This window comes from Mesorhizobium album, assembly GCF_033977205.1.
GTDB lineage: Bacteria > Pseudomonadota > Alphaproteobacteria > Rhizobiales > Rhizobiaceae > Mesorhizobium > Mesorhizobium album.
Window position 1 is genome coordinate 1 of record NZ_JAVIIW010000033.1, and the last position, 57671, is coordinate 57671.

47 protein-coding genes and 4 pseudogenes (1 of these 51 running past the window's edge) are annotated in these 57671 nt (G+C 62.6%); 28 read left to right on the forward strand and 23 right to left on the reverse strand.

The annotated features are described in order from the left end of the window. The 3 genes and pseudogenes from RFN28_RS24070 to RFN28_RS24080 all read right to left on the reverse strand — a co-directional run. Positions 1-136, reverse strand: a pseudogene (locus RFN28_RS24070) (IS110 family transposase); the annotation flags it as partial. A 100-nt stretch (positions 137-236) separates the two neighbouring features. Continuing rightward, positions 237-431, reverse strand: coding sequence for a DUF6494 family protein (locus RFN28_RS24075; protein ID WP_127241541.1), 195 nt, complete (start codon positions 429-431; stop codon positions 237-239). Positions 432-687: 256 nt separating this feature from the next. Further along, entirely contained in the window at positions 688-1791 is a 1104-nt protein-coding gene (locus RFN28_RS24080) for a site-specific integrase (protein WP_320289768.1), read from the reverse strand. A 233-nt stretch (positions 1792-2024) separates the two neighbouring features. On the opposite strand from RFN28_RS24080, the pseudogene RFN28_RS24085 reads away from it, so the two are divergent. Continuing rightward, positions 2025-2554, forward strand: a pseudogene (locus RFN28_RS24085) (DUF6448 family protein). A gap of 421 nt (positions 2555-2975) precedes the next feature. Here RFN28_RS24085 and RFN28_RS24090 read toward each other — a convergent pair. Both RFN28_RS24090 and RFN28_RS24095 read right to left on the reverse strand, forming a co-directional pair. Then, positions 2976-3218: a hypothetical protein gene (locus RFN28_RS24090; RefSeq protein WP_320289713.1), complete on the reverse strand. Its 243-nt coding sequence runs from the start codon at positions 3216-3218 to the stop codon at positions 2976-2978. 1079 nt (positions 3219-4297) lie between these two features. Continuing rightward, positions 4298-4423: pseudogene (locus tag RFN28_RS24095) on the reverse strand (sugar ABC transporter substrate-binding protein); the annotation flags it as partial. Between the two features lie 106 nt (positions 4424-4529). On the opposite strand from RFN28_RS24095, the gene RFN28_RS24100 reads away from it, so the two are divergent. Then, a complete protein-coding gene (locus tag RFN28_RS24100; protein WP_320289714.1) occupies positions 4530-4742 on the forward strand; it encodes a hypothetical protein in 213 nt (70 codons plus the stop codon). 558 nt (positions 4743-5300) lie between these two features. Here the strand turns inward: RFN28_RS24100 and RFN28_RS24105 are convergent. After that, complete coding sequence (locus tag RFN28_RS24105) at positions 5301-7259, reverse strand: glycosyltransferase (RefSeq protein WP_320289715.1); 1959 nt, start codon at positions 7257-7259, stop codon at positions 5301-5303. A 21-nt stretch (positions 7260-7280) separates the two neighbouring features. Further along, positions 7281-8543, reverse strand: a complete 1263-nt coding sequence (locus RFN28_RS24110; RefSeq protein ID WP_320289716.1) for an HlyD family secretion protein — start codon at positions 8541-8543, stop codon at positions 7281-7283. A gap of 370 nt (positions 8544-8913) precedes the next feature. On the opposite strand from RFN28_RS24110, the gene RFN28_RS24115 reads away from it, so the two are divergent. Next, entirely contained in the window at positions 8914-9180 is a 267-nt protein-coding gene (locus RFN28_RS24115; protein WP_320289769.1) for a hypothetical protein, read from the forward strand. A gap of 159 nt (positions 9181-9339) precedes the next feature. Here the strand turns inward: RFN28_RS24115 and RFN28_RS24120 are convergent, their stop codons facing one another. Together RFN28_RS24120 and RFN28_RS24125 are read right to left on the reverse strand one after the other, a co-directional pair. Then, a complete protein-coding gene (locus RFN28_RS24120) occupies positions 9340-9786 on the reverse strand; it encodes a phasin (RefSeq protein ID WP_320289717.1) in 447 nt (148 codons plus the stop codon). 383 nt (positions 9787-10169) lie between these two features. After that, positions 10170-10622 (reverse strand): EAL domain-containing protein, encoded by a 453-nt coding sequence (locus tag RFN28_RS24125; RefSeq protein WP_320289718.1) that lies wholly within the window; start codon positions 10620-10622, stop codon positions 10170-10172. On the opposite strand from RFN28_RS24125, the gene RFN28_RS24130 reads away from it, so the two are divergent. The 3 genes from RFN28_RS24130 to RFN28_RS24140 all read left to right on the forward strand — a co-directional run bounded on the left by RFN28_RS24130 (position 10621) and on the right by RFN28_RS24140 (position 12509). Further along, positions 10621-11430: a tetratricopeptide repeat protein gene (locus tag RFN28_RS24130; protein ID WP_320289719.1), complete on the forward strand. Its 810-nt coding sequence runs from the start codon at positions 10621-10623 to the stop codon at positions 11428-11430. The genes RFN28_RS24125 and RFN28_RS24130 overlap by 2 nt on opposite strands. 105 nt (positions 11431-11535) lie before the next feature. Then, positions 11536-12087, forward strand: coding sequence for a recombinase family protein (locus RFN28_RS24135; RefSeq protein ID WP_320289720.1), 552 nt, complete (start codon positions 11536-11538; stop codon positions 12085-12087). Then, a complete protein-coding gene (locus tag RFN28_RS24140) occupies positions 12084-12509 on the forward strand; it encodes a hypothetical protein (protein ID WP_320289721.1) in 426 nt (141 codons plus the stop codon). The genes RFN28_RS24135 and RFN28_RS24140 overlap by 4 nt, the downstream gene beginning before the upstream one ends. A 674-nt stretch (positions 12510-13183) precedes the next feature. Here RFN28_RS24140 and RFN28_RS24145 read toward each other — a convergent pair. Continuing rightward, on the reverse strand, positions 13184-14065 hold the full coding sequence (locus RFN28_RS24145; protein WP_320289722.1) for a DUF1194 domain-containing protein: 882 nt from the start codon (positions 14063-14065) through the stop codon (positions 13184-13186). Positions 14066-14192: 127 nt separating this feature from the next. Between RFN28_RS24145 and RFN28_RS24150 the strand changes: the two genes are divergently transcribed. Then, positions 14193-19037: an nSTAND1 domain-containing NTPase gene (locus tag RFN28_RS24150; protein ID WP_320289723.1), complete on the forward strand. Its 4845-nt coding sequence runs from the start codon at positions 14193-14195 to the stop codon at positions 19035-19037. A gap of 216 nt (positions 19038-19253) precedes the next feature. On the opposite strand, the gene RFN28_RS24155 is transcribed toward RFN28_RS24150, so the two are convergent. Continuing rightward, positions 19254-19595, reverse strand: coding sequence for a hypothetical protein (locus RFN28_RS24155; protein ID WP_320289724.1), 342 nt, complete (start codon positions 19593-19595; stop codon positions 19254-19256). Between the two features lie 268 nt (positions 19596-19863). Here RFN28_RS24155 and RFN28_RS24160 point away from each other — a divergent pair, with 268 nt between their 5' ends. Then, on the forward strand, positions 19864-20742 hold the full coding sequence (locus tag RFN28_RS24160) for an ankyrin repeat domain-containing protein (RefSeq protein WP_320289725.1): 879 nt from the start codon (positions 19864-19866) through the stop codon (positions 20740-20742). A gap of 317 nt (positions 20743-21059) precedes the next feature. On the opposite strand, the gene RFN28_RS24165 is transcribed toward RFN28_RS24160, so the two are convergent. Both RFN28_RS24165 and RFN28_RS24170 read right to left on the reverse strand, forming a co-directional pair. Further along, the gene (locus tag RFN28_RS24165) at positions 21060-21767 is read right to left on the reverse strand and encodes a winged helix-turn-helix transcriptional regulator (protein WP_320289726.1); all 708 of its coding nucleotides are present in this window, start codon (positions 21765-21767) and stop codon (positions 21060-21062) included. Positions 21768-21952: 185 nt separating this feature from the next. Beyond that, positions 21953-22405 (reverse strand): hypothetical protein, encoded by a 453-nt coding sequence (locus RFN28_RS24170; RefSeq protein ID WP_320289727.1) that lies wholly within the window; start codon positions 22403-22405, stop codon positions 21953-21955. 649 nt (positions 22406-23054) lie between these two features. On the opposite strand from RFN28_RS24170, the gene RFN28_RS24175 reads away from it, so the two are divergent. Next, positions 23055-24026, forward strand: a complete 972-nt coding sequence (locus RFN28_RS24175) for an IS630 family transposase (RefSeq protein ID WP_320289728.1) — start codon at positions 23055-23057, stop codon at positions 24024-24026. A gap of 125 nt (positions 24027-24151) precedes the next feature. Here the strand turns inward: RFN28_RS24175 and RFN28_RS24180 are convergent, their stop codons facing one another. Next, the gene (locus RFN28_RS24180) at positions 24152-25021 is read right to left on the reverse strand and encodes a LysR substrate-binding domain-containing protein (protein WP_320289729.1); all 870 of its coding nucleotides are present in this window, start codon (positions 25019-25021) and stop codon (positions 24152-24154) included. 150 nt (positions 25022-25171) lie between these two features. On the opposite strand from RFN28_RS24180, the gene RFN28_RS24185 reads away from it, so the two are divergent. The 14 genes and pseudogenes from RFN28_RS24185 (at position 25172) to RFN28_RS24250 (ending at position 42879) form a co-directional block, all read left to right on the forward strand. Then, complete coding sequence (locus RFN28_RS24185) at positions 25172-26881, forward strand: Na/Pi cotransporter family protein (protein WP_320289730.1); 1710 nt, start codon at positions 25172-25174, stop codon at positions 26879-26881. 134 nt (positions 26882-27015) lie between these two features. Continuing rightward, positions 27016-28218 carry a 2-aminoethylphosphonate--pyruvate transaminase gene (locus tag RFN28_RS24190; protein ID WP_320289731.1) on the forward strand — a complete coding sequence of 401 codons (1203 nt, stop codon included), beginning with the start codon at positions 27016-27018 and terminating at the stop codon, positions 28216-28218. A 21-nt stretch (positions 28219-28239) separates the two neighbouring features. After that, positions 28240-29496, forward strand: coding sequence for a phosphonoacetate hydrolase (gene phnA / locus RFN28_RS24195; RefSeq protein WP_320289732.1), 1257 nt, complete (start codon positions 28240-28242; stop codon positions 29494-29496). Positions 29497-29637: 141 nt separating this feature from the next. Further along, positions 29638-31092: a phosphonoacetaldehyde dehydrogenase gene (phnY, locus tag RFN28_RS24200; RefSeq protein WP_320289733.1), complete on the forward strand. Its 1455-nt coding sequence runs from the start codon at positions 29638-29640 to the stop codon at positions 31090-31092. A gap of 81 nt (positions 31093-31173) precedes the next feature. Beyond that, positions 31174-33651 carry a GcvT family protein gene (locus RFN28_RS24205; protein WP_320289770.1) on the forward strand — a complete coding sequence of 826 codons (2478 nt, stop codon included), beginning with the start codon at positions 31174-31176 and terminating at the stop codon, positions 33649-33651. Between the two features lie 19 nt (positions 33652-33670). Further along, on the forward strand, positions 33671-34786 hold the full coding sequence (locus RFN28_RS24210) for a TIGR03364 family FAD-dependent oxidoreductase (protein WP_320289734.1): 1116 nt from the start codon (positions 33671-33673) through the stop codon (positions 34784-34786). 70 nt (positions 34787-34856) lie between these two features. Further along, a complete protein-coding gene (gene pbfA, locus RFN28_RS24215; protein WP_320289735.1) occupies positions 34857-36203 on the forward strand; it encodes a (R)-1-hydroxy-2-aminoethylphosphonate ammonia-lyase in 1347 nt (448 codons plus the stop codon). A 22-nt stretch (positions 36204-36225) separates the two neighbouring features. Next, positions 36226-37236 carry a C-terminal binding protein gene (locus RFN28_RS24220; RefSeq protein ID WP_320289736.1) on the forward strand — a complete coding sequence of 337 codons (1011 nt, stop codon included), beginning with the start codon at positions 36226-36228 and terminating at the stop codon, positions 37234-37236. A 266-nt stretch (positions 37237-37502) separates the two neighbouring features. Then, on the forward strand, positions 37503-38534 hold the full coding sequence (locus RFN28_RS24225) for a 2-aminoethylphosphonate ABC transporter substrate-binding protein (protein ID WP_320289737.1): 1032 nt from the start codon (positions 37503-37505) through the stop codon (positions 38532-38534). Positions 38535-38565: 31 nt separating this feature from the next. Further along, complete coding sequence (locus RFN28_RS24230; protein ID WP_320289738.1) at positions 38566-39711, forward strand: ABC transporter ATP-binding protein; 1146 nt, start codon at positions 38566-38568, stop codon at positions 39709-39711. Beyond that, positions 39704-40561 carry a 2-aminoethylphosphonate ABC transporter permease subunit gene (locus RFN28_RS24235; RefSeq protein ID WP_320289739.1) on the forward strand — a complete coding sequence of 286 codons (858 nt, stop codon included), beginning with the start codon at positions 39704-39706 and terminating at the stop codon, positions 40559-40561. Before RFN28_RS24230 ends, RFN28_RS24235 begins: the two co-directional genes overlap by 8 nt. A 2-nt stretch (positions 40562-40563) precedes the next feature. Beyond that, positions 40564-41361, forward strand: a complete 798-nt coding sequence (locus RFN28_RS24240; protein ID WP_320289740.1) for an ABC transporter permease subunit — start codon at positions 40564-40566, stop codon at positions 41359-41361. Between the two features lie 38 nt (positions 41362-41399). Further along, positions 41400-41678 (forward strand): annotated as a pseudogene (locus RFN28_RS24245) (Tn3 family transposase); the annotation flags it as partial. Positions 41679-42594: 916 nt separating this feature from the next. Continuing rightward, positions 42595-42879, forward strand: a complete 285-nt coding sequence (locus tag RFN28_RS24250) for a hypothetical protein (RefSeq protein WP_320289741.1) — start codon at positions 42595-42597, stop codon at positions 42877-42879. 67 nt (positions 42880-42946) lie between these two features. Here RFN28_RS24250 and RFN28_RS24255 read toward each other — a convergent pair whose 3' ends face one another. From RFN28_RS24255 to RFN28_RS24275, 5 genes are read right to left on the reverse strand one after another with little or no spacing between them, the layout of a single operon-like run. Beyond that, positions 42947-43846, reverse strand: coding sequence for a phosphorylase family protein (locus RFN28_RS24255; protein WP_320289742.1), 900 nt, complete (start codon positions 43844-43846; stop codon positions 42947-42949). Between the two features lie 19 nt (positions 43847-43865). Further along, entirely contained in the window at positions 43866-44657 is a 792-nt protein-coding gene (locus tag RFN28_RS24260) for an ABC transporter permease (RefSeq protein WP_320289743.1), read from the reverse strand. Positions 44658-44660: 3 nt separating this feature from the next. Then, entirely contained in the window at positions 44661-45551 is an 891-nt protein-coding gene (locus RFN28_RS24265; protein ID WP_320289744.1) for an ABC transporter permease, read from the reverse strand. Further along, complete coding sequence (locus RFN28_RS24270) at positions 45548-46588, reverse strand: ABC transporter ATP-binding protein (protein ID WP_320289745.1); 1041 nt, start codon at positions 46586-46588, stop codon at positions 45548-45550. The genes RFN28_RS24265 and RFN28_RS24270 overlap by 4 nt, the downstream gene beginning before the upstream one ends. A gap of 27 nt (positions 46589-46615) precedes the next feature. After that, positions 46616-47659: an ABC transporter substrate-binding protein gene (locus RFN28_RS24275; protein WP_320289746.1), complete on the reverse strand. Its 1044-nt coding sequence runs from the start codon at positions 47657-47659 to the stop codon at positions 46616-46618. Positions 47660-47924: 265 nt separating this feature from the next. Here RFN28_RS24275 and RFN28_RS24280 point away from each other — a divergent pair, with 265 nt between their 5' ends. Further along, positions 47925-48944 (forward strand): LacI family DNA-binding transcriptional regulator, encoded by a 1020-nt coding sequence (locus RFN28_RS24280; protein ID WP_320289771.1) that lies wholly within the window; start codon positions 47925-47927, stop codon positions 48942-48944. Positions 48945-49307: 363 nt separating this feature from the next. Here the strand turns inward: RFN28_RS24280 and RFN28_RS24285 are convergent, their stop codons facing one another. From RFN28_RS24285 to RFN28_RS24300, 4 genes are all read right to left on the reverse strand, one after another. Then, positions 49308-49883: a TetR/AcrR family transcriptional regulator gene (locus tag RFN28_RS24285; RefSeq protein WP_320289747.1), complete on the reverse strand. Its 576-nt coding sequence runs from the start codon at positions 49881-49883 to the stop codon at positions 49308-49310. A gap of 173 nt (positions 49884-50056) precedes the next feature. Continuing rightward, positions 50057-53173 carry an efflux RND transporter permease subunit gene (locus RFN28_RS24290; protein ID WP_320289748.1) on the reverse strand — a complete coding sequence of 1039 codons (3117 nt, stop codon included), beginning with the start codon at positions 53171-53173 and terminating at the stop codon, positions 50057-50059. Between the two features lie 2 nt (positions 53174-53175). Further along, positions 53176-54300, reverse strand: coding sequence for an efflux RND transporter periplasmic adaptor subunit (locus RFN28_RS24295; protein ID WP_320289749.1), 1125 nt, complete (start codon positions 54298-54300; stop codon positions 53176-53178). 88 nt (positions 54301-54388) lie between these two features. After that, a complete protein-coding gene (locus RFN28_RS24300) occupies positions 54389-54751 on the reverse strand; it encodes a hypothetical protein (RefSeq protein WP_320289750.1) in 363 nt (120 codons plus the stop codon). Between the two features lie 210 nt (positions 54752-54961). Here RFN28_RS24300 and RFN28_RS24305 point away from each other — a divergent pair, with 210 nt between their 5' ends. From RFN28_RS24305 to RFN28_RS24320, 4 genes are all read left to right on the forward strand, one after another. Beyond that, on the forward strand, positions 54962-55567 hold the full coding sequence (locus tag RFN28_RS24305) for a TetR/AcrR family transcriptional regulator (protein ID WP_320289751.1): 606 nt from the start codon (positions 54962-54964) through the stop codon (positions 55565-55567). Then, a complete protein-coding gene (locus RFN28_RS24310; RefSeq protein ID WP_320289752.1) occupies positions 55564-56052 on the forward strand; it encodes a PaaI family thioesterase in 489 nt (162 codons plus the stop codon). The genes RFN28_RS24305 and RFN28_RS24310 overlap by 4 nt, the downstream gene beginning before the upstream one ends. A 111-nt stretch (positions 56053-56163) precedes the next feature. Continuing rightward, the gene (gene fabF, locus RFN28_RS24315; RefSeq protein ID WP_320289753.1) at positions 56164-57444 is read left to right on the forward strand and encodes a beta-ketoacyl-ACP synthase II; all 1281 of its coding nucleotides are present in this window, start codon (positions 56164-56166) and stop codon (positions 57442-57444) included. A gap of 65 nt (positions 57445-57509) precedes the next feature. Then, positions 57510-57671, forward strand: the 5' portion of a protein-coding gene (locus RFN28_RS24320; protein ID WP_320289754.1) for an oxidoreductase. The gene runs 654 nt beyond the window's last position; the window shows 162 of its 816 coding nt (coding positions 1-162); it begins with the start codon at positions 57510-57512; its stop codon lies off the right edge, out of view.

Genomic DNA, 57671 nt, shown 5'->3' on the forward strand with positions numbered 1-57671 from the left:
TCTCGACCTCGCCGACAAACCGGACCTCGCCGGTGCGGCCGCCCTCCGCGATCGCAACCGCGTGCTTCTTCTTGGCTACATCAAACGCAACAAATGCTTCGCTATACTCTCGGGCTCGCCCTCCGTGCGTGAGGATCGGCTCGGCCCATCCGAGCAACCCTCGTCTTTTAATCGCACGAAAGGGCGGGCCACCGATCTCAGCCCCGGAACATGACGTCAAGGTCGCTTCGCCCGGCTTATGGAAGTTCGATCTCGCCGTCCACCACGTGGTTGAGGCCAGTACCTTCCGCCGTCAACGTCATGCGGACGTTCAACTTCTTCTCGCCGCCGATTTGCCCTTCACGCACCATCTCCTCGATCTTGCGCTGGGAGGTGACGCCGACTTCCTTCAGGAACTTGCGGATCGACATGTTGAAGGCGTCTTCGCTCATGGCGGAACTCCTCTGTGTCCGGAAGAGATTGTAAGGGAAGGCAAGGGATCAAGGAAGCGGGACGGTGACGCTCGGTCCCATAGAAACAGATCCCGAGCCGGGACGAGGCGTCGGGTCCTTGAACTTGATCGGCCTTTGGAAGGAGCAAGAGTGGGCGCTTGTTGCCAAGCCGCTACAGTGAATCGGTGTCCTAATAGTGCACAAGTGCCGTCTTTGTGCGGGCAGCAATGTTCCCGAGAGAACGGCTGGGGACGCGTCAGACGATCAGCCTTGCCGCGCGTCCCAGCTGCCGTTCCGCGTCGTTGTAGTAGCGCGAAGCCTGCTGGACGGATCGGTGCTGCGACTGCTGCATGGCTTCGACGAGGGGAATGCCACGGCGGGCGGTTTCGGTGAGGTAGCCGGCGCGCAGGCCGTGCGCGGAAAACAGCTGCGCATCGAGGCCGGCCGCGGCGGCGCGGCGCTTCAGGATCAGGTTGACGGCCTGGGGGGTGAGGGCGCGCGGCTCGAGATTGCCCCAGCGGTCGATGCCGCGGAAGACGGCGCCCTCGGTGATCCCGGCCCGCGCGAGCCAGTCTTTCATGGTCGAAACCGGTCGGCCAATGAGCAGCACGAAGGCGTCGGTATCGGCTTGTGTCGTCTTGGTGCGACCGAGGTGGATCGACAGGCACGGCAGTGTCTCGCTGTCCGGATTCTTCGGGTCGACGGGGACCGGATCTTCGTCCCTGAGCTGCTCGGCACGGAGGGCGGCGACCTCGCTGCGGCGGCGGCCGCCGGAGGCAAAGGCGGTGAGCAGCAGGGCGCGGTCGCGGACGTCAACCAGACGATCGCCCGCGCAGGCCTTCAGCAGGGTGGCGAGAATATCGGCGGTCACTGCCTTGCGGCTCTTGCGGCCGCGCGGCCGGGCGCTGGCGCGGACCGCGAGTTTGATGGCGCTCTGGAGTCCCGGCGCGTTGAATCTTCCCTTGAGCCCCCGCCATTTCGTCAGCGTCGACCAGCTGGATAGCCGCCGGCGCACCGTCGCGGGCGCATGCGGACCGTCGCTGCGCAGCAAGCCTTGCTCCTTCAGCGCAACTGCCACGTCTTGCGGCATGCCGTGCGCCAGATCGGCTTCGCGTCTGGCCGGGTCCCAGAGGTGGTGGGCGACAAACTTGATCAGCAGTGCCTCCGGCGCCGGCCAGGGGAGAGGCTGTCCGGTCGCGGCGAGTGACCAGGCTTCGAGATAGCCGAGATCGGAGGCGAGAGCGCGCAGCGAATTCTCGCCGATGCCTTCCTTGGCGAGGTGCCGAAGTGTGGCGACATCGTCGTCGGTGAGGATCTCAGCCAAAAAGTCGCGGCGATCGAAGGGCAGCACCGAATCCAGCGCGTCGAGGGCTTCGGCGCGCTGAACAACTGTAACTCAACGGCAACAATGACGGGGCATTCACAGATTCCGACACCGAAGGCGCGCTCACGGGGGCAGCGCCGTCGATAGCAATGGCGGTCCCCCGGTGCCACCATTTGATCGAAATCAAGAGATGCAGCAGGGTATCCGATATTTAATATGCTGGAGGGCAAATCAGAAGGAAGCGTACCATGCCTCCCCATTGCGACACGATGGATGGCCCTGTGGTCGGTGCGGCACGCCAAGCATTGGAAAAAGAAGACGTAACGCTGATCCTGCCCTACGTGAAAGAAAGCGCCGGTGCGGCTCTGAAATCTGCGTTCGAGAGAGCGCTTCGGGCACGCAACGTCGGACCAGCGGCGCGCGAAGTCGCAGATCTTTATTTCTTTGAAACCGCGGTTCGCCTGCATCGTGCCGAGGAAGGGGCAGCATACACCGGGCTCAAACCTGCTGGCCTCGACGAGGGTCCGGTAATTCCAGTGGCGGAAAAGCGATCAAGGCTGGCTCACCAGATGAGTCAATTCGGCTGCTGACAGAGACCTTTGAGCAGGAGGTCCAGCATCGATTCGATCACATGAAGCATCTGCAAAACTACCGTGCCGGCGAGGTCGTAAAGGCCCGCCAATATGTGGAGGCGATGCTCGGCCTCGAAGTTTGGTCACATCAGCTATATCAGGCCATGCGGGCGGCTCCCCACCAAGACACGAGCATCATCATGCCTGAGCATAGCGGTGACTACTGAGCCCCGACCACTCTGAGGCTCAATCAACAGCTGGCGTTAGATTCAGGACCCTGCGAACAGCGTCTCGCCTGCGGAGACCCAGCGGTTAGCTCAGCCGCTCAGCCACCTTCACAAGGCTTCCTGTGTTATTTCAAGATCGTGGTGCTGGCATCTGTCTTGCAATGGCGAGAGTGCCGGCTGATCCGCTGATCCCGGTCCTGGTCGCGTATTCTGACCAGGTCGTAGGCTCGCTGGGCTTGAAGTTGGCGGGGCTTCGCCCGGCGAGTTTGCCCCTATTGCTGCACCTGTCCGTCTGCAGGGCAGATCCTGCCGGTGCGCGCCCGCAGAACCATATATTCGGCACACGAGCTTGCAAATCATAAAGATCAGAGGCCGGCGAGCCATTCGAGAAGTTTTGGCTCACTCTGCCAGACTGGCTAAATCATGTCCTGCTGCGCAGGTGGGATTTGGATGGGAAGGGCAGTACGTTCCCGTTTTCTCGGGCTGCGATCTCCCCGTACAGCAGGACTGACAGCACCATCTCGGCGCTGCCGGCGGGTACGATCTTGGGCATCGCCTCCAGGACAGCCTCAAGATGCCTGTCATCCATCACGGTTAGGCGCTGTTTGATCTCTGCGATCTGGTCACGAATTGGTGCCAGGAACTCGGCTGCAGTTATCTCCATTTCTCTTTCCTGCGAGGGCCACGAAACGAGGATGCCTCACAGTGCTTGCAAAGATGCTAATGGATACTTCGGGCTGGCAAGGGCGGCGGCTTCCTCTGCTGGGGGGCTCCGAGCCGTTTCTGGACGCCCACCGCATCGTGCTCCAGGGCGATAGCATGCGAAGGCAAAAGGCCGCGCCCCTCTTGACCCGGCACCGAAAACGGCGAAATCAATCATCCATGAACGCAACAAGGCACCCGAGGACCGTCGTCGCCGATCTGTCCCGACATTAGCGAAACCACTTGTCCGGCTTTTGCGAAATGCGCAGTTAAAGTTAAAGGGCTTGAGAGGCAGAAAGGCGGGCTGTTTGCCCCGGGACGATGGTGCCTGACCAGAGATTGGCGCTCTCGGCGCAAAGCGGACGACGCTCGCTCGATGCAAATGTCGGCCGATCGACAGTAAGCTACGCGGATGCGGCCTCGTTAAGATCAACATTGTTGGTCCGGAAATTGTCAATCGGCGCCGAACTTTGACCCCGGGTCAGTTCTCGGCGGAAATCAACAGGCGGGGCTTCGCCCGGCGAGTTTGCATCTATTGCTGCACCTGTCCGTCCGCCCAGGGCAGCCCTGCGCGCCCGCAGAAGCATAAATCCAGCACACGGGCTTGCAAATCTTGTGTAGCAAGTGACGCGGGCTCGGCTATTTCTTGCGGCGTTCCAGCTCCCGATAGATCAGCATCAGCATTACATTTTCCGCGCTGCCTGCCGGGGCGTTCCTTGGCAGCCGCTTCTCAAGGCCTCAAGGTTGGCGGTGTCCATTTCTGAAAGGTGATCCCTAATCGCTTGGATGGCATCACTGAGCTTCGCTATCAGCTCAACAGCTATGACCTGCATTCTCGTTCTCCGGTCAAGCTAGATCGCCACATTCGCACATTCGAAGGCAGAGAACGAACGGCAAACGCGGCGGATCCTATTTGACATAGGACGCCCGAGGGGGCGTGGTCCGGCAGCGCGCATCACGTACCCGCGATAAACCCACCCCCTCCGGGGACGACCCCCTAACGCTGCTGTACACTCTCATGCATCTAGCTGGAGGTTGAACCTACTTGGTGTCCTCGACAGCCTGGACGAGCTGAATTACAGCGTCTTCCCAGGTCTTGATCTGCCCATGGACGAACTTCGAGACGACGCCCTTGTACGCATTTGAAATGGCGGGCGGGGCACCATAGGTGGAGCAACCCAGATGCGTGTTTTGGCGTTAGGTGGCAGTTGCTGAATTCTCCCACGCCGCAAACGGTGGGCAGCGCCGCGAATACCCTCAGGGAGCATAGATCATGCCTCCACCGCTGATCTTTGTGATTAAGAACTTCGCCATGGGGGCGATCATCGGGTTGATGGCAGCGTGCTGGCTTGTGGCTTTTGGCACCGTCGGCAGTCATATACCGTCAGGGAGCAACGGCTATTTGGCTATTGGGATGATCGCCTATTCGATGGCCTCTTGCTTCGGGATGGGATTTCTGGCCACAGCCTTGATGCTTCTGGAATAGGGCATTCGCCCCAGTGTCAAAGGGCTTGAGGGGCACAAAGGCGGGCTGTTTGCCCTGGGACGATGGTGCCTGACCAGAGATTGGCGCTCTCGGCGCAAAGCGGACGACGCTACGCTCGATGCAAATGTCGGCCGCACGCAATTCGACAGCAAGCTGCGCGGATACGGCCTCGTTAAGACCAACATTGGCAGACTGGTCGTTGCTCCGTTGGTCCGGAAATTCGAAGACGTGCAATTGTCGTTCAGCAAAAACCGGAACACCTGTTCAATTCGAACTGACGGCTGCTGCGGCAAGACAGTCGCGGAGAACCTTGCCGGACTGGGCTTTCCTGCACCTTCCAGAAGAAACAGGGCAGGAGGGGAGCCAATCAGCAGGCAACGCTACCTGCGGCACGTGTCAACGCAGCATGTCCCGTCGGGCTCCATCGCAAGTCGGTGACTCTCGCTGGCTTCCCGAGCGGCAATCAGCCCTATTCGGGACGCTCGGCAGGCAACTACCCTCGTTTAATTTCCAGCCAAGACGACATCGTCGGCGGCCAGCAGCATTTTGAATCGCGCTCTAGCGAAACACCCGAGCGAGCACCCTGCCGGCGACATGACGGGAGCGGATACGGCTTACGGCCGACCCGAAGCCTCCAGAGTACACCACCGGCACCATCGACGCTCGTGTTTCGATCGTGTCTTCGACGGCCACTGCGAAATCGTTGCCGGAACGCCTGACGATGCGACCTTTCAGCTTGGCATTCCCGATCTCGACGCCGATCTCGGTGCCGACCGGGGCCGCGATCGTGCCCAGTAGCCTCATACCTCCGAGCGAGACATCGGTGGTCTGGAAGACCTGCCGCTCGGCGCCGACCGTGATCGTGACCGAACTTGCGCCGCGCAGCCGGTCGTTGCGCCTGAGCCGCGGCCGCTCGATGCAAACCACGATGGCGCAGATGAGGATGACTATGTTGTACCACGACCAGTAGAGCGCCACGATGCTGGAATCCTGGAGTGGTCCGTTTCCGCCGAAGGAGACGAAGATGCAGAGCAGCGTCAGCCCGAGCAAAGTGGCGAAGGCGATCAGCATCTGCCACTGGATCACCATCCCGCTGCGGTCGCCGCCCTTGGCCGTCACTTTGAACTTCTGCCCCCTTGGGCGGAACAGGCCAACCACGACCGCTGTCAATACCTCGCGGGCGGCCAGAAGCTGCGACACGTCCACCATCACGGGAAGCACGCGCTGCCCGGACAGCCATGCCATTACTGCGATCTGGGCAAGGTAGTAGGGAACGAAGTGGGCGATGCCGTCGGCTGTCTCTACGTTCACGGCCTGGATGTCGAACAGCAGGTAAAGGACCGGGATCACCAGTCCGATGACGCGGAACAGGTATGATGCGGTCCAGTAGAGAAAACTCTCCATGAGGCTCATACGGTCGACGAAACCCAGTCCGTTGCCGAGCCTGAAAGGCCCGTCGGGGCCCCGCATGATCTGCATGAAGCCGAGGCACCAGCGGCTGCGCTGCGTGACGTATTCCTTGATGCCTTCCGGCGCCAGGCCAAGCGACAGCCTTTCGTTGAGATAAACGGTGCGGTAGCCGTGGCGCTTCATACGCAGCGTGAGCAGGTAGTCCTCAGTGACCGACTCGGTCGCAAACCCTCCCACCTCAACCAGCGCCCGCATGCGGATCACAGAGGAGGTACCGCAGCAGAATGCGGTGCCCCAGGCGTCCTTCGCCGGCATCAGCACGTCGAAGAAGTAGCGTTGCTCATCCGGCCATGCGTCCGAAGCCTGCAGGTTGGCCTGGATCGGATCGGGATTGATGAAATGCTGCGGCGTCTGGACGATGCCGACATCATCCTCGCGAAACAGCGCGAGCGAACGCAGCAGAAACCCCGACGTCGGCACGAAATCGGCATCGAGGATCGAGATGAAGTCCGGCGGCGCATCGAGCGCACAGACGTGGCGCAGCGCGTTATTGATGTTGCCGGCCTTTGCGTGCCTGTTGTCCGGTCGTGCCAGATAGTGGCATTTCAACTCGGCCGCGAGCGCTGCAAGCCAGGGCCGCCGGCCATCGTCGAGCACCCAGACCCGGAAGTTCGGATAGGTCATCCCGAGCGCGCCAAGCATCGTCCGCTCGAGGATCGCGCGCTCCTCGTTGTAAGTGCAGATGAACACGTCGACCAGCGGCACCTTCTTCCGCGATAGCAGCCACCCCAGGTTCGCATCGGCCTCTCCCGAACGGTTCTTCGTGTGGGCGAGGGTGATGTAGGACAGGGCCGATCCGATGGCTGCCGCACATTCGATGGCGAAGAACAGCCATCCCACGGCGAAGTTGGCGGGGCCGCTCGCCGGCGGGATCGTTACCGTTGCGCGCCAGATGAGGTAACGGGCCGTCAGCGCCAGGACCAAGACGATCGGCACCGCGCGCCATGGCGACTCACGATTGATCCAGGGCAACAGAAGCAGAAGGGCGCCGACGACGAGCAGGCCCGGCGCGACCCCTTCGGCCAGTATCGAGACGATCGGGTTCATGGCTTCGCGGGTTCCTGCACTTCAGCTCGCGGCCGATCCGAATACCACGCGGCCGGTGCGCCCGACTGGGCAGGAGCCGCGCGCATCCAGGCCCTTGATCGAAATCGCGACCCGGTAGGGCTCCTTGGTCAGCGCCGATGGCGCGATGGCGAAGTTCGAAGACGCCGAAGCTATGCCGCTGAGCTGGACCACCCTGCCGGCCAGCGACGCACCGCCTTCGCGATAGGTGAAGCTCGCCGGCATGCCAATACTGAGGCTGTTGTAGACAGCTTCGCTGACGGTCGCCGTGACGATCGCTTCAGAACAGTTCAACAGGCTGAACAGCGGTTGACCCGCTACTACCTGCTCGCCGGGAGCGGTAAGGACCTCCCAGAACCGGCCTCCGACCGGTGCGGTCAGCCTTGCCTCGCTGACTCTCGCGACGGCATGCTGCTCGTCGCGAACCTCGGTGCTGGCGCGGGCGATCCGCTCTATGAGCCGGCCCCCGTCGGCTTCGAGGGCGGCGATCTGCTGCTCCACCTCGTCGAGACGCTGCGCGGAGCGCGGCTGGTCGTTGTAGTCGTCGCCGAGATAGGCTCCGGCATTGAGCGCTTGGCGCTCGACAGCAAGCGCCGCCTTGCGTGCGCGCACCTGCTTGATGAGCGAAGCGGCCACCGCAGCGTCGCGATCGGCATCATCCATGACCGATTGGGCGACCGAACCCGACTTTGCCAGGACCGCTTGCCGCGCGCGGATGGAATCGGCCCGCACCTGCTCTGCCACCGCCGCCTCGATGCGGGCGTCGGCCTCGTCCATCTCGGCATCGATCTGGAGAAGCCGGTTTTTCCGAAATGCCGCAAGCTGGTCGCGCAGCCTGTCGCGAAGGCCGACCAGGCTTTGCATCCTGAGCGTCAGCGCCTGCCGTTCCTGCTCGGCATTGCTCAGCTCATCAAGCGCAGCGTTAAGGCGGCCGCGATCACCACGCGTTTCGGTGATGGTCACCAGCGGTGCGCCGGCATCAATCGCGTCGCCCACTCCGGCGCTGCGGGTGTCGAGCCCCACGGTTCCGCTGATCGGCGCGCGCACGGTGACGAGACGCGCATTGACCACTGCCTCGACGCTCGAGATCTGCAACAGTCGCTGCGTCGGCATCCATCCGGCGGCGACGACCAGCGCAAGTCCGAGGACGCTCTTCAGCAGGCGGGACGTCCAAGGCGATGCGGCCGGCGGCACCGGCTGAGGTGCTACGACCTCGGCAGCCGGCTCTTCCGTCTCCTGGAAATGTCGGTTCAGAAAGGACTGCAATGCTGCCGCATCGTGCCTGCCGCCGGCCGGTTTGGCAGCCTTGCCGTCAGCGGTGTTTTGCTTTGCTACGAGAGTCGGTTTGCTCCGGGTTGCTTTCGTGTTACCGGTAGCGGGTCGCTCGGACGCCGAAGCGTCTGCACGCGCAAGAGATTTCATTTACCTAGCCGCCGAAGCGGCCTCCTGATCTGCATGTTGTTTGCGCGCAGACAGTCTATTTGGGCGGTAACGGACCTTTGCTCGCGTGCTCAATCAGATATCGCGGATTGGCTTATTAATGGTGAATTCGCTGCAGTGATTCTAGTAAAATGCCAAATATAGTGTAAACGTCACTTGGCGAGCGACCGCTCCATGATGATCAGCATTGTCCACGATGCTGGCGCGCGCAGCTTCGATTTTCCGCTACAGGAAACACGGCTACAACGTCGTCGCGACCCTGGCATCCGGGGCGGAGGGATTGCCCATCCGGTTCAGTTCGACACTTCGCCCGGGCCAGCGCGTCGTCATCTCGGTGCCGCAAGCCATCGGCGAGCCGTCTGTCAATTTCGAAATTATAAGGGATGGTGACGTGCTTCTCGTGAGCGAGCCCGTCACAGCCCCGGTGGATGAAATGACAACCGCAGGGGTGGCCGACCAGTGAGGGGCCGGCGCCGCGTCCGGAATTGGATCCCAGGCTATTCCGGACGCGGAGGTCGTTTTGAAGCGTTCAGCGAGACGGGTGGAACAATGCTCCATACGCTCGTCACGCTAGTCTTAGTCTACCTGTCGGCAGCGCAGCAGTCGTGCGAAAACCGCGAAATCAGGCGGCCTTGAGATCCTTCAGCACCTTCTCGAAGGCGTCTTTGACCGGCTTGGAAACGTCGGTCGCCGCCTTGGTCGTGAGTTCCTGAAATTCCTTGGCCTGCTCGACGCCCATTTCGACGCGCTTGCTCAGGAAGGTCGTCTGCAACTCAAAAACTTCTGGCAGCGACTTCGCACGGACCAGAGCCTCGACGTGCGAGAAATCAGCTTCGGCATTGGCGCGCAATGCGCCGATCATCTTCAGCGACAGCTCGCTGCCGACCGATTTCGCGGTTTCGGCGGTCGACTCGATCGCCTTCCGGGCGTCTTCGGCGCCCGACTGGAATTTTGCGAGAGCTTCCTTCGACTGCTCGACGCCCTTTTCGGCGACTGCACGAAGTTGATCGGTGGCCTTGCCAGGGTCGATTGTCGGAAATTCGGTGGGCTTGTCGGCGGTCTTGGACATTTCCTGATCCTTCTGGTTGACGATGGTGTCTCGCCCGCCCCCGGCACAGCGAGACCAGTATGTGGCAGCATTAGCTGCAGTGCAACATTTTGTTGCGGCGCAATATATTTATATTTGAAACTGGGCTCTCCTACACCTCCAGAAGAGATGGGGAGGGGATTAGCTGGCAACGTTGCTCGCCGCACAAGTCAACTACGCAGCCGCAGTCCAGCGGCGCGGCGGTCCCGTCGGGTTCGGCTGGCTACCGCTAATCGGCTGCCTGTTCAGGTTGTGGGGTGAGCTCGCCGGCGCATCAGCTTTAGCCGATTGGGCAGCGGCGTGCGTAGGGGCCCTCAACAGCAATGCGGGATCGAACTCTGCACGCGATCCCGCGCGACGGCCGGTCACTGCCGCCGATGAGATTTCCATCGTTCAAGCAGCATTGTCGCTGCGGCCTGATCGAGGGGACGGGAGAAATAGTACCCCTGCGCATACCCGCACCCCATTTGCCGAAGCTGATCGACATGAGCTTCGGTTTCGGCTCCCTCCGCCACCACGTCCATATGCAGGTTCTTCGCCATATCGAGGATGGTCTGGATGATCTCGCGCCCCTCGGGTCTTTGTTGAAGGGCGCTGACGAAGGAACGATCGATCTTCAGTGTGTCGAACGGAAGTTGATGCAGATAGCTCAGCGAAGAGTAGCCAGTGCCGAAATCATCTATGCTGACGCGGACACCGAAATCGCGCAGGCGCTGCAGGTTTCCGGCGGCGCGGTCGGCATCCTGAAAGGTGACGCTTTCCGTGATTTCGAGGCGAATGGTTTCCGGGCGTGTGCCACTGTCCCTAACCGCCTGCATGGAAAGCATCCTGGCTGCCGTCGGTGGGCGGCACGACGCCGATTCCATCGATGCCGCACAGGACATCATGTATCAGGCATGGGAGGAACGCAGCCGCGGCAAACGCATTGCGCTCGCCAGAAAGGCGCTCGCGGTCTCGCCCATGTGCGCCGACGCCTACGTACTGCTTGCCGAGGAGGATGCGAAATCGATCGAAGAGGAGCTGGCTTGGTATCAGAAGGGGGTCGAGGCCGGAGAACTGGCGCTCGGGAAGGAAGGGTTCGAGGAATATGCCGGCCACTTCTGGGGCTTTCTCGAAACCCGACCCTATATGCGGGCGCGGGCGGGCCTTGCCGCCGCGCTCTGGCTGCTTGGCCGTCATCAGGAGGCGATTGGCCATTATCGGGCCATGCTCAAGCTCAACCCCAACGACAATCAGGGCATTCGCTACGTGCTTGCCGGGCATCTGCTGGCCCGCGATGACATCAAGGCCTTGAAAAAGCTCATCAAGAAATACGAAGAGGACGGGAGCGCTGCGTGGCTCTACACGCAGGCCCTGCTCGCCTTCCGAGAGAATGATCCGGACGCCGACAAACTGGCCGAAGAGGCGTGGCTGGCCAACAGCCATGTACCCGGCGTCCTCTCCGGCAAGCAGCCGCTGGTTGCCTCCATGGACGGCTACATCTCCATGGGCGGTGAGGACGAGGCAGCCTATTACGTTGAAGAGTATGGCGATGCCTGGCGGGCCGCGCCCGGCGCCGTCGAATGGTTGGCGGAAGTGACCAAGAAATTGAACCCTCAAAGAAGACATGGCAGTGCTGCCGGCTAATTTGGGTATACCCGACCTGAACATCGGCCTTGAACACGACACAACCGAAAAACCTGTACATTTTGGGCCTCCTCTGCGTTATTGAACAGATAATGAACAGTTTGCATGACCCGCATCGGATATGCCCGCACTTCGACCACCGATCAGAACCTTGACGCGCAAATCGCCGCACTCAAGGTCGCCGGCTGCGAGGTCATCCGCGAGGAGCAGAAGAGCGGCTCCTCGCTGGAAGGCCGTCCCCAACTCAATACCATTCTCGACTTCATTCATGCCGGCGAGACGCTCGTCGTCACCCGCATCGACCGGCTGGCCCGCTCCCTGCGCGACGTGCAGGTGATCGTCGACCGGCTCAAGGCCAAGGGCGCGCATCTGTTCGCAACCGAGCAACCCGTCGACACGTCCACCGCCGCCGGCAAGGCCTTCTTTGACATGCTTGGCGTCTTTGCCGAGTTCGAGACCAATCTGCGGCGCGAGCGCCAAGCCGAGGGCATTGCTGTCGCCAGGAGGCGCGGCGTCTACAAGGGGCGGCCACCGAAGATCGACCGTGCCGAAATCCGGCGCCGTCTGAAACAGGGCCACGGTCCGACCCAAATCGCCCGCGATCTCGGCATCTCACGCGGAACCGTCTACCAGGTGCGGAAAGGCGAACCAGAATGAACAAAACCAAACGCATAGCCCGGCTGACACCGGCGGCCTGCGAACAGATCCAAGATCGGATGCTTGAGGCTTGTCGAAAGACTGCCGCGGATCATGGATTGGTCATTGAGAGCGCCGGCTGGCGCAGCCTGGATTCCGGCTTTGCCTTCGAGCCTCTATTCCGCGTCAGCATACCCTCTCCCGACGGAACTGCTTTCAATCTGGAAAAAGACATGTTCGTGTATCTGGCCGAACAATACGGTTTGGCAGCCTCAGACCTCGGACGCGAGTTCACCACTGGAAGCGAAAGATTCCGGATCACTGGCATCGATCCAAAGCGGCCGAAATATCCGATCTCCGCCGAGCGCATCCCGGACCGGCGTGGTTTCAAGTTCACGGCTGAAAACGTCGCCATGCTGCTGAAGGCCCAGACCAAGTCATGATGTTCGTCGAACGCTCCCCAACTTGGCCAAAATCGCAGCTTCGGGCCGATTAGGCGAAGTAGCGATGCAATCCTGTGCCATCTGTGGCATTTAGCGGCTTGCTTTCCGAGCCGGACCCGCCGACATCGAGATCGCATACGGCACTATCATCTTCGTCCTCTTCGTCATCATCCTGCGCGAAGGCCGGCGACCAAAGGTGCAAGAGACAAAGGCAGATCATAAAAAGGCGGCGAAGGACGCGACGCGCAACCGCCACCTCGCCAGGCTTTTGATGTGGTCCCGTGTCAATCCAGAATGCAGACAAAGCCTGCCCCCGACTTGCTTGAGCGGTGCGCCAGAGCGTCGGGCACACTTATGAAAACAGCTTCGCTGCCTTTGTCATTTCATCTGCCGGGCAGTCGACGCACAAGTCGCGCTCTCGGGTCTCCACCGTTTTCAGGAATTAACTCGATGCCTGCCATTCACATGGGCGAACACGGGTCAACCGGATTGTAACCTACGCCGTGACAAGCGCTAACGTCTCGTCTCGACCCTTCGACGGCGTTCACCGCTGTCGATGCTAATGGCTGCCTTGGCGTCCGCAAGCAGGCTCAATTTGCCTGTAGGCAACGGTGCGCGATAGGCATTCCGTTGCTGCCCACCCCTCCACATCGCGGTCACCCCATTGGCTATCGTTATCGTCCCGGCAACTGAGCGATTACGTTGCAATCGACCGTGCTGTCTGAACGCGCGGTGTAGGCGGCGTAGATCACCTGGTTCATGTTCATGGAGATTTCACGCACCAGCTTTCGACGGACTGCGGTGGCGAACATTGTGGCTTCGGTGACGCCGATTGTAAATGCATCTGGTCCGCCAATGACGCAGCGCTCGAAATAGGACTCCAGGTAGGAACGGTAGTACCTTGCAAACCCGTCGGCCCCGCCAATCCGGGGCAGTGCGATGGGCAGCCCGTTGATCGTCACACCTTCCGCGAGAAGAATCTGCCGGATGGGGTCGAGGCGTGCTCCGGCATTGTTGGGTCCGTCGCCGGATACGTCAATAACCCTGCGGGGACTGCGCAAGCCACTCTTCGCGAACAGATCATTCGCGGCCAACAATGCGCCGGAAATCGACGTTCCGCGGCCTTCAGTCAACGACAAAGCCGCGAGCCTGTCTGCCAAGGTGAGAGCGTCCTCGCGGCTTTCGACAATTGTCCACGGCACAATGACGGTTTGCTGACTTGGCCCTGCCCACTCCAGATAGAGCACTGCAATTCTTCCCCGCTCTCCCGACCTGATTGCCCTCGCGATGTCGGCATGGCGGAAGGCACCGACGTAGCCGTCGCGTTGCACTCTTTGCTCAACTCTGCTCATCGAGGGCGAGACGTCCACGGCAAGAATCAATTGCAGATCGACTTCGACCAGATCAGCTCCGGGACGGTTGGTCGAGTGAGCCTGTGGGGCTATCGCGAAGAACAGGGTGATCAGGCACACGCCCGTGAGCCGTTGCACCGGCCTTGCACCCACACTTCGAGCAATCTGCATTAAGTGATCCATGGCGAGCCTCTCGCTGACCATGCAATTGTCGGTCCGAGGCGTCTCCGGGTCACGAATGGCTTCCGATCATTCGCCGAAATCCGCGCTCCCCGCCTGGTCTGGATGATGTTGGCACTCCGCAGCGCGAAACCGTGCTAGGATCGAAGCATTGGACTGCGGCTTCGTGCTTGAGGGAAACGGCTTGAGTAGCTCGCCGCCCACGACGTTCGTGCTCAACGGCGTTACCGTCGACTTGAGCAGCGAGACCTTGCGCGACAAGTCCAACAGGACAATCGCACTTCGCCACCAGACCTTCGCAGTGCTTCGTCACCTTCTGGAGAACGCCGATCGCGTCGTCACCAAGGACGACCTGATGAGGGCAGTCTGGAACGGGATAGCCGTCACCGACGACAGCCTGGTGCAGTGCATTCACGAGATCCGAGCGGCGCTCAACGACAGTCGGCAGGCCGTCGTGGAAACGGTGCCTAGGCGCGGTTACAGGCTGGTCCTTCCCTCAAACGCCGGACCAAGAATGGCCGCGATCCTGGCGGCCGAATTGGCTGCTTGCGGTCGGCCGCCAGGTGAGGATGAGCGGGGTACTGCTGTACCTATCCCGGCGTACCGGCAGATCATCGATCGGCTGCTGGTGAAACATGCGGGCCGCGCGTTCGGGAGCGCCGAAAAGAGGGTCGTCGCCGAGTTCGCAGGCCCTGTCGAGGCGCTGCGCTGTGCGAGCGAGATCCAGCATGAGGTCGATAGGCAGAACTGCGAAGTTCCCGAGACAAAGCGCCTGCGCTTCCGCATCGGCGTTCACCTGGGCTATGTCGTCGCCGACGGCGACCACCTCGGGGGCGAGGCCGTCGAGGTCGCAGCTCATCTTCAAACGTTGTCACGCCCGGGCGGGATTTGCGTCACGGAAACGGTTCACGCCCAGGCTCAGGACCTACTGTCGCTGGAATTCATCGATCTCGGCGAGCACAAGCTGAAGGACAGCGCACGTGCCTTGCGCATCTACCGGGTACCTCTTGCTTCGGAGGAGCCGGTCAGGTCGCCATTTCGCGGTCTCGATGCCTTCGAATTCGAAGATGCCGATCTCTTCTTCGGCAGAGCGCGGGCGATTGCTGCCTGCACTGCAAGACTGGAGCAGCAGGCAGCCAGCGGTACGGCATTCCTGCTCATCTATGGAATGAGCGGTTGCGGCAAGTCTTCCCTTCTGCGCGCTGGCCTGCTGCCGTCGTTGATCCGGCCTGGAACCGTGGCGGGCATATCCTTGTGGCGCCGCTGCCTGATCCGGCTCTCCGAAGGACCGGATGCATTCGCTGTGCTGACTGCGGCACTGCTTAGCGAAGCCGCTGTGCCCGAACTGTCACACGAAATAACAGCTGCGGAGTTGGCTCTGCTCTGCCGGAGCGCGCCGGATCGTGCGCTGGCTATGGTTCGACAAGCACTTGGCAAGGCCGCCGGACCGGCCCGCTCGCAGATCAGATTGCTGGTCGCCGTCGATCAGCTGGAGGAGCTGTTCACAACGGAGAAGCAGCCGGCGACGCGCGAAGCCCTTGTGCGGTTCATGGCGGTGCTGGCCGCGAGCGGACTGGCCTGGGTGATCGCGGCGATCCGTTCGGATTTTTTTCATCGCTGCGGCGAGGTCCCGGGTTTCTCGGCGCTCAAGGACGGCCTCTCCAGCTACGAACTCCTGCCGCCGACCGGCCCAGAGATCGCGCAGATCATCCGTGAACCGGCGGCCGTTGCCGGGCTCCGCTTTGAGGAGAGTGCCGAGTTGGGACGGCTCGATGATGTGCTGCAGGAGGCAGCAGCTGCCGATCCCGGATCATTGCCGCTTCTGGAGTTTGTGCTCGACGCGTTGTACCAGGCCGGCCGCGAGCGCCGAGTTCTCACCTTTGCGCATTATCGCGCGCTCGGCGGGCTCGAAGGCGCAATCGCGCGCCGCGCCGATGAAGTCGTAGATTTGCTCGCGCCCGAGATCCAGGAGGCCTTGCCCGCGGTGCTGCGCGCCCTCACCACGGCAAGTCCGAGCGATGAAACGGTGACGGCACGTCCGGCCCTGCTCACCGAAGTTGCAGGTACTCCCGCGCGATCGGCCCTCATCAGGGCCCTGATCGACGCACGGCTCCTCGTCAGCGATGAGGACGCCGGAGGGCATGTCTTCGTCCGCGTTGCGCATGAAGCACTGTTGAGCCGTTGGCCGCGCGCCGGTGACATTGTGAATGCAAACCGGAACTTCCTCGAGACGCGCGACCGCCTCAGGGCCGACGCCCACCGCTGGCACCTGGAGAGCAGGAATCGAGAGCTTCTCCTTCCGTCCGGCAAACGTCTCGCGGAGGGCGAAGAGCTGATGCTGTCAAGACGGGAGGAGGTCGACGATGACGTCCTTGAATACATCGAGGCGTCCTTGCGTGCCCATCGGCAGAAAGAGGAGGAGGACCGGCACGCAGAGCTGGCGCTGATCACGGCCGCCGAAGAGACAAAACGCGAGCGCCTGGAGCGCGAGGCCGAACGCCGGAGCCTTGCGGCTGCGGCGGCAAACCGGCTTGCCCGACGGACGCGCACTGCAGCGATTGTGGCAATAGCGCTGGCTCTCATAGCGGGCTCGGGCGCACTTGTCGCATTCAGAGCTCAGCAGGAAGCAAGGTGGCAGCGCGATCAGGCGCTCCTTAACCACTCTCTTTCGCTGTCGTTTCTTTCCGAGCAGTCGACTGCAAAAGGCAACACCGAGGCTGCGATCCTGTTGGCGCTCGAAGCGCTGTCCTCAAAAGGCCAGTCCAAGCGGCCATATCTTTTTGAGGCGGAGGCCGCCCTCTACAAGGCTCTGCTGGCGCACCACCAGATCAAAATCTTTCGGCATGGCGCCGGTGTTACGGATGCGGCTTTCAATCCGACCGGCGATCACATCGTCACCACATCCTACGACAAAACCGCAGGCGTCTGGGACATCTCCAGCGGTGCCGAAACTGCAGTTCTAAAAGGTCATGAAGGGGCCGTGGAGAGGGCTGAATTCAGCCCTGACGGGAGCCGTATCCTGACGGCCGCGAGGGACGGCACTGCACGCCTCTGGAACGCCATCTCTGGAGAACAGCTCTTCATCCTGCAACCGGTAGGTAATTATCCAACGGCAATCTTCAGCCCGAATGGCAACCAGGTGCTGACGGCGGGGGAGAACAGCGATGCAACGCTTTGGGACGCGCGGACCGGAAGGAAAGTCCTGAGTGTAAGCAGCGGCGAATATGCACGGGCTGTTTTCAGTTCGGACGGCCGCAGCTTCGCGACGGCACGCAAGCACGTTGTTTCGATCTGGAATACCGCAGATGGCGCACTGTCGCAGTCAATCCGAGTGAACTCCTGGCCCTACAGCCTGGCGTTCAGCCCGGACGGAAGCCGGATGCTGGCCGGCGCTTGGGGCCCGCTTTCATACGGCGGCACGTCCAGCCTTCTCGATGCGTCGAAAGGTACAGAGATCGCGAGGTTGGCCGGCAACAAGAGCGACACGCAATTGAACGGCGTGATCTTCAGTCACGGGGGTCAGCGAATCGCCACGGTATCACTCGATGGCGCTGCCCGGATTTGGGATGGAAGGTTGGGAACGCTGGATGAGGTGCTCGGCCAGGAGGTTTCGGGTTTGAAGCTGGCTGATATTGGCACGGATGAACGCGATCAGGAGATGAACGGTGCTTTCACCCCGGACGACCGTTTCCTGGCGACCGCCTCAGTCAATGGGCCGCTCCGCATCTGGGACGTTGAACGCGCCTCGTTGGTCACGACGATCGCCGGTCATGACTCTTTGGTCGAGCATCTGGAATTCAGCCCGGTTGACAGCAACATTCTTCTCACTGCCTCACACGATGGCACCGCTCGGCTGTGGGATGTCAACGGCGCCCTGACGACCACGCTCTCTCATGAATATCGGCCGACCTTCGCGGTCTTCAGTCCCGACAATGTCCACCTGCTGACCGGCGGCGGCGACAGCGTGGCGCATCTATGGGATGTTGTGAGCGGGCGCGAGATAATGCGGCTCGATACACACGAGATCGTTCAAAACGCGACCTTCAGTCCGGACGGAAAGCGCGTCGCGACAGCATCTCTTGAGGGCCAGGTCCGAATTTGGGATGTGGCCAGGGGATACGAGATCACCCAATTCCGATCACATGGCGGCCTGGTCCACATCCAGTTTGGTCGCGACGGCCAATCACTTGTTTGCGCATCGATCAACGGTACCGCGCAGCTGTGGGACACGGCGACCGGCACCGAGCTGGCCATCATCAATACAAGCAGCCATCTGCCGCAGGCCATTCTCAGCCCCGACGGACGCCTGATCCTTGCGGCCAGGGAAGACAACGTGGGCCACCTCTTGAAGGCGGGCGGAGCTGAGCTTAAGGCACTTGTGGGGCATGAGGATCGCATCACGGCAGCGGCCTTCAACCCGGGCGGTCAACTGGTCGCCACGGGCTCACTCGACTACACGGCTCGCATTTGGTCGACCACGGATGGAGCAAGTGTCGTTACGCTAGTGGGACATACCGGCGCGGTGACGGTGGTCGCCTTCAGCCCCGATGGTCAGTCGCTGCTGACTGCCTCACGCGATGGAACCGTCCGGATCTGGAGCGTCGCTGGCGGTCTGGAAAGGGCCGTTCTAAGGGGCCACAGCGGCGCCGTCGACAGCGCCCAGTTCAGTCCGAGTGGTTTGTATGTCGTGACCGCGTCGTCCGAAGATCGCACGGTCCGGTTATGGGCGACGCAATCGGGGCGCCAGATTGCCGTCCTTGGCAGCCAGGACAAATCAACCGTTCTACCGGGCTTTACACTCGCAGCCTTCAGTTCCGACGGCACCCAGGTCGCAATTGTTTCCGGCGAAGAAAGGGTCCGCATCCTTCGCGTCTTCCAGACACCCAAGGACCTCATTGACTTCGCCCGGCGCACAGTCCCTCGCGAACTCACCCCTTGCGAGCGGCGTAGCTTCTTCCTTCCTGAAGACCCTGCAACTGGTACTTGTCCGGGCTGATGTGTCAGGCATACAGGGGACGGGAATTGTTCCTACCGAATATCCCAGTTTCGGTAGTTTTGGGGTTTGTGATCGTTCCCGTCGATGCCGCTGCTTACCACCTTTTTGAAACGGCAGTTGGCGGCACGGAATGGTCGCTGAATAGCCCAATTTGGCCACCGCGGGATGCCCGCGCGGAAACGCCGCTTAGCGAGGGAAGTGTGCAAGAGTCAGCACCTACAACGCATTTGCAGGTGCGAAGAAGCAATTTTCGTGTTCCTCCGTCGGATGCAAGCAGATGTGGAAGTTGTCATCGCCCGACGGAATGACCACGTCGTACGGCACGAAATAGCGGTTCTGATGAGTGACCTTCCGATGATCGCCTGGCCGCAGGACGACCACGTATCCATCCGGCCTCGGCGTCACCGTCATGCTTGGAATCTTTTGGCATTCGCCGCTGGCTTGGTCGCCATGGCAACAGGCCGGCGGGTAGGTCCAGCCGCTGTCGGCCATGTGCGCATACGCAGCACCATCCTCCAGCGCCGCAGTCGTGACGATCACGGCTGTCAGGCCGATCATGTATCGTGTTCCGACCGCATGCACCGAATGGTGCTCAAGCGGCGGCTGATGGTCGTCGAAGCAGTTTTACACTGTTAGCGTTTGCTAATATAGTGCGGCAATCGGGTGGGCACACGCTCGCGGATGCAGATAGTGAATCGATCATCGGATGCAGTCTCCGAGGGACGCTTCGCTTCGGACTGGTCGAAGGGAATACTCAAACTTCTCAATCACCGTGTCGGCCGAGGGAGGGCAGATGCGTGAACTGATTGGAAGCGTGCTTATCTGCTTGAGCACTCTCACAACCGCCCAGGCCGGTCCGCTTCACGCGGCGGCCAAGAGCGGCGACCTCAATGCCATCACGGCGGCGCTCGACGCCGGCGCCGATATCGAGGAGCAGGAGAAGGGAGCCACGCCTCTCTTCCTCGCGGTCCGTAGCGGCCACCCTGAAGCGGCGGAACTGCTGATCAAGCGCGGGGCCGATGTCAACAAGGAGTCGGCGCTCGGCCGGCCGATGACCGTTGCCGTTCTGAAGAACGACCCCGACATGATCCGGCTGCTGCTGGCGCATGGCGCGGACGCCAACGCGAATACCAGGGGCGAGCCGATACTGACCCTTGCGGTCGCCAATGGCTGCCTCGACTGTGTGAAGGTGCTGGTCGAGGCCGGCGCCGACGTCAACGCCATCTGGATCCAAGGTGATCCCAACGAGCGGCCGGGCATCATCACGGCCTATCATCTTGCCAAACACGACGACCATCCCGACATCGCAGCCTACCTGCTGGCCCATGGCGTCGTCATCCTGAAGCCGGCGCCGATTTCCGCCAGGCTGGCGAACGGCGACCCGGCCAAGGGCGCGGCGTTCTTTGCCGCCACCTGCTCCCCCTGCCATGTCGTGCGGCCGAAGGATAATTCCACCATTGGGCCGAACCTGTGGAACGTCGTCGGACGCGACAAGGCCTCCACAAAGTTCGAGCGCTACTCCAAGACCCTGCTGGCCTGGGAGGGGACCTGGACATATGAGGACCTCAACATCTTCCTTGCCGGTCCCACGCTCACCACGCCCGGCGTGAACATGGACTTCCGCGGCGTGCCCGATGAAGCCGACCGGCTCAACGTGATCGCCTATCTCAGAACGCTCGCCAACGCGCCGGTTCCGCTGCCCTGAGAGCGTCCTCCGGAATCGAACCCGGTGGTGATAGCGTAGTAGGGGTTCTGAGCACCTCGAACTGGAACCGAAGGTAACGCTCTGGACTCACCAGGGATCAGCCAGCCTGAGACTACTATGTCCGCGAGATTGCCTAGCAGCTATACGCCTTCGACAATATCTCGAGGCTTGCTCCTAGGCTGGAGCGAACTCGTCATCGCGGTCACGGCCCGGTGTCCTCCGGATAAGGCCTTCGCAGTCCGCCGACATGTCTTTGCTCGGCGTAGCACGGCTACGAACGACCCTTCACGCGTGAGGCGGCAGTCTCACTGTGGTTTTCAAGAAAGCGGGACAATTCCCTCGAACGCCGCATAGACCGAGGTTCGCAGCCAACGGTCCATGCTGCGGGCAAGACCGGCGTCGCCGCTCAGGAAAAGTCCGCCTCTTTCTATCTCGCGCTCGACGCTGGAACGGCCCTCGATGATGGCCCCAAGCGAAACAACTCCGGTCTCGACGTAAAGGTCGACGTCCCGGCCGGGATCGAGCGAGCATAACTCGGGCAATTCCGCGCCTGGCTCGACCACAAGCCAGTAATGGGGATACTTCGGTGGGGGATCGTCGCGGAAATGGAAGCGGATGACGGCGCGCCGCCGCGGCAGTTCGGCGAGGTCGATCTTTCGCCGCACGCCCCACATGATGGTCGAAGCATCCGCACCGCTGAGCGCGATCTCCGCCTCGATGTTGCATTGCGCCCATTCCGCCAGCGCGTTCATCGCCGGCTCGAGGTTGATCGCCTTCTTGGTGCGGAAATAGTCGACGGTGCCCTTCGCCTTGTCCTCGATGCGCTCGACCAGGCCCAACGCTTCCATCTCCTTGAGCCGCCTCGACAAGAGGGCGGACGAGATGTTGCCCAGCCCCTTGCGAATGTCGTTGAAACGGGTCGAGCCGTTCCAGAGCTCAGTCAGGATTTGGATCGTCCAGCGCGGTTCCAGGATCTCGCAGGCGCACGCGATAGGGCAGATCAGTCCGTAAGGCCGTCCCGGCATGACTGAACTCTCCTTTGCCGCAAGTTAGACCCTGTGGAGGTCCAGGGCCAGTTCACAATCTGAAGCGGAACGCTTCCGAAGCTGCCCTAGCGACTGCCCACCTTCCACCGTCATGGTGATCGTCATTCGGGCATCCCCAACCAACGGAGGTTACCATGACCGGGCATAACATGACGCAAACGACGCTAGGCCGGACCGCACTGCGCGTGCCGGGTACTTTTCGTGGCCGGCCGCTCGAACGTCTGCTGGCCCTTGTCCGTGAATGGCGGACCCGCCGCGACATAGAGCGCTCGCTCGGCAACCTGTCCAACTTCCATCTGCGCGACGTTTGCTTGACCAAGGCTGACGTCGATGCGGCTTGCGCCGACAGCTTCGATCGATCCGCTTCTCACGCGCTCAATAGTGCGGCGCAGAACCGGATGGGAAATTGGTGAGAAGGGAATGCTGGCATGCGCGGCGCGCGCCTTAAATCCCCTTTTCGTTCGCGCCACGATGACCGGAACGCCCGGTACCTGCCCCATGTGCGGCCTCGGTGCCTGCGGCTGCGTGGCAGTGGGCACCGAAACACTGATCGACGCGTTCGTACCGGCGCAATAAACGCGGCCCAGAAAGAGGCGTTGTTGTTTGTCGCCAATCACTACCACTATCCGGAAGACAGCCAGATCAAGGACACGCTCTTCCGCAACGGTAGTTAGGATTGCTCCCGATTGACGGAAGGGCTTGGGGCCAAGTCTCAGGCTTGAAAATGGTCGGAGTGGCCGGATTCGAACCTAATCCGGATTCCAAGTGTCCAGTGAGTGTGTAGATTGGCTAGCTCGGCATGAAAGGACGTCCTGGCGGGGGGCTGTCGTGTCGACTCGGAACATCGCCGACTGCGACTTCTCCCGACAACTCCACCCCTTGCCGGAAAGTTCCGGGCGCAATGCCGCGACGGGCAGCGTAGGGCAAGGAAGGGCAAGAGAGGGGCCGCTCGTCGACTCCTCAAACGGTCTCATCCACATCAGCGAGATTGTCGCCCTCGGCCGCAACGGCCTCTCGCGCATGATGACGTCGTATATGCTGAGCAATGGAGCGATCGTAAATTTGGGCGGCGTCTTCGAGATGTCATACCAACGGTCCCAGGTGCTGACTCTTTCGTGATTTTGGCGACCGCGCGCGCCATGATTCCCTGATGCCGAAGGAGATTCGGCGATGGGATCAGCGGTGGAATTGCGGACGGACTATTCGGCGGGCGAGCTTCGCCGACTAGCCCGGGTTTCGAAGGATGTGCGGCAGGGCAGCCGGCTCTTGTCGATCGCGGCGGTCCTGGACGGGATGAGCCGAGCCGATGCGGCCCGGATCGGCGGGATGGATCGGCAGACGCTGCGCGACTGGGTGCACCGTTTCAATACTGCAGGGCCTGATGGTCTTCTCGATCAATGGTCACCAGGACCGCCGTCGCGGCTGTCGCCCGTGCAGCAGGCTGAACTTGCCGTTATCGTGGAGACCGGCCCGGACCGTGCCGCCGATGGCGTCGTGCGCTGGCGGCGCATTGACCTGAAGCGTGTCATCAGGGAGCGCTTCGGTGGACTACGACGCGCGCTATGTCGGGAAACTGCTGCACAAGCTCGGCTTCTCGCATATCAGCGCCCGCCCGCAGCATCCGGCGCAGGACGCCCATATTGTCGAGGCGTTCAAAAAAACTGGCCGCGCACGCTGAAGGCGCATCTTTGCGACCTGCCGCCGCGCACGAAGGTGGAGCTTTGGTTCCAGGACGAGGCCCGCATCGGCCAGAAGAATGGGACCGTGCGGCAATGGGCGCGTCGTGGAACGCGGCCCCGTCAGCCGGCCGATCAGCGCTACAAGAGCGCCTACCTGTTCGGCGCAATCTGCCCGGCGCGCGGCGCAGGCGCCGCTCTGGCTCTGCCCTTCGCCGACACTGAGGCCATGCAACTCCATATCGACGAAATCAGCCGGCATGTCGAAAAGGGCGCGCATGCCGTGCTCATCATGGATCGCGCCGGATGGCACACTACCGCCAATCTCAGGATGCCGGAAAACATCACGCCGATCTTCCTGCCGTCGCGCGCGCCGGGGCTGAACCCGGTCGAGAACGTCTGGCAATATCTGCGCCAAAACTGGATCTCGAACCGCGTCTTCGATGATTACGAAGCCATCATCGACGCCGCCTCCGAGGCCTGGCAGAAGCTCATCGCCGCGCCCGAAACCATCACATCAATCGGAACGCGTGAGTGGGCGCACGTCGGTCAAACCCTATGACTCTTGGTATAAGGCCGCAGCTTGAGACCTAGGGCTCACGCCTTACGAATTCATCTACAAGGTATTGGCTTCCCAGTCCGAACGCTCAAACTCAATGCGTTCCTGCAAATGCCGGGACTGAACTTCTAGTCGTTTGACATTGAGCGAGCCGTGTCGAGAAATGCGCGCACGAGCTTGCCGCCGCTGCGCTCGCGCAGGCAAATCAATGCTTCGTCCATGAGCGTCTCGGGAGCTTCGATTGAGATAGGCACAAGCCGCGTATCGTGGCCGAATTCGGCCGCCGAAACGAAACCGACGCCGGCGCCAGAGGCAACGATCTCCCGAACGGCCTCGCGGCCTTCGGCCTCGATCGCGGGCTTGAGCTCGATATTCAAGGCCGCGGCGAGATCCTCCAGCTTCTTGCGTGTCTTCGAGCCGCGCTCCCGCGTGACAAGCGGTTCCTGCGCAAGTTGTTGGAGCGTCAGCGACTTCCTGGACGCCAGCGGGTGGTCGCCGGAGACGAAGGCGATGATGGGCGTCGAGTTAAGTTTGAGCATTTCGAAATCGCGGCCGGTCGGCACTTCGCCAAGCACGCCGATATCGGCCTCGTAGCTGTAGAGGCTGCTGATCACGGTTTCGGTGTTGCCGGAGCGTACGGAGACCTGCACGCCCGGGTAGCGGGCGCGAAAGGCGCCGAGAATATGCAGAAGGTGGTGCGCGGCGTCGGCCACGATCCGCAACGTGCCAGAGCGAAGCGCGCGCGATTCCGTCAGCAGTTCGAGCGCCTGCTGCTCGGTTTCGAACATGCGGTGCGTTATCTCGAGCAACCTCTTGCCCTGCGCCGTCAGGGTCACCTGCTTTTTGTTCCGGTTGAACAGGAGCACGTCATATTCTTCCTCGAGCTTGCGCACCTGATCCGAGATCGCGGGTTGGGTGAGGAACAGCGCTTCGGCCGCGCGCGAAAAGCCCCCCGAAATCGCGACCTGATGAAATGCTCTCAGCTGCACGTAACGCATTCGCCTGGCTCCCTTGGCCACCGCCTGGTCGGCAAATTAGCATAGCCACAGCTGATATAAAGATAGAAACGAACGATTTGATTTATGGCCAGTTAGCCTTCACCTTTGATCGAGAGCCAGCCTGGGTTGGCTGCGAGCTCGGAGCCAACCATGCAATTTTCCATGATCCTGCTGCATCTCTCCGGTACCGTCATGCTGCTGCTTTGGGCAGTCCGCATGGTGCGCACAGGCGTCGAGCGAGCCGGCGGCCCGGCACTGCGCGATGTGCTGCGGCGGGCACGTAGCGGACGGCTTCAGTCGGCGGCGGCCGGGACCGCGCTTGCCGTGCTGCTGCAAAGCTCGACAGCGGTTGCGGTCCTTGCCTCAGGGTTCGCCGCAAGCGGCATCATTCCGGTTTCGGTAGGGCTGGCGATCCTGCTTGGCGCCGACCTTGGTTCGGCCCTGGTCGTAAAGCTGCTTTCGTTCGATCTGAGCTGGCTGGTGCCGCTCCTGATCCTGATCGGCGGCGTGCTGTTCCTCAAATTCGAAGCGCGCTCCGTCAGGCAGGCCGGGCGTATCCTCATCGGCATCGCCTTCGTGCTTCTGTCGCTTCACATGATCGGCGAGGCGACGGCGCCGATGCGGCAAAGCACGCTGCTGCCGGTCATGATCTCCTATCTGCGCGGTGACTTCCTCACCGCTTTTGCGGCAGCCGCGCTGTTTACCTGGCTCATCCATTCCAGCGTCGCCGCGATGCTTCTGTTCGTCACGCTTGCCGCGCAGGGCGTGGTGCCGATCGACGTCGGGCTGTCGCTTGTGCTCGGCGCCAATCTGGGCGGCGGGTTCATCGCGTTCTGGCTAACGCGCGGGCAGCAGGCCGTGGAGGCGCGTCGCATTCCCCTCGGCAATATCCTCTTCCGCGCGACGGCGGCGCTTGCAGCGCTGTTTGCGCTTCAGCTTGTCCCGTTCCCGGTTGATCTGTTCGGCCCGACCGAGGGGCGGCAGCTGGTCAATCTGCATCTGGTCTTCAATCTGGCACTTGTCGTTGTCTGTCTGCCCTTCACCGGCGCCATGGAAAGACTGGTCGCGCTGCTTGTCACCGATGCGCCCGAGACGAAAGCCGCGGCGGCGGATGGCCCCGTGGCGGCGCGGGCAAGCGCGCTCGACCGCACCGTGATGCGCACGCCGAGCCTTGCTCTGGCCAGCGCAACGCGCGAGCTGCTGCGCATGGGCGAAGTCGTCGAGCTAATGTTGCGCCCGGTCATGGATTTCTTCGAGGCCGGCACGCCTGAGCGCATCCGGCAGGTGCAGAAGCTCGACGACGAGGTGAACCGAGCCCACACCGACATCAAGCTCTACTTAGCCGAGGTCAACCGCGGCACCATGACGCCGGCCGAGGCGCGGCGCGGCATCGAGCTCACCGATTTCGCCATCAGCCTCGAGCGGGCAGGGGATATCGTTGCCAAGAATCTGCTGGTGCTCGCGCAGGAGACCGTCGCGAAGAAACTGCGCTTTTCGCGCGACGGGTGGAACGAGCTTGTCGGGCTTCACGATCGTGTCATGGCGAACATGCAACTTGCCCTGAATGTCCTGGTGTCGAGCGATCTCGATTCGGCGCGCCAACTGGTCGTCGAGAAGGAGCGGATGCGCAAGCTGGAACGCCTGAGCCATGACCGGCATTTGCGGCGCCTGCAATCGGGCACACCTGAAACCATTGAGACGAGCGACATCCATCTAGAGGCTGTTCGGGCGCTGAAGGAAATCAATTCGTTGCTGGCTTCAGTCGCTTATCCGCTGCTCAGCGAGAGCGGTGACTTGCTCGAAAGCCGGCTGGCGCAGGGCGGTCGCGCGCAAGAGAAAATGGCTCACTTGCCGGCGTAGCGAAGATGCTGCGGCAGTCGGAATAGCATCAATTAAATCTATACATCGATACAAAATAGCGATTTTACAAATAGATCGCTAAAGCCAACAATGGCGTCATATCGAAAATGTCAGTGATCGAGGTGGAGGGCAGCATGCTCGCTGAGACGAAATTTGCGGCATCCAGGCCGCTGGACGGGCCGGCGATGGGAGAGCCCTACCTGCTGACGCCGGGGCCGCTCACGACCTCGTATTCCGTCAAGCAGGCGATGCTTCGCGACTGGGGCTCCTGGGATGGCGATTTCCGCGCCATGACGGCCGAGATGCGCCGCCGGCTGCTGGCGCTCACCGGCGACAGCCGCGGCGAATTCGACTGTGTGCCGATGCAGGGCAGCGGCACCTTCTGCGTCGAGGCCATGCTCGGCTCCTTCGTGCCGAAGGACGGCAAGGTGCTGGTGCTTGCCAATGGAGCCTATGGGCTGCGTGCGGCGCAGACCATGCAGTATATCGGCCGCGCTTACACGCTGATCGACAAAGGCGACTACCTACCGCCGCGTGGCGAAGAGGTCGCGGCGGCGCTCAAGGCCGACCCCGCCATCACCCACGTCATCGCCATTCATTGCGAGACCAGTTCAGGCATCCTGAACCCAATCGCCGAGATATCGGAAGCCGTCTATGCCAGCGGCCGCAAGCTTCTGATCGACTCCATGAGCGCGTTCGGTGCGATCCCGCTCGACGTCAACGAGATCCGCTACGAGGCGATGGTGTCATCCGCCAACAAGTGCATCGAGGGCGTGCCGGGCTTCGGCTTCGTCATCGCCCGCAAGAGCGAGCTGGAAGCCGCGAAGGGCCGCAGCCACTCGCTGTCGCTCGACGTCCATGCGCAATGGGCGCACATGAACAAGACCGGACAGTGGCGCTACACGCCCCCGACGCACGTCGTCGCGGCCTTCCTCGAGGCGCTGCGCCAGCACGAGGCGGAGGGCGGCATCGCCGGCCGCGGCGCCCGCTACACGCTGAACCGCGACGTCATGGTGGCCGGCATGCGCGAGCTCGGTTTCGAGACGCTGCTGAAGGACCGCTGGCTGTCGCCGATCATCGTCACCTTCTTCAATCCGGCGCACGCCAACTTCGCCTTCGACAGGTTCTACCACCTGATGAAGGCAAAGGGCTTCATCATTTATCCGGGCAAACTGACGGTCGTCGATTCCTTCCGCATCGGCTGCATCGGCCAGATGGACGAGCACGTCATGCGCCGGGTCGTCGAAGCCGCAGCCCAGTCGCTGAGCGAAATGGGCGTCGACACCGCCGCCCCGTCCCCCGCCGCTATCGCCGAGCGCGCCAAGCTCGCCGCCTAAAGGTCTTTTGAGGATTTTCCGATGAACCAGATGTCTCCCGTCAACGTCACGGCCAACGGCCGCAGCTACGCCTGGCCGCGCGTGCCGGCCATCGCTATCTGTCTCGACGGCTGCGAGCCGGCCTATCTGGACGAAGCCATTCGCGCCGGGCTGATGCCGGCGCTGGAGAGGATCAAGAAGAAGGGCACGGCGCGGTTCGCCCATTCGGTCATCCCGAGCTTCACCAATCCCAACAATCTGTCCATCGCCACGGGGCGGCCACCTGCCGTGCACGGCATTTGCGGCAACTACCTCTACAACCCGGAGACGGGCGAGGAGGTGATGATGAACGATCCGAAGTTCCTGCGCGCGCCGACGATCTTCAAGCAGTTCTACGACGCCGGCGCCAAGGTGGCGGTGGTGACGGCCAAGGACAAGCTCAGGGCGCTGCTCGGCCACGGCCTTGCCTATGACGACGGCCGCGCTGTCTGCTTCTCCTCGGAAAAGTCGGACACCACGACCAAGGCCGCCAACGGCATCGACAATGCGTCCAACTGGCTCGGCCGGCCGGTGCCGGAAGTCTATTCGGCCGAGCTATCGGAGTTCGCCTTTGCCGCCGGCGTCAAGCTCTTGAAGGAGTTCCGGCCGGACGTGATGTACCTTACCACCACCGACTACGTGCAGCACAAATACGCGCCGGGGGTGAAGGAGGCGAACGCGTTCTACAAGATGTTCGACAGGTATCTTGCCGAACTTGATGCGCTGGGCGCCGCGATCGTGGTCACCGCCGATCACGGCATGAAGCCAAAGCACCACGCCGACGGCTCGCCCAATGTCGTCTATGTCCAGGATCTTCTGGATGAATGGCTGGGCAAGGACGCAGCCAGAGTGATCCTGCCGATCACCGACCCCTACGTCGTGCATCACGGGGCGCTCGGCTCCTTCGCCACCGCCTATCTTCCGAAAGGCGCCGATCGCGAGGCGATCATGGCGAAGCTCCGCCAGGTCGAGGACATCACCCTGGTGCTTGGACGTGAAGAGGGCTGCGCCCGCTTCGAACTGCCGGAGGACCGGATGGGCGACATCATCCTGATCTCCGGCGAGAACAAGACGATCGGCACCTCCGAGCACCGGCACAATCTGGCGGCGCTAGACGAGCCGCTGCGTTCGCATGGCGGCCTGACGGAGCAGACCGTGCCGTTTATCGTTAACCGCGTGCTGCCGGACCTGCCCAACGAGCCGGCGCTTCGCAACTTCGACGCCTTCTACTACGCCACTATGGCGGCGGCGCAGGCTTGAGCTGAGCCTGATGTCGACCCTCACTCCACCTCGCTCCGCTCGGCACCACTCCACCCATCGACGGGGAAAGGAAGTCCGAAGAGCCGGAGTGGGGGTCATCCTCGGCTACAATGCGCCCACAGATCTGCCGGAGCAGAGCTCATGACCCAACTCGATCCCTCCATCAAAGTACGCCACGAGCCGATGCGCATCGCCGGCCGGAAGGTCGACGCCGAACGCAGGCTGGAGGTACGCTTCCCCTGGAACGACACGGTGATCGGAACCGTGCCGGCCGGTGGGGCCGAGCATGCCAGGGAAGCCTTCAAAATCGCCGCCAACTACCAGCCCAAGCTCACGCGTTACGAACGGCAGCGCATCCTGCTGAAGACGGCTGAGCTGCTCAACGGGCGCAAGGACGAGCTATCCGACCTCATCACGCTGGAACTTGGCATCTCAAAGCAGGATTCGCTCTACGAGGTCGGGCGCGCCTTCGACGTGTTCACGCTTGCCGGCCAACTGGCCATCCACGACGACGGCGAGATCTTCTCCTGCGACCTCACCCCGCACGGCAAGCAGCGGAAGATCTTCACCATCCGCGAGCCGCTGAGCGCTATCTCGGCGATCACGCCGTTCAACCATCCTCTCAACATGGTGTCGCACAAGGTGGCGCCGGCGATCGCCACCAACAATTGCGTTGTGGTCAAGCCGACCGAACTGACGCCGATCACGGCGCTGATGCTGGCCGACATCCTCTACGAAGCCGGCTTGCCGCCGGAAATGCTCTCCGTCGTCACCGGCTGGCCGGCCGACATCGGCGACGAGATGATCACCAACCCCAATATCGACCTGATCACCTTTACCGGCGGCGTGCCTGTCGGCAAGATGATCGCCTCCAAGGCCGGCTACAAGCGTCAGGTGCTGGAGCTCGGCGGCAACGATCCGCTGATCGTGCTCAACGATCTTTCCGACGAGGACCTGGCAAAGGCTGCTGATCTTGCCGTTGCCGGCGCCACGAAGAATTCCGGCCAGCGGTGCACCGCGGTCAAGCGCATCCTGGTGCAGGAGAAGGTTGCCGACCGTTTTGTGCCGATGGTTCTGGAGCGCGCGAAGGCGATCCGCTTCGGCGACCCGCGCGATCCGGCCACCCAGCTCGGCACCGTGGTGCACGAGAGGGCGGCCGCGCTGTTCGAGAAACGCGTCCACATGGCCGCTGAGCAGGGCGCGGAAGTGCTCTACGATCCTGGCCGCAAGGGTGCGTTGCTTCCTCCGATCGTCGTCGACCGCGTGCCGCACCAGTCCGAACTGGTGATGGAGGAAACCTTCGGCCCGATCGTGCCCATCGTGCGCGCGCCGGACGATGACGAGGCGCTCATCGCGCTCTCGAACTCGACTGCTTTCGGCCTGTCGTCCGGTGTCTGCACCAACGATTTCCGCCGCATGCAGAAATACATCACCGGCTTGAAGGTCGGCAGCGTCAACATCTGGGAAGTGCCGGGCTACCGCATCGAGATGAGCCCGTTCGGCGGCATCAAGGATTCCGGCAACGGCTACAAGGAAGGCGTGATCGAAGCGATGAAGAGCTACACCAACGTCAAGACATTCTCCTTGCCTTGGTAACGTACGGATGCGTCGCCGGGAGATTGTCTGCGCGTCGGCTTGCTTCCAGGCACAAACGTGCCGCAAACACCGGGATCCATAATGTCCACAAGAGCTTCCTTTCCCACTCAGGCCCGCGTCGTCATCATCGGCGGGGGCGTTATCGGCTGCTCGGTAGCCTATCATCTGACCAAGCTAGGGTGGTCGGACGTGGTCCTGGTGGAACAAGGACAATTGAGTGGCGGTACGACATGGCACGCCGCGGGCTTGGTCGGTCAGTTGCGCAGCCAGTCGAGCATGACCAGCCTGGTGCGCTACTCGACTGAACTCTACGGCAAACTGGAAGCCGAAACCGGCCTTGCCACCGGCTGGAAGAATTGCGGCTCGCTCAGCGTCGCGCGGACTGCCGACCGCATGACGGCGCTGAAACGAACCGCAGCATCGGCAAGAGCGCAAGGGGTCGAGGTCGAGGTAATCACCCCCGAGGAGGCTGGCAAGCTCTGGCCGCCGATGGCGACTGCCGATCTGGTTGGCGCGGTGTGGCTGCCGGGTGACGGCAAGGCCAATCCGACGGACCTCACGCAATCGCTGGCCAAGGGCGCGCGCATGGGCGGCGCCCATATCGTCGAGCGGGTGCGCGTGACGGGCATTTCGACGCTGAACAGGCGTATCACGGGCGTCCGGACCGACCGAGGGGATATCGCGGCGGAGGTCGTCGTGAACTGCGCGGGCCAATGGGCCCGGAAGATAGGCCAGATGTGCGGCGTGACCGTGCCGCTGCACTCGGCCGAGCACATGTACATCGTCACCGGCAAGATCGAGGGCGTACACCCCGACCTGCCGGTGCTGCGCGACCCCGACGGTTACACCTATTATAAGGAAGAAGTCGGCGGGCTGGTGATGGGCGGCTTCGAGCCGGAGGCGAAGCCATGGGGCATGAAGGGCATCCCCGACGATTTCGAATTTGCCCTGCTGCCCGACGATTGGGACCAGTTCGAAATCCTGATGGAGAACGCGATGGTTCGCGTTCCGGCACTGGCCGAGAGCGAGGTGAAAAAATTCTACAATGGTCCCGAGAGCTTTACGCCGGACAATAATTTCATGCTCGGGGAAGCGCCCGAACTGAAGAATTTCTATGTGGGCGCCGGCTTCAACTCGATGGGAATCGCAAGCGCGGGCGGTGCCGGTCGTGCCCTTGCCGAGTGGATCGTCAATGGCGAACCCACGCAGGATCTGTGGCCGGTGGATATTCGCCGCTTCGCCGCCTTCAACAACAATCAACGTTGGTTGCATGACCGGGTCAAGGAGACGCTGGGTCTTCACTATGCCATGCCCTGGCCCAACCGCGAGCTCGACCTAGCGCGGCCGCTCCGGCGTTCGCCCCTCTACGACCGGCTGAAAGCCAAGGGCGCCTGCTTCGGCTCCAAAATGGGATGGGAGCGGGCCAACTGGTTCGCCACGAGCAACGAGGCGGCCGTGACCCGGTATGCGTTTGACCGGCAGAACTGGCATGAGGCGGTGGGCCGTGAAATGAAGGCGGCCCGCGAAGGGGCTGCAATTTTCGATCAGACCTCCTTCGCCAAACTGCTGCTGCAGGGGCGCGATGCCTGCGCAGTTCTAAACCGCATCTGCGGTGCTCAGATCGACGTTGAAGTTGGCAGCAGCGTATATACTGGCGTCTTCAACAACCGTGGCGGCTATGAGAGCGATCTTACGGTGTTGCGATTGGGTGCCGAAAAATTCCTCATCATCACAGGCTCTGCACAGCCTGTTCGGGATTTCGATTGGATCAACAAGCAGATTCACCGCGACGCGCACGCAATGCTGACGGACGTCACCTCGGCTTATGCCGTGCTTGGGTTGATGGGGCCGAATTCGCGCGAAATTCTGTCGCGCCTGACCTCGGCCGATCTTTCGGATGCGGCGTTCCCCTTTGCCACCAACAGGGAGATCGACGTCGACTACGGCATTTGCCTGGCCAACCGCATGACCTATGTCGGTGAACTCGGTTGGGAGTTGATCATACCGACGGAATTCGCTGTCGGTGTCTATGAAGCTGCTGTCGAAGCAGGGCGGGATCTCGGGCTCGCGGATGCCGGCTATTACGCCCTCGAGGCGCTGCGGCTCGAGAAGGGTTACCGCGCCTGGAGCCGCGAACTCACTCCGGACATCAATCCATGGCAAGCAGGGCTGGGGTTCGCCGTTGACCTCGACAAGGCAGGCGGCTTCATCGGGCGCGACGCCATCGCCGCGGCAAAGGGCAAGCCGCTGCTCAAGCGCATCGTACAGTTCACTCTGGAAAGCGCTGAACCGATGCTGTGGGGCGGCGAACTGATCCTGCGCGACGGCAGGCCAACGGGTGAAGTACGCTCCGCCGCCTATGGCCACAGCCTCTGCCGGTCGGTCGCGCTCGGGCTGGTCGAAAGTGTCGACGGCGTCGACGCGGCATTTCTCCAGAGCGATCATTTCGAAATCGAACTGGCCGGAGTGCGGCACCGCGCGAAGGCACATCTCAAGGCCGCCTACGACCCGAAGGGTGAGAAGATCAGGCCGAGCGAACCGGCCGAGCGGGCCGCGTAGGGTTATAAGGAGGGTTGCGGTGGCCACGTACGATCTTGCCGTTGTCGGAGCCGGTATCATCGGGTTGGGCCATGCGCTCGCCGCTGCGGAGCGCGGCCTGCGTGTTGTGGTGATCGACCGCGACATCCAGGCGAACGGCGCTTCGATCCGGAATTTCGGGCTTGTGGTGGTCAGCGGTCAAGAGCCTGGCCTGTCGCGTCAGCGCGCCGAACGCTCCCGCGAGATATGGCTCGGCCTTTCGAAGCAGGCCGGCATAGACATACTGCATCGGGGCAAGCTTGTCGTGGCGCAGCGGCCGGAGGCGATGGCTGTCCTCGATGCATTCGCATCATCACCTGAGGCGGAAGGCTGTCGCGTGCTGACGGCAAGGGAGTCGGTGAATTTTCAGCCAGAGCTGGCGGCAAACAACATCGTTGGCGGCCTTTACAGCCCATGGGAACTCCGCATTGAATCGCGTGAGGCACTGCCATGGATAGGGTCGTTTCTGTCCGAATGCCATGGGGTTGAATTCCGGCGAGGGGTTGCCGTGAGCCGTATTTTGCCGCCGCTGCTCCAGACCGGCAGCGGCGACATTCGTGCAGACAAGATCGTGGTCTGCCCTGGAGACGATCATACGACGCTCTATCCTGATCGTGTCGCTGCCTACGAGACTCATCGCTGCAAGCTGCAGATGCTTCGGCTCGCCGACCCAGGCTTTCGGCTCAATCAGGCCCTTATCTCAGATCTAAGCCTGCTGCGTTACCAAGCATACGCCGCGCTGCCGGAAGCGCAGGCACTGCGTTCGAGACTTCAGATTGAATGCGGCGATGCCCTCGACAACGAGGTTCACCTCATTGTGGTCCAGAGCGCGGATGGATCGCTGGTGGTCGGCGACTCGCATCATTACGGGCACGTTCTCGACCCGTTTGGATTGGAGGACATCGATCAGATGATCCTGGGCGAGTTCCGAAAACTGTTCGGGCGGACACCGGACGTGCTGGCGCGGTGGACAGGCAGCTATTCCTCAGCGCGTGGCCATCCGGCCTTCATCGACGCGCCGCACGAGCACGTCAGGCTGGTCATGGTGACCAGCGGCACCGGTGCCAGCACCGGATTTGCGCTTGGCGAGGAAACGATCACAGAATTGTTCGGCTGACAGGTCGTTGTCGTGAAACAATTCTCCTGATGAAATCCATTGCGTCGGTCGGTTGCGTTATGAGGGAAATATGACGCTCGTCCATACCGAAGGCGAATCCAACAAGGCGGCGGCGCGCCAGGATTGGAGCGCCAGGCAAAGCGACGGACCGTCGCAGGAACTCCTGCGCCGCGACGCCGCGGCCTTTCTTCATCAAAGCCTTTCCAGCCCTTGTGTCTCGGCGATCGCCAAGGCTGAAGGCATCTGGATCGAGGACACTGCCGGGCGCCGCTACATGGATTTCCACGGCAACAGCGTCCATCATATCGGCTACGGCCATCCGCGCCTTAAGGAAGCGATCCGCCAGCAGATGGACGCGCTGCCGTTCGCGCCGCGCCGGTTCACCTGCGAGGCCGCGATCGAGCTCGCCGAGACGCTTGGCGCGCAGGCGCCGGGAGACCTTGGCAAGGTGCTGTTCACGACGGGCGGGTCCGACGCGATCGAGGTGGCGCTGAAGCTGGCGCGCGCAGCCACGGGCCGGTTCAAGACGCTGTCGTTCTGGGATGCCTTCCACGGCGCCGGCTTCGGCGCTGCAAGCGTCGGCGGCGAGGCGACGTTCCGCTCGGGCATCGCGGGGCCGCTCCTGCCCGGCACCGAACATGTTGCGCCCTGGGCGCCGCACAACTGCCCCTATGGCACCAATTCGCTGGAGGATTCGGCGCGTGCCTGCGCCAGCATGATCTCCTATGTGCTCGGACGCGAGGGCGACTTCGCCGCCTTCGTCGCCGAGCCGATGCGGGCAACGCCGCTGGTGCCCGCGCCGGGCTTCTGGAAGGCGGTGCGCGAAGCCTGCGACCGGCATGGAACGCTGCTGATCTTCGACGAGATACCGACCGGTCTCGGCAAGACCGGAAAATTCTTCGCCTCCGAGCATGACGGCGTCACGCCCGACATGATCGTGCTCGGCAAGTCGCTCGGTGGCGGCATCCTGCCCATAGCCTCTGTGATCGCGCGGCGCGACCTCGACGTCGCCGGCGACTATGCGATCGGTCACTACACGCACGAGAAGAACCCCGTCACCGCGCGTGCCGCGCTGACCACCATTGCCATTGTACGCGAGGAAGGCCTTGTCGAGCGCTCGGCCGAGCTTGGCGCCCATGCGCTCGCCCGCATGAACGACCTCATGCAACGCTCGCCATTCGTCGGCGACGTCAGGGGCAGGGGGCTGATGTTCGGCGTCGAAATGGTCGAGGGCAAGGCTGACCGCACTCCCGCGCGCGCGCTTGCCGAGAAGATCTACTACCGGTGTCTCGATGAGGGGCTGAGCTTCAAGATCAGCCAGGGCAATGTGCTGACGCTTTCGCCGCCGCTGGTGATTTCGCGCGCCGATCTCGATCATGCGCTCGACATCGTCGAAGCCGCCGTGCTCGCGGCCTGAAACGCGGGAGCCGATTGCGGAAATGAAGGCCGTTCGCACCGACCGGGAGCTTGAATGTCCGGGCATCGACGCGGGCCTCAGGGCACGCGGGGTCGAACTGGTGACGCTGCCCGACGGCATCCCGGAAGCCGACCTCATCGTGGCCGTCGCTGACGCCGATCTCTTGCTGATGTGCTACACGCCGATCACCGCGCGCGTCATCGAGGCGGCGCGAAAGCTCAAGGGCATCGTCAAATATGGCGTCGGCATCGATGCCATCGACATCCAGGCGGCGATGCGGCTCGGCATCCCCGTGGTCAATGTCCCCGATTATGCCGAAGCGACGGTCGCCGAAGGAGCCTTCGCCCTGATGATCGCTCTGGCGAAACGGCTGCCGGCGATCACGGCGGCAGTTTTGCGGGATGGCTGGGTCTGGCCGGAGCAGCGTTGGCTGGGGCGCGACATTTCCGGCGCCACGCTCGGGCTCGTCGGCTGCGGCAGGATCGGCCGCAGCATGGCCCGCATGGCCGGGCAGGGATTTCGCGCGCGCGTGCTCGGATTCGATCCGAATGTCGACACCGCCGCGATGCGGCAGGCGGGCATCGAAAAGCAAGACAATCTCCACGACATGCTTCGCGCCTGCGATTTCGTGTCGATACATTGCGTGCTCAACGACGCCACCCGAGGCCTGATTGGCAGAGCCGAGCTTGCCTGCATGAGGCCGTCCGCCATCCTGATCAATGTTTCGCGCGGCGCGCTCATCGATGAAGCGGCGCTGGTCGAGGCTGTGGTCGAAAAACGCATCGGCGGGGTCGGCCTCGATGTCTATTCGCAGGAGCCGCTATTGACGTCAGGCCATGCAATGAGCGCTCTGTTCGGTCGCGACAACGTCATTCTCTTTCCGCACCTCACCTTCTTCACGGTCGAGGCCTTGCGCCGGCTCGAGGACGAAACGCTCACCCGCTGCTTCGAAATTCTCGATGGCAGGCCGGTGACGATCCGCTCGGTGGATCCGAGACTGCGCGCGCAGCGTGCCGGCGTCGTGTTCGGCTGATCTGGCCGGGTCCTCCCTAACAGCTTTTTCCAACAGGCATTCCGCCTGCCGCCCGAAATGCGGCCGCGAGGCGGCCGCGACAGTTTCGTGACAAACATCAGAGAAACCTTGGTCTTTATAAAATAAATAGATTTTACTTATCGATCGCCAATCCTCAAAATCTTGGAAAGTGGACGTCTAGCCGACTCGATCGAGGTTGGAGACCCGAGGGCTGGCCGGCCAAAGTGCATCGCAGAATGTGGCTTCCATCAAAAGGGGAACTGATCATGAAATCACGAAACGCAACCGTTATCGCGGCCTTCGCCGCGCTGCTTTCCGCATCTGCGGCCCTCGTTGGGCCGGCGATGGCCGAGGGTGTCGTCACCATCTATTCGGCCGACGGCCTGCATGACGGCAATGGCAGCTGGTATGAGACCGAGTTCGCCGCGTTCACCAAGGCGACCGGCATCAAGGTGCAGTATATCGAGGGCGGTTCCGGTGGTGTCGTCGAGCGCGTCGCCAAGGAGAAGTCGAACCCGCAGGCCGACGTGCTGGTCACGCTGCCCCCGTTCATTCAGCGTGCCGCGGAAGATGGGCTGCTGCAGGACTACAAACCCGAGGCAGCTGCGCAGATCGATGGCGGTACCGACAAGTACCGGCCGCTGGTCAACAACTACATGAACTTCATCTACAACAGTGCCGCGCTTTCGGAAGCGCCGAAGAGCTACAACGATCTGCTTGATCCCAAGTTCAAGCATAAGATCCAATATTCGACGCCCGGCCAGGCCGGCGACGGCACGGCTGTGATGCTGCAGATCATCCACGCTTTCGGCGGCGAGGATGCCGGCTTCGAATTCATGAAGAAATTGCAGGACAACAATGTCGGGCCCTCGGCTTCCACCGGCAAGCTGACCGCGCTGGTCAACAAGGGTGAGCTGCATGTCGCGAACGGCGACCTGCAGATGAACATGTCGCAGATGGCCGACAATCCGAACATCAAGGTGTTCTGGCCCGCGGGTCCGGACGGCACCCGCTCCACCTTCGCCCTGCCTTACGAGATCGGCCTGGTGACCGGTGCACCGAACGGCGACAACGGCAAGAAGCTGATCGATTTCCTGCTGTCCAAGGAGGCCCAGTCGACGGTAAGCTCGGTTGCCCTCGGCATGCCGGCCCGCAACGACGTGAAGCCGGACGACGCCAACTTCTCCAAGCTGCAGGAGGCGATGAAGGGCGTGACGGTCTGGTCTCCGAATTGGGATGAGGCGCTGAAGAAGCTGCCCGACTATGTCAAGAAGTGGAACGAAGCGACTGGAAGTTGATCCCCTGGTGTCCAGAACCGGAGGACCAGCCATGTCGGTGCCCGCTATCATGGGGAGCAATGTTGTGGATGTCGACGCCGCGAAAATTCGCGGCGCCGGCTCCAATGTCCACTTCGACAAGGTCAGCGTCGCCTATGGCGCGCTTGTCGTCCTGCATCCGCTGACGCTCGACATCGCTCCAGGCGAGATCCTGGCGATGATCGGCCCCTCGGGCTCCGGCAAGACGACGGCTCTGCGGGCGGTTGCCGGTTTCGTCAAACCGGCAAGCGGGCGCATCCGCATCGGTACCACTGATGTCACCGATCTTCCGCCCTATGAGCGCGGGCTCGGCATGGTGGTGCAGAACTATGCCTTGTTTCCGCATATGCGCGTCGAGGACAACGTCGCCTTCGGCCTGAGGGCACAGCGCGCCGACAAAGCGCTCATTGCCGAACGCGTCAAGGACGCGCTCGCCACGGTCGGCATGTCGGGCTTTTCCCGGCGTTATCCGCGCGAGCTTTCGGGGGGCCAGCAGCAGCGCGTCGCGATCGCGCGGGCGCTGGCGGTGCGGCCGCGCGTGCTTCTGCTCGACGAGCCGCTTTCGGCGCTCGACGCGCAAATAAGGCGCAACATGGTCGAGGAAATAGCCAAGCTGCATCGCGACCTGCCGGGGCTGACAGTCCTTTACGTGACCCACGACCAGACCGAAGCGCTGACGCTTGCCGACAAGATCGCCATCATGCGTGACGGCCGGGTTTCCTCGCACGGACCGACGGTTGATCTCTACCGCAGGCCACCGAACCGCTTTACGGCGGAGTTCCTTGGCCGCGCCAACCTTTTGCCGGTGACAGTCTCCGAGGCGGCAGGGCCGAAAGGGCTCGCCAAAGCGAGGCTCGGCGATGTCGTGCTTGCCGGCGCGGCACGCGGCGAGAAACCTGGGGAGAAGAGCCTGCTTTGCATCCGGCCGCAGCATCTCAGCCTCACAGGCGACGAGGAACATTCGAACAGGATCGTCGGCACGCTCAAGGAAGTCCACTGGCAGGGCGAACTCACCCATCTCGTGCTCGATGTGGGCGGCACGCCAGTGCGCGTCTCGGCAACCAGGCTGCCGGTGTCCTTGCCGGAGCGCGGCACCGCGATGCCTCTCTTCTTCACGCCCGGCGATACGTCTCTCGTTCCGGAAGACGCCCGTGTCTGAGGCGGCCGTTCTTTCGAAACCGGCGGCCAGGAAGGTGCCCGGCAGCATCTGGATCGTGCCGCCGGCGGCGCTGCTGGCGCTGCTGTTTTTCTATCCCCTGGCGCTGATTGCCCGGCAGGCCTTTCTCGACGACAGCGGCGTCGCCAACATCGCCGAGTTCGTGCGCGTGCTCCATGCGCGCTTCTTTCTCAATGCGCTCCTCAACACGGTTACGATCTCGGTCGCGGCAACCGCCGGATGCCTGATCGTCGGCCTGATGCTGGGCCTGATCCTCGCCTTCGTGCCGTTTCCGGGCAGCGGCGTCATCGCCCGGCTGATCGACACATTTATCGCCTTGCCGACATTCCTGGTGACGCTCGCCTTCACCTTCCTCTACGGCTCGGCCGGCATGCTCAACAGCGGGCTGATGGAAGCCTTCTCGCTGCCGACGCCGCCCGTCGATTTCCTCTATTCGACATGGGGTGTGGTGCTGGCCGAAGTCACCGTCTACACACCCTTCATCCTGCGGCCGCTGCTGGCAGCCTTCTCGCTCGTCGATCGCGGCCAGATAGAAGCCGCCAGCGTGCTCGGCGCGCGTCCTTTCCGGATCGTGCGCCAGGTGATTCTGCCGGCGGCTGTTCCGGCGCTGATTGCCGGCGGCAGCCTCTGCCTGCTTTTGACCGTGAACGAATTCGGCATCGTGCTGTTCATCGGCGCCAAGGGCGTCATCACCTTGCCGCTGCTGATCTACAGCAAGGCCATCCAGGAGTCCGCCTATCAGGTCGCCTGCATCATCGCGCTGGTCAACATCGTGCTGTCGCTGGGACTGTTTGGACTTTACCGGCTCGCCGCAGGCCGGCTCGGAGTGTAGCCATGCTGGTCTGGTCGAAATCCGGTCGCATCGCCATCTGGGCGATCTTCGCGCTGCTGTTCGGTGTGCTGTTCCTGGCACCTCTGGCCGTCATCCTACTCTCCAGCCTTGCCGGCCAGTGGAACAGTGTGCTGCCCAGCAGCCTGACGCTGGAGCATTACAGCGACGTCGTCCAGGGTTCGGCCGGCGACTCCGTGAAGGCCAGCTTTATCACCGGCATTGCCGCCAGCGCGCTGGCCCTGGTCAGCGGCGCCTGGGCGGCGCTTGCGCTGCGTGTGCAAGGCGCCACGCTGGCGCGACTGCTCGGCCTTTTGTTCTTCATCCCAAGTGCCGTGCCTTCCGTGTCGGTCGGTCTTGGATTGCTCGTTGCCTTCAGCAATCCACCGCTGCTTCTCAACGGCACCGTTGCCATCGTCATGGTCGCGCATTTCGTGCTGATTTCGGCCTTCACCTTCGGCAATGTGTCGGCGGGTCTGGCGCGGCTGTCGCCGGACTTCGAGCAGGTCGCCTCCAGCCTCGGCGCCAGGTCCGCCTATCGGCTCTGGCATGTCACGCTGCCGCTGCTTGCGCCCTATCTCGCCGCGGCATTTGGCCTGAGCTTCGCGCTCTCCATGGGCGAACTGGGCGCGACGGTGATGGTCTATCCGCCTGGCTGGGTGACGCTTCCGGTGTCGATCTTCTCGCTGACCGATCGCGGCGACATCTTCGCGGGAGCGGCGCTCACCATGATTTTGGTCGCGGCGACCCTGGTCCTCTTGCTTGGACTCGAACGCGTCACCCGGCGCGCGACGGGATCGTAGGTCTCCCGCGGCCTGCACGCATCTGGACGGCATAGGACTTCTCGCCTATCGGCAAGCGCTTCGCGCCGCGTCTGCCCAACCTCAAGGATCGGAGGTTCCACACATTCGGGAAAGGCGATGCCTACCCGCCGCTGACGAGCCACATTGGCGCCCCGATCAACACCGCGTTGATCCTCGACCACTGGGACGACCTGCTGCATCTGGCGGCATCGGTCACAACCCGCTCCGTCATCCCCTCGACGATCCTGAAGAAGCTGTCGGCGTGTCCGAAGGAGAGCCAACTGACCAGAGCGCTGCGGGAACTTGGCCGGCTCGAACTATGCGACCCAGAAGCTGGAAGGCAAGAAGCTGGCCGTGATCGGCTACGGTATTGTCGGCCGTGAGCTTGCCAAACTCGCTCATGTGACTTGACCTCGCTTGGCTGGACGCTCACCCACATGCTGAACGCGCTTTCGCATTGGACGGAGGCGAACATCGAGGCCGTTCATGCCGCCCAGCGCAGATACGACCACATCGGCTAGCCCGCTTATCTCAGTGCGCCACGATGGCGCGTATCACCAGTGGAGGGAGGTTCCACCCAGATAGTAGTCGATAGGTCTGGTAGCTGACGAGAGGCTCGGTCGGGTAACTGGCCGGGTCGAAGCCTCGTGACAAAGGCCGCCTAGGGCGGTTGAGCAATCCGATGGGCCGTAACGCGAGTGAAGCCTGAGCAGGCCTCGAAAGTGATGATGCGGATGCCGACCCGCCTGAGATTCGGGGGAGGCCGCGTGAACGGGGAAGCAATCGACATGTGCACCCGTTTGATCCGCCGGGGCAGTGGGCACGGCACGTTGGAAGGGTGATGCGGGTATGCCTCGGGGTGGAGACGATCGCGGAGTATCTGCAAGGCCATTCCGGCCTTCATTTTACATTGGGCCTCGTCGAAATGCCGATCTACCAGCTGGCAGACGGGGCGCGGATCGTCGTGCCGCGTGTTCTCGCGAAGACGCAGACAATTGTGAGGAGCGTTATCGCGCTTCCGGATGGCCTCGCTCTGTCCGAGGACGAGGAAGAGGAATCTTCTGATTCAGTCGAGTCACCGGAAAGAAGAGCCGGGCGGGAGCGCGATAACGCCATCAGGCAGAGCTTCTGGCAAGATTTCCCGTCGGGGACGACCCCGACCAGATGCGCCCTCCAGCCGCGCTTGGCAGCCATATCGTCTTCAAATTCGGAGCACCCGGTGGCTCGAGTTGGTTGACGGTCTACCGTGACATGCGCGCCAACCGCGTCGGTCTGGACCTTTCCTCTAATCGCAACTCGGTGGGTGAACGGGCGTCGAAAGCGCTGGCCTCTGAGGCAGAGGAGTTGGCTGCTGAACTAGGTCCAGACGTGACGATCGATTTTGCCGGGGACAGACCAGTCATTGCCCAGGACTTCACCGTGCAGGATCTCGAGAAGCCAGAAGACCGCGCACGGGCGCTCAACTGGCTTCAGGAGCGGACGAACGCGTTTATAAACGCACTTCGGCCGCGCATCTGATCGGCGCTTCGCGATTTGGTGGAGGAATGAACTAGCATTGTCATGGATATGCCGCCGACATTCCAATCTAGAACCGCGCGTAGCGTTCTGGCGGCTGTGGTATGAGGAGGCCGTGGCAGGCGCAGGGTTCGCCGACTGGCAATGCGGCCGCAGTCTCCAGGGCGATGATCGATGTGACTTGCGAAAGCCGTTCGAGCGCGCCGGCCTCTAGGAGCGTGCCGCTGTCCCGGTTGAGATAGTCGTTCACCGTAGCGGTCACAAAGGCGCAAGGGGTGAAGCAGGCGCCGATCTCGCGCGAAAGGGTCGCCTCGGGCGCGATGGAGTGGTTGATAAAATCGGCACCAAGCGTGCGGAACATGATGGCCTCCGCCGGAGTGGTCAGGCGCGGCCCATAGACATGGCCAGCGACCAGCCCTTGTTCGATACCATGAACGCGCCCCTCCGCCGGCCAGAGTCGGCCGGCCGTGCCGGCCAGGATCGCGGCGCAGGTGCCGCAGATGATCTGCTTGCCGCTGGCGTCGAATCTTTGGCGTCCCGGCAGCAGGGAATAGGGCGTTTGGGTTGGTTCGATGATATCGGCAGCAATGACCAGATCGCCCTTCCGGATCGCACGGTTGACCGAGCCCACCGTCGAGCAGGCGATCACCCGCTTGACGCGGGCCTCGCGCAGCACCCAAAAGGCACGGCGGTGGCAAGCATGGTCGACTTCGTCCCGCAGATTGCCGTGAGAATACATGCATAGCGCACGACGCGGCCGCCCATCGCTGGTGATCGAGCTGTCGAACGCGAGGAGCTTCCAATTTTCCGTACGCCCATAGGGCGTGTCGAAGGCAATGTCCCGGGCCAGAACCTCCACGCCGGCTACGGGCACGTCCTCGGGAAATGCGAGTCCCCAGCTTGCCGAGCCGGTGATGAGGGCCAGCTCGACGGATGGGATGGGCTCTGAGGCAGAGCTGTGAGTGGTCATTCGAATGTTCCTGTCGGATCTAAGGCTTCTGGCGCGCGGCGACGACGAGGACGACGGAAATGACGAGTCCGGTCCATAGCGTCGAGATCGCGGCAATGGTCGGGTCTATCTGGTCGCGCAGCGAAATGAACATCAGCTTCGGCAGCGTGGTGTTCGCGCCGCCCGAAACGAAGATCGAAATGACGGCTTCATCAAGCGAGCTCAGGAATGCCATCAGCGCCGCCGAGACCAGCGAGATGGTCATCTGCGGCAGCATGATGCCGATAATCCCGCCACCCCAGCCGGCACCAAGGCTGCGCGCGGCCTGAAGCTGCACCCAGTCAAACCTGCGCACGGAGGGATAAAGCACGATGACGGCAACCGGTATGGCCAGGACGATATGCCCGAGGAGGACGCCGCCGAGGGTCCCGAGCAGCCGGAGCTTCGCCAGGACGAAGAACAGACCGATAGCCAGGAGGATGCCGGGAACCACGGAGGGCATCACCGCGAAGGTGTAGATCCCGCGGGCGACCCTCCCACCCAGCCGGTCCATCGCGACGCAGGCCAGGAATGCGGCGGGCACCGACACGACGGCCGTCAGCCCGGCGAGGATCAGGCTCGTGCGCAATGCGGCCATCCAGTCGGTCGAGCCGAAGAAACTCGAATACCAGCGCAACGAAAAAGTGCGCGGCGGAAATTCCAACATCTCGGATGCAGAGAACGAGATCGGCACCACGATCAACGTTGGCAGAATGAGGAATGCCAGCACCAGCGCACCGAATGACCACAGCAAAACACGTGCAAGCCGGTTTTCGGGGTAGGGGTCCAGCATCGTTCAATCCGCCGCCTGCTTCGATTTGACCAATCTGGCAGCGCCCAGTGCCATCACGCCGAGGACCGCGACGATGACGAGCAGCAATATGCCGAGCGCCGCCGCGCCACCCCAGTCCTGCAGGGTCGAGAGCGTGCGGTCGATCCGGATCGCGATCGGATTGACGCGCCCGCCGCCGAGAATCGCCGGCGTGATGAAGAAGCCAAGTGTGTAGACGAAGACGATGACAGAGCTCGAGACGATGCCGCCGAAGGCCAGCGGCAGAATCACTGTCCGGAAGCAGTGCCAGAGGCCCGCGCCCATGCTGGCTGCGGCGCGGATCACGTTGACGTCGATGTCGCGCATTGCCGCATAGGTCGGCAGCACGAAAATCGGCAGCATATAGTGAACCATGCCGATCAAGGTACCGGTGAAGTTGTAGACCATCGGCACGGGCTCGGCCACGAGGCCGCTGCCGACAAGGATATCGTTGATCAATCCGTCGCGCCGCAACAGCACCAGCCAGCCGTAAGTGCGTACCAGGATCGACGTCCAGAGCGGCAGGAGGACCAGCACCATCAGCCCGCTGGCCGTCTTTGGCGATGTGCTTGCCAGCAGAAAAGCGAGTGGGATGCCCAGCAGAAGGCAGCAAAGGAGGGTGCCGCCGGATAGTTCAAGGGTGACCAGCAAGGCCCGCCAGGTGAGCCCGTTCGTCAGCAGTGCCGCATAGTTCACAAGGCTGAAATCACCCCGAACTGTCGTCAGGGATTGTTGCAGGATCCAAAACAACGGCAAGATTGCGCCGATCCCGACGATGACCAGAGATGGCAAGGCGAGCGACAGAAAGAACCTGCGCTCCTTGGCGGCATCGCGCATCAGACCGGCGGCATTAACTGTTGCAATCGTCGCGGTCATGGTTGGGGGCCGTCGTCGAGCCTGTGGATATGCCGGGCGGCGGCATAGGCGGTCACCCGTTGGCCGGCCTGAATGCCGGTGCAGTCGAGCGATTTTCCGGAGGGAATGCTAAGCAGCAGGTCCCGTTCGCCGGCGACCGTGAGCCGCAGGTGCCAGCTCTCACCGCGGAACGCATGGGCCGCGACCCTGCCGTTGATCGCGACGCCGTCGCCACCAGCCGCTTCGCGTTCCAAGGCGAGATTCTCGGCACGGATGACCAAGGTCCCCACGAATGGCGGAGGAGATCCGAAGGGCTCCACGAGCGCTGCCGGTATGATGTTTGATTCGCCCATGAATTCGGCGACGAACCGCGATGTTGGTCGTTGATAAATCGGCTGCGGCGCGTCGAGCTGCTCTATCCGGCCGGCATTCATGACGGCAATGCGATCGGACATGGTCAGGGCTTCGCGCTGATCGTGCGTCACGTAGATCGTGGTGATTCCCAGTTCCTGCTGCAGCTTTCGGATCTCAAATTGCATCTGCTCGCGCAGGTTCTTGTCGAGTGCCGAGAGCGGCTCGTCCATCAGCAGCACCCGCGGCTCGAACACCACCGCTCTGGCAAGCGCCACACGCTGGCGCTGGCCACCGGAAAGCGCGGCGATATCCCGTGTCTCGTAGCCCGCCAGCTGGGCTCGGGCCAAGGCGGCTCGCGCCCGCTCACGCGCCTCGGCGCGCGGCCGCCGACGCAGGAGCAAGGGATATTCGACGTTGCCCAGGACGCTCATATGCGGGAAGAGCGCGTAGTTCTGAAAAACAATGCCGATGTTTCGCTTGTTCACTGGAAGCCGGGTGATGTCGACATCGCCGATCCGGATCGCTCCGGCCTCGGGCCTGACAAATCCTGCGATGGCCATCAACAGGGTGGTCTTGCCCGAGCCAGAGGGACCGAGGAGCGTCAGAAACTCCCCGGGCCGGACATCCAGGCTCACGTCGTCCAGCGCTACGTAGCTGCCGTAGGCCTTACGTACCCGTTCGAGCGCTATGCGCGGCGAAGCCATGGGCATGTTTCCTTTGGCCAGAAACGACTACTGATTCATCATAGCATCAAAGGCGGTCTGCGCTTCATCACCGTGCTTTGCCCACCAGGCTGCATTTGAATACACCACGCCCACCGCATTGTCTGGAGCAGTGGCGAGCAGCGCCATTTTGGCGGCCGGGATCTTGCCCCCGGCATAGGCGGCGGGGTTCATTGGACCGTAAGTGATGTAGTCGGTCAGCTTGGCCTCCCGCTCCGGTGACGCCATGGCGGCGATCAGCTTCATCGCGTCTTGCTTGTGTGGCGCGCCTTTCGGCACGGCCAGGCAATCCGTACCAATGATCGAACTATGGAATGTGTAGGCGACCGCGCCACCGTCATCCTTGGCGCTCTGCGCACGGCCGTTCCAGGTTTCAACCAGGTCGGCCTCGCCGTCCTTCAGAATCTGCGCCGACTGCGCCCCGGAGGTCCACCAGACCGCGACGTTGGGTTTCAGCTCCGCCAGGCGGTCGATGGCGCGCTTGATGCCGCCGGGCTCGCTCAAAGCATCGTAGACCTTTCCGGGCGCGACACCTTCGGAAAGCAGCGCCGCCTCGAGCAGGTCCTGCGCATTGGCCCGCAACGCTCTGCGGCCGGGGAACTTCTTCACATCCCAGAATTCCGCCCAGTCCTTGGGCCCGTTCTGGCCGTAGGTCTTGGTGTTCCACGCCATCACGGTTCCATAGGAGGAGAAGGGGTAGCAGAATTTCGAGCCAGCCCCCGCGGGCAGCGCCTTCTGATCGACCGCTGTCTCGTCAAGCGGCTCCAACAGGCCGAGATCGGCGGCCTGTGCACCTTCGCCGGACGCAAGATGCATGATGTCCGTCGTGACATTCCCTGAGGAGACCTGCAAGCGGAGCGCCGCCATGCTGTCGCTCTGGGTCTCCCCGCGCACATCCAACCCGAGCGCTTTGCCTGCCGGCGCCCACATCGCTTCTTTGATCCCGGTACCGTAGTCGCCGCCTGCTGTGGTGATTGTCACGCTTTGTGCACAGGCCGGAGCAGCGGCCGAGAGCGCCAGTATCAGCGTGGAGATTTGCAAAAGCTTCGTCATGTCAGTCCTCCCTGTTGTTGTCCCGTAGAGCGACCGTGTAATCCGGCCTTGCGCCCCTTTGATCGTAACGTTACAATCAAATTCGTATCGTTACGATTGGCAAAGTTCACCTACGCTGTCAAGTCAGTTTCGTATGTATGCAAATGATTTTCGCGCGGGTCGGGTTTCGCAGGCTTCATGCTAGAGCTGTCCCAATCGCGCTGGCTTCACTTTCCTCTGATATTTGGCCATCTTGCCGCCTCACGCATTGCAAACGGACCAGACTATGGCACCGCCAGCCAGACCGAACCTCCGACAGATCGCTGCTAGTCTCGGCCTATCCGTGACGACAGTGTCGCGCGCCTTGAAGGAGGGACCGGAAGTCCACCCGAGGACCCGGGCGCGGGTGCAGCAGGCGGCGGCGAAGGCAGGCTACACGCCGAACGTCCACGGTCTGGCGCTCAGAACCGGACGCACCCGCATGATCGCGGCAATCCTGCAGCTGGAAACACGGGCTTATATGGCCGACCTCGCCAAGGTCCCGTTCATTGAGGGGATGACGCTTGCGGCCTCGGAAAACGGCTATGCCCTTTCGATCTTCTCCACTGGGCCGGAGGAGGACCAGCTCTGGTCACTGCAGCGCCTGGTGCAGTCGGGTATCAGCGACGGGATCATCATCACGCGCATGGTCGCGAAAGACCCGCGGATTGCCTTCCTTAAGGAGCGAAGCATCCCCTTTGTCGCCTTCGGACGCTCGGAGACGAAGCCGGACTACGCCTATGTCGACGTCGACAACGAAGCCATGATGCGGGAAGCCACGACCAAGCTGGTCGCTGAAAACCATCGCCGGATCGCGCTGCACCTCCTGACCCGCGATGACGAGACCTGCGAGCAGCGGTTGCGCGGCTATCGGCAAGCCCTTACCAAGGCCAACCTTCCGTTCGATCCGGTGCTGGTCGGGTATGATGAATTCACCATGGCGGCGAGCGAGATTTTCTTCGAATCGGTGCTCGACCTGCCGAAACCGGCAACCGCCTTGATGTGCTCGAGTGAACTCGGACTGCTGGGCGCGATCGCCGCCCTGCGTAAGCGGGGCCTGGTGCCGGGCCGGGATGTCGGGCTCTTTGTCAGGGACAACACGCGTCTGAGCAAGTATCTGGCCGTGCCCTTGCTCGCGCATTTCGTCGATCTAGCCCAAGCCGGGCGGCTCGCGGTGGACGCGCTCCTTCGCCAGATCGATGACCCGGGATCGCCTCCGACACAAATCGTCATGCCAGGACATTTCGAGCGATATAGCGAACGATAAGAGCGTGCCTCGGGGCAGGATGTGTTTCAGCTCACTGATCGATGCAATGTTCGCCTTTGTGCTTCGATCGAAAGTCGCATAAAAGGCATTGTCGAATTCGCGACTTACGCCGTCTAACGAGGCGCATCAATTTGATCGGAGAGCCTTTTTGAGTGGCAACAGTCACCTGGACGGAATGACCTTTTGCGCCTGATCTCGGTAATCCAGATCGGCTTTGCCGATTCCCGAAAGCTGCGGTGACGTGCGACCGCGTTAGACTAAGACTAGAGATTGTTGTGCCACTCTCGATAATGCCAGTCACGCTTCGCAGGTGGCGCGACGGCCTGGTTGCCGCTCATTGCGCCGCCTCATTGGGCACGTCGCTTAATCCGACTTGCCGAGAGCTTTCAGGATAAAGCGGATCTGCTCGCGCAGACTCGCTTCGGTGTCTTCGCCGTGTTGGACGCAGTGCTCGATCAGAAGTGGATGGAAGAACGGCATGAACGCGGTCTTGACTGCACGCGCCGCCTCTGCCGGGTCACCGACCTCGAGTTCACCCGCCTCGATGCCCTCGCGAATGATTGCTTCGAAGATCGTCACCATCCACTCGATGTGGCCTTTGACGATCGGCCAGTTCTCCTGCATGACGGCGACAATCATGTCGTGCATGTGTTTTTCTTCGATCAGTATCGCCTTGCCATGGCGGTGAACTGCGATCAAAAGTCGGCTGAGTTTCTCCGGGGCCGTGGCCTTCGTGCCTGCGATCGCAAAGGCGATGTCGGCAACCTCGTTCAGGATCTGCTTGCAGATGAAGCCGTTGATCGCGTCCCTGGAGGGAAAGAAGCGGTAGACATTTGCCCGGCTCATGCCAAGGTCGGAGGCGATGTCGGCCATCGACGTCTTATGGTAGCCGATGCGGCGAACATGCTCCTCCGCCACCTCTAGGATGCGCGCGCGCACCTCATCGAGATCGGTTCGCATTCCGATCGGGTGATTCATCGATGTCTCCGGAACTGATCGATCGGACATGCCGGGCTCCCGCGGACGATCATCTGTGGAGGGGTAAGATCGTCCCGCCCGCAAGGCAGATCCTGCGGGCGGGAACTTGACCCGTCTCCTACGATGACCGCCCTTTATTCGGCGGCCATTGCTAATGGCAGTTCCGGTACCGGTTCATGCGTCGAAGCCTCATGGATCTCGTCCGCCACCGGCTTGATCCGGAACCACGCGGTGTAGAGCGCGGGAAGGAAGAGGAGGATCAATACCGTGCCGACCGCCGTGCCACCGATCAGCGTATAGGCCATCGATCCCCAGAAGACGGAGTGCGTGAGGGGTATGAAGGCCAGCACCGCGGCAAGTGCCGTCAGGATCACCGGCCTCGCACGCTGCACTGTGGCCTCGATGACGGCGTGATAGTCATCCAGGCCGGCTGCCTGGTTTTCCTTGATCTGCTCGGTGAGGATCAAGGTGTTGCGCATCAGGATGCCGGCCAGTCCTATCAGGCCCAGAATGGCGTTGAAGCCAAAGGGCTGGTTGAAAGCAAGCAGCATGGGCACGACGCCGACGAGGCCGAGCGGCGCCGTCAGCACGACCATGAACATCGTCGAGAAGGATCGCACCTGGAGCATGATGACGATCAGCATGGCGGCGATCATGGCCGGGAAGATCTTGCCCAACGCGGTGTTGGCTTTCTCAGCTTCCTCGATCGATCCGCCCATTTCGATGTGATAGCCGGCCGGAAGCGATGCGATCAGCGGCTGAAGGGCTTTCATGATCTGCTTGGAGACCTCCGGAGGCTGGGTCGCCTCGTTGATGTCGGAGCGGATCGTGATGACCGGCGTGCGGTCGCGGCGCTTCAGGATCGGCTCTTCCAGACGGATTTCGGAATGGCCGATCTGGTCGAGCGGAATCTGCCGGCCGTCCCGGCTCATCAGAGAGAAATCCGCCAGACGCGATGGATCCAGCCGCTCGCCGCCGGCGCTGCGCGCCACGATGGGGACATTGCGGATGTCCTCGCGGACCTGCGTGGCCGGAATGCCGGTGAGCAGGAACTGCAGTTGCTGGGCCGCCTCGGCCGACGACAGGCCGATGAGGTTCAGGCGATCCTGGTCCGGGACGAAGCGAAGCACCGGCGTGCGATTGCCCAAGTCGCGATTGGCCTGCCGCACGTCCGGGACGCGCCGCATGATGTCGAGGGCCTTCTCCGAAATGCTGTAGAGTTGTGCCGGGTCGGGCCCGATGATCCGGAACTCGACCGGGAACGGCGTGTAGGGGCCGAACACGAGCTGCGTGACGCGGACATTGGCTTGCGGTGCGAGCCCCTCAGCCACCGCCTCCCGGAGCCGGTGCTTCAGTGCCTCGCGCGCCTCGGCGTTCGGGGTCAGCACGACGATCTTGGCGAAAGCGGGATCGGGCAGCTCAGGCGCCATCGCGAAGAAGAAGCGCGGAGCGCCCTGCCCGACATAGCTTGTGACGATCTTGGCTTCGGGCTGGCCATCCAGCCAGTGCTCGAGCTTCTCGACCGTGGCGGTCGTCGTCTCGATGCTGGTACCTTCCGGCAGGCGAACCTCGACGAGCACTTCCGGGCGGTCGGATGTCGGGAAGAACTGCTGCTTGACGGCGCCCATGCCGACAACGGAAAGCGCGAAGGCGATGGCGACGATGCCGGATGTCACGAACTTGTGGCGCACGGCAAAGGTGATGAGCCGCCGCAGGCGCCGATAGTTCGGTGTGTCGTAGATCGCGTGGTGACCGCCTTCGATCGGTTTGATCTCGGGCAGCATCTTGACGCCGAGATAGGGCGTGAAGACCACGGCGACGATCCAGGAGACGATGAGCGCGAACCCGACGACCCAGAAGATGTTGCCGGCATATTCGCCGGCCGTCGAGCGCGCGAAGCCCACCGGCAGGAAGCCGGCAATAGTCACCAGCGTTCCCGACAGCATCGGCGCCGCGGTGTGGCTCCAGGCATAGGCCGCCGCCCTGATGCGGTCCATGCCCTCTTCCATCTTCACCACCATCACCTCGATGGCGATGATGGCGTCGTCCACGAGAAGGCCGAGCGCCAGGATCAAGGCGCCGAGCGTGATGCGGTCGAAGAATCGGCCGGTCTCCAGCATGATGAGGAACACGGCGGCGAGCGTCAGGGGGACGGCGGCCGCCACGACAATGCCGACGCGCCAGCCCATGCTGAGCAGGCTGATCAGCAGTACGACGCCGAGCGCCATCGCGAACTTCATCATGAACTCGTCAACCGCCGAGGTGATGTTGACGGCTTGGTCGGACACCTTGTCGAGCGTCATGCCGAGCGGCAGCGTCTTTGCAATACCCGCCGTCCTGTCCTCCAGCGCCTTGCCGAGCGCGCGACCATCCCAGCCCTCCTGCATAACCGCCGCGAGCATGATGGTGGGCTCGCCCTGGCGGCGGATGAGGTAGGTGGGAGGGTCTTCATAGCCGCGGCGGACCTCGGCGATGTCGGAAAGCCTCAGCGTCCGCCCCGCGGCGACGATCGGCGTGTCGGCGATCGCCTGGACACTGTCATAAGCGCCATTGACCCGGATGAAGACCTGCGGCCCCTCAGTGTCGATAGAGCCCGCCGGCGTGACGGTGTTCTGCCGCTGCAAGGCGCCAACGATATCGCGTGCCGACACGCCGAGCGTTGCCAGCTTGGCATAGGAGAACTCGACGAAAATCTGTTCGGGACGTTCACCGAGAATGTTGATCTTCTTGACGCCGGGCACATGCAGAAGGTCCTGTCGGATCGCCTCGGCCTGCCTGGCCAGCTCACGCATCGGCATGCCCTTGGCCTTGAGCGCGTAGAGGGCGAAGCTCACGTCCGAATATTCGTCGTTGACGAAGGGGCCGTAGACGCCGGACGGCAGGTTGCGGGCTTCATCCCCGAGTTTCTTCCGGGCCTGGTAGAACTCTTCCTGCACGGCGGACGGCGGCGTGCTGTCCTTCAGCGTGACAGTCATATACGCATAGCCCGGCCGCGTGGTCGTCTCCACCCGGTCGTACCAGGTCAGCTCCTGGAGCCGCTTCTCCAAAGGTTCGGCGACCAGGTCCTGCATCTCGCGCGCCGTCGCACCCGGCCACGCTGTCGTGACCGTCAGGGTCTTGATGGTGAAGTTGGGGTCCTCCGCCCGCCCGAGCATGACGAAGGCGTAGGCGCCGGCGGCCACCAGCAGCAGGATGAAGAACAGCGTGACGGCGCGTTCGCGAACGGCGATCGCGGAAAGATTGAGGTTCATCGTCAATTGCTCCCGCTTTCGGCCGCAGTCCTGACGCGAGCACCCTCCTGCAGGAGATGAGCGCCGAGCGAAACAACCGGATCGCTGGCGCTCAATCCGGAGACGACGGCGGATTCGCCGGTCACACGAACAAGCTTGACGGGTTGAAAGTGTACGGTCGACGTGGCGTTGTCCAAGACCCAGACGCCGGTCTTCTTGCCGTCGTCGAGCACGGCTCCCAGCGGCACCTGGACTTCCGGTTGGCTGGCCTGACTTGCGAGGCGAATGGTTACCGTCGCGCCAAGCGGCGCTGCCGCTGCCTCGCCGTCGAGCACATAGCGGGCCTCATAGGTGCGGGTCTGGCTATCGGCGGAGTTGGAAAGTTGTCTCAGATGCGCCGCGTGCTGCTCATCACCCCCATATACGCTGGCCTCGGCCACGGAGCCGATCGCCGGCCGAACCGTCTCGGGAAGCGCGACCACCGCTTCGCGGGAGCCCGCCTGGGCGACCCGGACCACCGTCTGGCCGGCGGAGACGACCTGGCCCGGCTCGCCGAGCGTATCGACCACCGTTCCATCGGCGTCCGCCAGCAGGACGGCATAGGCCGCCTCATTCTCCGCGACATTTGCTTCCGCTTCGGCGGCGGCGAATTGGGCCGTGGCGGTATCCAGCGCGGCCTTTGCCTGCTCGTAGCGCTGCCTGGGGACCCATCCGTCTTTCAGCAGATTGGCGTATCGCCGTTCATCCGGTTCCGTCTGAGCGACGATCGCACGCGCGGCAACAACGGCATTGTGCTTTGCCGTGAGCGCGAGGCGAAGGTCGGTGTCGTCGATCCGCATCAGCGGCTGACCGGCTTTTACCTGCTGACCGACATTCACAAGCCGTTCGACGATCTTGCCCGGGACGCGGAAGCCGAGATTGCTCTGCACCCTCGCCCCTATGATGCCCGTGAAGCTGCGTTCGGAACCGCTTGCCCGCGCTGCCGTCGCCAGCCGGACGACGGGCGGCTCCTGCCTCGGGTCGCTCGCGGCGGAAGCTTCCTGCGCCGGATTGGCAAATGTGGCGAATGCCGTCGCCCCCGACAGCGCGATCGCCCCTGATCCCGTGATCAGGATCGCGCCCAGCATAATTACCGGTCTCTTTTTCATGCCCATCGCCTCACGTCAAAATAGATTGCGTCGTTCTCTGTGCCGTGTCCTGCGTCGACCGGCGGCCGGCTGCGATCCGCGCGGCGAGTCAGCGCGCTCGTGCGTCGACTCGCCGATGCCTGTCGGTCTCGGTCGAGACCGTCACCTTCTCGCCGGACCTCGAGAATGCGTAGAGCGAGTCCCGGTAGCCGGGCATGGAGAAGGCCACGGAGTCGCGGTCGGCGAGACCCATGACGACGCGCTGCGGATCGCCTCCATCCTTCGGCGCGAAGGTGGCGGTGACCTCCAGGAGGTCGCCGTCGACCGGGACGTAATAGGCCACCATGTCGAGGCGCCCTTCATGCAGGCTGCCGGCTTGGACGGGGCGGCCGATGGTGGCTTCCTCGGCAAGGACCGGCGTCGCCATGAACAGCGCTACCAGAAGCGATGGGACCAGGGTTCTGCGGATCATCTTCGTGTCTCCTCTCGATAGATTGCGATCGAACTCTATATCATATAGATGTCGAATGCAATCTAAAAAAGAGAGAGGCATTCGGTCCGCGGCGAGCCGCCGCACCGATCGCGTGGCGAGCCGCCTGTTTCGCATCTCCTCTTGATAGATTGCGTTCGGTCTCTAATTGAGATATAGATTTAGTACGCAATCTAAATAAGGAGATCGACGATGCGCGTGAGCCGCATTCAGGCTGAGCAGAACCGGCAAACCGTGATCGACGTGGCCAGCCGGCTTTTTCGGGAGCACGGTTTCGACGGCATCGGCCTCAAGGATCTGATGAAGGGCGCCGGGCTGACCCAGGGCGCCTTCTACAAGCAGTTCGCGTCGAAGGAGGACCTGGCTGCACAGGCGTCCAAGCGGGCGATGGAGAGCGCTGCCCACCGCTGGGCGGCGGCGACGGCAGCGGAACCAAACGATCCGTTTGGGGCCGTGATCGCATTCTACCTCAGCATGGACCATCGCGGAGAAAGGATGGACGGCTGCCCGGTCGTGGCGCTCGGCTCGGATGCCGCCAGGCAAGGCAGCGACGTCAAGGCGGCCTTCGAAGCCGGGATCAGGAAATACCTCGACCTGCTCGGTGGTTGGGTTGGCGATGCGCATGGCGAGGATTCCCGCGACAAGGCCATGGCCGTTCTCTCGACCATGGTTGGCGCGGTCGTCCTCTCACGGGCCGTCAACGACGAGCGGTTGTCAAAGCAGTTCCTGCAAGCGGCCGCCGAGAGCGTTCGGAAGGCGTCGCGCACCGTGGATGTCCAGCCAGGACCGCACCAATGACGCAGGCTTCTGTGACAGGCGCGCGCAGCGCAACTGTTTCAATCGCCGAGGCGGCCGGCTGGTCCGGCCTCGAACTCGTTGCGGGACTGGCGGACGGGAGCATCCGCCGGCCGCCGATGGCCGAGACACTCCCCTTCACCTTGCTTCCGCCGAAGGAGGGCAAGGTCGGGCTTCTGGCCACGCCCGAGCCGCGCTTTTGCAACCTGACGAATACGGTTCACGGCGGCTGGATCATGACGATGCTCGACACTGTCATGGCGCTTGCCGCCCAGACGACGCTTTCGCCCGGCGAAGCCTGTCCCTCGCATGAAACCACCGCCAAGTTCGTGCGCCCGGTCTTCACCGATTCCGGCGAAATGCGCGTAATCGGCCATGTCGTTTCGCGCGGTCGGACCGTCATCACATTGGAAGGCAGGATCGAGGACGCACAAGGCAAGCTCCACGCCCATGGGACGTCCACATGCCTGATCGTGCGTAAGCCGTAGTGGCTGCCCTTTCAGCGTGAACTGCGCAAGCGGGATCCAATGTCCGTCTATGACCATGCCGCCGCGCGGGACAGAGCCTGGCAGCACAAGCAATTCGATAGGAGAGCATAAATGCGACGGATTGTTGTCACGGGCATGGGCGCGGTCACGCCCCTCGCCGCAAATGTCGAGACGTCGTGGTCGCGTCTCCTGGCCGGCCGCTCGGGCATCCGAAGGCTTGCGGACGACATGGTGGCGGATTTGCCCGCTAAGGTGGGCGGCGTGGTTCCCTCCCTGGAGGAAGACCCCGAAGCCGGCCTCGATGCGAACGCCTTTCTGGCGCCGAAGGATCAGCGCAAGATCGACCGTTTCATTCTCTTCGCACTGGCGGCGGCGGAAGAGGCGCTTGCTCAGGCGAGATGGAAGCCGGTCTCGGAAAAGGACCGGCTTCGCACCGCGACGATCATCGCTTCAGGCATCGGCGGGTTTCCCGCCATAACCGAGGCGGTGCGGACGGTCGACCAGCGCGGCGTGCGGCGTCTTTCGCCGTTCACGGTGCCGTCTTTCCTGGTGAACCTCGCGGCGGGCCACATCTCGATCCGCTACGGCTTCAAGGGCCACATCGGCGCACCGGTGACGGCCTGCGCCGCCGGCATCCAGGCGATCGGCGATGCGGCCCGCATCATCCGCGCCGATGAAGCCGACATCGCCGTGTGCGGCGGCACTGAAGCTTGCATGAATGTCGTCAGCCTGGGCGGCTTTGCAGCGGCACGCTCGCTCTCGACCTCCTTCAATCACCGTCCCGACCAAGCCTCCCGTCCGTTCGACGTCTCGCGGGACGGCTTCGTCATGGGCGAAGGCGCCGGCATCCTGGTCATCGAGGAATTGAACCATGCGCTGGCGCGCGGCGCTAAACCGCTCGCCGAGGTCGTCGGCTACGGCACCACGGCGGATGCGCATCACGTCACTTCCGGCCCCGAGGACGGTGACGGCGCGCGCCGTGCCATGGAGATCGCCATTGCCCAGGCCGGCATCTCACCGCGCGAAATCCGCCATCTCAACGCGCACGCAACCTCCACGCCCGTGGGCGACCTGGGCGAAATCGAAGCGATCAAAAGGGTCTTCGGCACGGATTTCTCGATCGCCGTCAGCGGAACCAAGTCGGCGACCGGACACCTGCTTGGCGCCGCCGGCGGGCTTGGCGCGATCTTCACGATCCTGGCGCTCAGGGATCAGGTGGCACCCCCGACCCTCAATCTGAGCGCCCCCGATCCGGCAGGTGACGGAATAGACTTCGTCGCAAACCGGGCCCGGCCGATGGAGATGGATTACGCGATCTCCAACGGTTTCGGCTTCGGCGGCGTCAACGCCAGCGCGCTGTTCCGGCGCTGGGAACGGTCGAGCAGTTCATGACTACCCTGCTCCTAACCTTTCCTGTTTCTCCCAATCCCATTTCTCACCCAAAGAAAGTGATCTCCATGAACAAGACCAATCCCGGCGTCGCCATCGTCACAGGGGCATCCTCCGGCATCGGGCATGTGACGGCCAAGGCCCTGCAGAACGCCGGCTTTCGCGTGTTCGGAACCAGCCGTCGCGCGGTCTCCAAGAAAACCGACGGCATTACCATGCTGACCTGCGAC

Coding starts and splice junctions, on each gene's coding strand:
- RFN28_RS24190 (WP_320289731.1), top strand. CDS start 27,016: ATGCTCGCTGAGACGAAATTTGCGGCATCCAGGCCGCTGGACGGGCCG.
- RFN28_RS24205 (WP_320289770.1), top strand. CDS start 31,174: ATGTCCACAAGAGCTTCCTTTCCCACTCAGGCCCGCGTCGTCATCATC.
- phnA (WP_320289732.1), top strand. CDS start 28,240: ATGAACCAGATGTCTCCCGTCAACGTCACGGCCAACGGCCGCAGCTAC.
- RFN28_RS24280 (WP_320289771.1), top strand. CDS start 47,925: ATGGCACCGCCAGCCAGACCGAACCTCCGACAGATCGCTGCTAGTCTC.
- RFN28_RS24225 (WP_320289737.1), top strand. CDS start 37,503: ATGAAATCACGAAACGCAACCGTTATCGCGGCCTTCGCCGCGCTGCTT.
- RFN28_RS24115 (WP_320289769.1), top strand. CDS start 8,914: ATGCTGGCGCGCGCAGCTTCGATTTTCCGCTACAGGAAACACGGCTAC.
- RFN28_RS24240 (WP_320289740.1), top strand. CDS start 40,564: ATGCTGGTCTGGTCGAAATCCGGTCGCATCGCCATCTGGGCGATCTTC.
- RFN28_RS24120 (WP_320289717.1), bottom strand. CDS start 9,786: ATGTCCAAGACCGCCGACAAGCCCACCGAATTTCCGACAATCGACCCT.
- phnY (WP_320289733.1), top strand. CDS start 29,638: ATGACCCAACTCGATCCCTCCATCAAAGTACGCCACGAGCCGATGCGC.
- fabF (WP_320289753.1), top strand. CDS start 56,164: ATGCGACGGATTGTTGTCACGGGCATGGGCGCGGTCACGCCCCTCGCC.
- RFN28_RS24125 (WP_320289718.1), bottom strand. CDS start 10,622: ATGCAGGCGGTTAGGGACAGTGGCACACGCCCGGAAACCATTCGCCTC.
- RFN28_RS24140 (WP_320289721.1), top strand. CDS start 12,084: ATGAACAAAACCAAACGCATAGCCCGGCTGACACCGGCGGCCTGCGAA.
- RFN28_RS24135 (WP_320289720.1), top strand. CDS start 11,536: ATGACCCGCATCGGATATGCCCGCACTTCGACCACCGATCAGAACCTT.
- RFN28_RS24130 (WP_320289719.1), top strand. CDS start 10,621: ATGGAAAGCATCCTGGCTGCCGTCGGTGGGCGGCACGACGCCGATTCC.
- RFN28_RS24230 (WP_320289738.1), top strand. CDS start 38,566: ATGTCGGTGCCCGCTATCATGGGGAGCAATGTTGTGGATGTCGACGCC.
- RFN28_RS24270 (WP_320289745.1), bottom strand. CDS start 46,588: ATGGCTTCGCCGCGCATAGCGCTCGAACGGGTACGTAAGGCCTACGGC.
- RFN28_RS24075 (WP_127241541.1), bottom strand. CDS start 431: ATGAGCGAAGACGCCTTCAACATGTCGATCCGCAAGTTCCTGAAGGAA.
- RFN28_RS24260 (WP_320289743.1), bottom strand. CDS start 44,657: ATGCTGGACCCCTACCCCGAAAACCGGCTTGCACGTGTTTTGCTGTGG.
- RFN28_RS24310 (WP_320289752.1), top strand. CDS start 55,564: ATGACGCAGGCTTCTGTGACAGGCGCGCGCAGCGCAACTGTTTCAATC.
- RFN28_RS24255 (WP_320289742.1), bottom strand. CDS start 43,846: ATGACCACTCACAGCTCTGCCTCAGAGCCCATCCCATCCGTCGAGCTG.
- RFN28_RS24165 (WP_320289726.1), bottom strand. CDS start 21,767: ATGCCGGGACGGCCTTACGGACTGATCTGCCCTATCGCGTGCGCCTGC.
- RFN28_RS24180 (WP_320289729.1), bottom strand. CDS start 25,021: ATGCGTTACGTGCAGCTGAGAGCATTTCATCAGGTCGCGATTTCGGGG.
- RFN28_RS24220 (WP_320289736.1), top strand. CDS start 36,226: ATGAAGGCCGTTCGCACCGACCGGGAGCTTGAATGTCCGGGCATCGAC.
- RFN28_RS24290 (WP_320289748.1), bottom strand. CDS start 53,173: ATGAACCTCAATCTTTCCGCGATCGCCGTTCGCGAACGCGCCGTCACG.
- RFN28_RS24100 (WP_320289714.1), top strand. CDS start 4,530: ATGCCTCCACCGCTGATCTTTGTGATTAAGAACTTCGCCATGGGGGCG.
- RFN28_RS24155 (WP_320289724.1), bottom strand. CDS start 19,595: ATGATCGGCCTGACAGCCGTGATCGTCACGACTGCGGCGCTGGAGGAT.
- RFN28_RS24090 (WP_320289713.1), bottom strand. CDS start 3,218: ATGGAGATAACTGCAGCCGAGTTCCTGGCACCAATTCGTGACCAGATC.
- RFN28_RS24300 (WP_320289750.1), bottom strand. CDS start 54,751: ATGATCCGCAGAACCCTGGTCCCATCGCTTCTGGTAGCGCTGTTCATG.
- RFN28_RS24265 (WP_320289744.1), bottom strand. CDS start 45,551: ATGACCGCGACGATTGCAACAGTTAATGCCGCCGGTCTGATGCGCGAT.
- RFN28_RS24105 (WP_320289715.1), bottom strand. CDS start 7,259: ATGAACCCGATCGTCTCGATACTGGCCGAAGGGGTCGCGCCGGGCCTG.
- RFN28_RS24305 (WP_320289751.1), top strand. CDS start 54,962: ATGCGCGTGAGCCGCATTCAGGCTGAGCAGAACCGGCAAACCGTGATC.
- pbfA (WP_320289735.1), top strand. CDS start 34,857: ATGACGCTCGTCCATACCGAAGGCGAATCCAACAAGGCGGCGGCGCGC.
- RFN28_RS24185 (WP_320289730.1), top strand. CDS start 25,172: ATGCAATTTTCCATGATCCTGCTGCATCTCTCCGGTACCGTCATGCTG.
- RFN28_RS24275 (WP_320289746.1), bottom strand. CDS start 47,659: ATGACGAAGCTTTTGCAAATCTCCACGCTGATACTGGCGCTCTCGGCC.
- RFN28_RS24145 (WP_320289722.1), bottom strand. CDS start 14,065: ATGGTCAGCGAGAGGCTCGCCATGGATCACTTAATGCAGATTGCTCGA.
- RFN28_RS24295 (WP_320289749.1), bottom strand. CDS start 54,300: ATGAAAAAGAGACCGGTAATTATGCTGGGCGCGATCCTGATCACGGGA.